The sequence below is a fragment of the Coleofasciculus sp. B1-GNL1-01 genome (genome assembly GCF_040220235.1).
Taxonomy (GTDB): domain Bacteria; phylum Cyanobacteriota; class Cyanobacteriia; order Cyanobacteriales; family Coleofasciculaceae; genus Coleofasciculus.
The window spans coordinates 1-42,254 of sequence record NZ_JAVJTO010000028.1 but is presented as its reverse complement, the minus strand read 5'-3'; the positions used below and the strand labels follow the sequence as shown (position 1 = coordinate 42,254).

The 42,254-nt window shown below is 44.7% G+C and carries 34 protein-coding genes and 3 pseudogenes; 20 read left to right on the top strand and 17 right to left on the bottom strand.

What is annotated here, in order from left to right; all coding sequences use genetic code 11:
- Positions 1–130 (top strand): annotated as a pseudogene (locus RID53_RS06500) (IS630 family transposase); the annotation flags it as partial.
- A gap of 5 nt (positions 131–135) precedes the next feature.
- Here the strand turns inward: RID53_RS06500 and RID53_RS06495 are convergent.
- From RID53_RS06495 to uvrA, 4 genes are all read right to left on the bottom strand, one after another.
- Complete coding sequence (locus RID53_RS06495; RefSeq protein WP_446387339.1) at positions 136–300, bottom strand: PIN-like domain-containing protein; 165 nt, start codon at positions 298–300, stop codon at positions 136–138.
- 148 nt (positions 301–448) lie between these two features.
- Positions 449–646: a hypothetical protein gene (locus RID53_RS06490; protein ID WP_446354806.1), complete on the bottom strand. Its 198-nt coding sequence runs from the start codon at positions 644–646 to the stop codon at positions 449–451.
- Positions 636–1,229 (bottom strand): zeta toxin family protein, encoded by a 594-nt coding sequence (locus RID53_RS06485; RefSeq protein ID WP_446387338.1) that lies wholly within the window; start codon positions 1,227–1,229, stop codon positions 636–638. Before RID53_RS06485 ends, RID53_RS06490 begins: the two co-directional genes overlap by 11 nt.
- A 27-nt stretch (positions 1,230–1,256) precedes the next feature.
- Positions 1,257–4,193 (bottom strand): excinuclease ABC subunit UvrA, encoded by a 2,937-nt coding sequence (gene uvrA, locus RID53_RS06480; protein ID WP_446387337.1) that lies wholly within the window; start codon positions 4,191–4,193, stop codon positions 1,257–1,259.
- Positions 4,194–4,696: 503 nt separating this feature from the next.
- Here uvrA and RID53_RS06475 point away from each other — a divergent pair.
- Both RID53_RS06475 and RID53_RS06470 read left to right on the top strand, forming a co-directional pair.
- Positions 4,697–4,927: a DUF433 domain-containing protein gene (locus RID53_RS06475; protein WP_446387336.1), complete on the top strand. Its 231-nt coding sequence runs from the start codon at positions 4,697–4,699 to the stop codon at positions 4,925–4,927.
- Positions 4,924–5,256, top strand: coding sequence for a DUF5615 family PIN-like protein (locus tag RID53_RS06470; RefSeq protein ID WP_446387335.1), 333 nt, complete (start codon positions 4,924–4,926; stop codon positions 5,254–5,256). The genes RID53_RS06475 and RID53_RS06470 overlap by 4 nt, the downstream gene beginning before the upstream one ends.
- Positions 5,257–5,406: 150 nt before the next feature.
- On the opposite strand, the gene RID53_RS06465 is transcribed toward RID53_RS06470, so the two are convergent.
- Positions 5,407–5,907: a hypothetical protein gene (locus RID53_RS06465; RefSeq protein ID WP_446387334.1), complete on the bottom strand. Its 501-nt coding sequence runs from the start codon at positions 5,905–5,907 to the stop codon at positions 5,407–5,409.
- 153 nt (positions 5,908–6,060) lie between these two features.
- Positions 6,061–6,333 (bottom strand): annotated as a pseudogene (locus RID53_RS06460) (DUF2442 domain-containing protein).
- A 322-nt stretch (positions 6,334–6,655) separates the two neighbouring features.
- Here RID53_RS06460 and RID53_RS06455 point away from each other — a divergent pair.
- On the top strand, positions 6,656–7,852 hold the full coding sequence (locus RID53_RS06455) for a DNA cytosine methyltransferase (RefSeq protein ID WP_446387333.1): 1,197 nt from the start codon (positions 6,656–6,658) through the stop codon (positions 7,850–7,852).
- Here RID53_RS06455 and RID53_RS06450 read toward each other — a convergent pair.
- The 3 genes from RID53_RS06450 to RID53_RS06440 form a co-directional block, all read right to left on the bottom strand.
- A complete protein-coding gene (locus tag RID53_RS06450) occupies positions 7,837–8,502 on the bottom strand; it encodes a hypothetical protein (RefSeq protein ID WP_446387332.1) in 666 nt (221 codons plus the stop codon). The two genes, RID53_RS06455 and RID53_RS06450, sit on opposite strands and share 16 nt — an antisense overlap.
- The gene (locus RID53_RS06445; protein WP_446387331.1) at positions 8,486–8,740 is read right to left on the bottom strand and encodes a hypothetical protein; all 255 of its coding nucleotides are present in this window, start codon (positions 8,738–8,740) and stop codon (positions 8,486–8,488) included. Before RID53_RS06445 ends, RID53_RS06450 begins: the two co-directional genes overlap by 17 nt.
- A 211-nt stretch (positions 8,741–8,951) precedes the next feature.
- Positions 8,952–10,562 (bottom strand): pentapeptide repeat-containing protein, encoded by a 1,611-nt coding sequence (locus RID53_RS06440; RefSeq protein WP_446387330.1) that lies wholly within the window; start codon positions 10,560–10,562, stop codon positions 8,952–8,954.
- A gap of 700 nt (positions 10,563–11,262) precedes the next feature.
- Between RID53_RS06440 and RID53_RS06435 the strand changes: the two genes are divergently transcribed.
- The 3 genes from RID53_RS06435 to RID53_RS06425 all read left to right on the top strand — a co-directional run bounded on the left by RID53_RS06435 (position 11,263) and on the right by RID53_RS06425 (position 13,104).
- Positions 11,263–11,412, top strand: coding sequence for an HNH endonuclease (locus tag RID53_RS06435; RefSeq protein ID WP_446387329.1), 150 nt, complete (start codon positions 11,263–11,265; stop codon positions 11,410–11,412).
- 80 nt (positions 11,413–11,492) lie between these two features.
- Positions 11,493–11,867, top strand: coding sequence for a hypothetical protein (locus RID53_RS06430; RefSeq protein WP_446387328.1), 375 nt, complete (start codon positions 11,493–11,495; stop codon positions 11,865–11,867).
- A 172-nt stretch (positions 11,868–12,039) separates the two neighbouring features.
- Positions 12,040–13,104: an endo-1,4-beta-xylanase gene (locus RID53_RS06425; protein WP_446387327.1), complete on the top strand. Its 1,065-nt coding sequence runs from the start codon at positions 12,040–12,042 to the stop codon at positions 13,102–13,104.
- Between the two features lie 451 nt (positions 13,105–13,555).
- Here RID53_RS06425 and RID53_RS06420 read toward each other — a convergent pair whose 3' ends face one another.
- On the bottom strand, positions 13,556–14,761 hold the full coding sequence (locus RID53_RS06420) for a phosphoglycerate kinase (protein ID WP_446387326.1): 1,206 nt from the start codon (positions 14,759–14,761) through the stop codon (positions 13,556–13,558).
- Positions 14,762–14,951: 190 nt separating this feature from the next.
- Here RID53_RS06420 and RID53_RS06415 point away from each other — a divergent pair, with 190 nt between their 5' ends.
- Complete coding sequence (locus RID53_RS06415; RefSeq protein ID WP_446387325.1) at positions 14,952–15,362, top strand: universal stress protein; 411 nt, start codon at positions 14,952–14,954, stop codon at positions 15,360–15,362.
- 35 nt (positions 15,363–15,397) lie between these two features.
- On the opposite strand, the gene RID53_RS06410 is transcribed toward RID53_RS06415, so the two are convergent.
- The gene (locus tag RID53_RS06410) at positions 15,398–15,604 is read right to left on the bottom strand and encodes a hypothetical protein (protein ID WP_446387324.1); all 207 of its coding nucleotides are present in this window, start codon (positions 15,602–15,604) and stop codon (positions 15,398–15,400) included.
- Here RID53_RS06410 and ylqF point away from each other — a divergent pair.
- Both ylqF and RID53_RS06400 read left to right on the top strand, forming a co-directional pair.
- A complete protein-coding gene (ylqF, locus tag RID53_RS06405; protein ID WP_446387323.1) occupies positions 15,578–16,435 on the top strand; it encodes a ribosome biogenesis GTPase YlqF in 858 nt (285 codons plus the stop codon). The two genes, RID53_RS06410 and ylqF, sit on opposite strands and share 27 nt — an antisense overlap.
- 895 nt (positions 16,436–17,330) lie before the next feature.
- Complete coding sequence (locus RID53_RS06400) at positions 17,331–19,388, top strand: PAS domain S-box protein (protein WP_446387322.1); 2,058 nt, start codon at positions 17,331–17,333, stop codon at positions 19,386–19,388.
- A gap of 190 nt (positions 19,389–19,578) precedes the next feature.
- Here RID53_RS06400 and RID53_RS06395 read toward each other — a convergent pair whose 3' ends face one another.
- Positions 19,579–20,274: a PEP-CTERM sorting domain-containing protein gene (locus RID53_RS06395; RefSeq protein ID WP_446387321.1), complete on the bottom strand. Its 696-nt coding sequence runs from the start codon at positions 20,272–20,274 to the stop codon at positions 19,579–19,581.
- Positions 20,275–20,647: 373 nt separating this feature from the next.
- Between RID53_RS06395 and RID53_RS06390 the strand changes: the two genes are divergently transcribed.
- The 5 genes from RID53_RS06390 to RID53_RS06370 all read left to right on the top strand — a co-directional run bounded on the left by RID53_RS06390 (position 20,648) and on the right by RID53_RS06370 (position 31,317).
- Positions 20,648–21,274, top strand: a complete 627-nt coding sequence (locus RID53_RS06390; RefSeq protein WP_446387320.1) for a sigma factor — start codon at positions 20,648–20,650, stop codon at positions 21,272–21,274.
- A gap of 51 nt (positions 21,275–21,325) precedes the next feature.
- Positions 21,326–22,324, top strand: a complete 999-nt coding sequence (locus RID53_RS06385; RefSeq protein WP_446387319.1) for a DUF1822 family protein — start codon at positions 21,326–21,328, stop codon at positions 22,322–22,324.
- Positions 22,325–22,660: 336 nt separating this feature from the next.
- Positions 22,661–24,448, top strand: coding sequence for a CHAT domain-containing tetratricopeptide repeat protein (locus RID53_RS06380; RefSeq protein ID WP_446387318.1), 1,788 nt, complete (start codon positions 22,661–22,663; stop codon positions 24,446–24,448).
- A gap of 181 nt (positions 24,449–24,629) precedes the next feature.
- On the top strand, positions 24,630–25,931 hold the full coding sequence (locus RID53_RS06375; protein WP_446387317.1) for a tetratricopeptide repeat protein: 1,302 nt from the start codon (positions 24,630–24,632) through the stop codon (positions 25,929–25,931).
- A gap of 151 nt (positions 25,932–26,082) precedes the next feature.
- The gene (locus RID53_RS06370; protein WP_446387316.1) at positions 26,083–31,317 is read left to right on the top strand and encodes a CHAT domain-containing protein; all 5,235 of its coding nucleotides are present in this window, start codon (positions 26,083–26,085) and stop codon (positions 31,315–31,317) included.
- A gap of 118 nt (positions 31,318–31,435) precedes the next feature.
- Here RID53_RS06370 and RID53_RS06365 read toward each other — a convergent pair whose 3' ends face one another.
- Positions 31,436–32,182 (bottom strand): DUF4058 family protein, encoded by a 747-nt coding sequence (locus RID53_RS06365; RefSeq protein ID WP_446387315.1) that lies wholly within the window; start codon positions 32,180–32,182, stop codon positions 31,436–31,438.
- 202 nt (positions 32,183–32,384) lie between these two features.
- Between RID53_RS06365 and RID53_RS06360 the strand changes: the two genes are divergently transcribed.
- Positions 32,385–33,260 (top strand): alpha/beta fold hydrolase, encoded by an 876-nt coding sequence (locus tag RID53_RS06360; RefSeq protein ID WP_446387314.1) that lies wholly within the window; start codon positions 32,385–32,387, stop codon positions 33,258–33,260.
- A 295-nt stretch (positions 33,261–33,555) separates the two neighbouring features.
- Here RID53_RS06360 and RID53_RS06355 read toward each other — a convergent pair whose 3' ends face one another.
- A complete protein-coding gene (locus RID53_RS06355; protein WP_446387313.1) occupies positions 33,556–34,008 on the bottom strand; it encodes a Fur family transcriptional regulator in 453 nt (150 codons plus the stop codon).
- Positions 34,009–34,425: 417 nt separating this feature from the next.
- Between RID53_RS06355 and RID53_RS06350 the strand changes: the two genes are divergently transcribed.
- A complete protein-coding gene (locus tag RID53_RS06350; RefSeq protein ID WP_446387312.1) occupies positions 34,426–34,917 on the top strand; it encodes a CRR6 family NdhI maturation factor in 492 nt (163 codons plus the stop codon).
- Positions 34,918–34,967: 50 nt separating this feature from the next.
- On the opposite strand, the gene RID53_RS06345 is transcribed toward RID53_RS06350, so the two are convergent.
- Complete coding sequence (locus RID53_RS06345; protein WP_446387311.1) at positions 34,968–35,918, bottom strand: cyclase family protein; 951 nt, start codon at positions 35,916–35,918, stop codon at positions 34,968–34,970.
- A 133-nt stretch (positions 35,919–36,051) separates the two neighbouring features.
- Positions 36,052–37,014, bottom strand: a complete 963-nt coding sequence (locus RID53_RS06340; protein ID WP_446387310.1) for a glycosyltransferase family 9 protein — start codon at positions 37,012–37,014, stop codon at positions 36,052–36,054.
- Positions 37,015–37,274: 260 nt separating this feature from the next.
- On the opposite strand from RID53_RS06340, the gene ispD reads away from it, so the two are divergent.
- Entirely contained in the window at positions 37,275–37,973 is a 699-nt protein-coding gene (gene ispD, locus RID53_RS06335; protein WP_446387309.1) for a 2-C-methyl-D-erythritol 4-phosphate cytidylyltransferase, read from the top strand.
- Positions 37,974–38,188: 215 nt separating this feature from the next.
- On the top strand, positions 38,189–39,073 hold the full coding sequence (locus RID53_RS06330) for a sulfotransferase family protein (protein ID WP_446387308.1): 885 nt from the start codon (positions 38,189–38,191) through the stop codon (positions 39,071–39,073).
- A 251-nt stretch (positions 39,074–39,324) separates the two neighbouring features.
- Here the strand turns inward: RID53_RS06330 and RID53_RS06325 are convergent, their stop codons facing one another.
- Positions 39,325–41,214, bottom strand: coding sequence for an ATP-binding protein (locus tag RID53_RS06325; protein WP_446387307.1), 1,890 nt, complete (start codon positions 41,212–41,214; stop codon positions 39,325–39,327).
- 766 nt (positions 41,215–41,980) lie between these two features.
- On the opposite strand from RID53_RS06325, the pseudogene RID53_RS06320 reads away from it, so the two are divergent.
- A pseudogene (locus tag RID53_RS06320) lies at positions 41,981–42,254 on the top strand (transposase); the annotation flags it as partial.

Here is a 42,254-nt window from a genome sequence, read left to right as displayed (position 1 = left end):
CATTAGACAATTTTATCATCTTTGCAGCTCTTTTAAAATAGTTAAGTGGCTATTTAAGTTTTTTGCTGATGGTCAAATATTCGAGTTCCCAAAAATTTTTCAGTACGGAATTTTGCCACAATCTATTTAGGATTGCTATATCAGGCGTTCAATAATCTCAAAAAGCCTTTCTCTGGTTTCCGCACTATAACGATATATATTTAATAGGATATTGGCATCGAAAGAAAAAATAGCCTCTTGCCAAAGCGTCTCAAACTCTTCGGGTGTTGGTTGGTAGTAGCCAGGAAATAAATCACGCATATCTAGATACCTCTAGTTTCATTAGACAATCAAGTATAGCTATTTAATCTGATTAGCTAGAATAACATTAACTGTATCAAATATTACCAAATACTTAACAGCAAATTACGGTTTATGTTTCTCTTATTACCAGATACTTAACAGCAAATTACGGTTTATGTTTCTCTGCTAAAATTTCCTCTGGAGGTATCCAGACAACTTTCCCATCACGCCAAATAGCCACTGGATTACCCGCTTGTTTGTGTTTTAATAAAGCATCTTGCACAGCTTTAGCCAATGCTTGGTTAATTTTTTCTCTATCAGCCAAAAGTTCTGAAATTCTATCGTTCCCAAAATTATCTGCCATAATAGTCTTCCTCAATTCGTTGCCAAATTAGGGGTTGTGCAACATAAACACTATCTTCTCTTTCGCCAGCCGCTAAGAGACGGGGTACTTCCATACTGGCATTGTCGTAGAAAAACCAAGAATCTGCCAGGGGTCTGTACAACTGAAAAAAGTTACGGATACCTGCATGGTAACGACGTCGGATGGTTTCTTCCGGTACATCATGTCCGCCAAGGCTTACTCGTTCTTGCACACGAGCGATCGCTAACTCTGGATTGGGCAATCCCAGGAAAAATAGATGAAACCGATAACCGTTCTGACGCAAGTTAGCAATCCAAGGTGCAAAACTGCGGCTGGCTAACGTGGTTTCAAAAGCAAAGTTAACTCGTTCGTTTGCCAATTGCTGTAATCGTTCTAGCATAATTCGTCCAGCGCGAAATGTGGCTCTTTCGGGTGCAAATGCAGATAATCCTTGGGCAATTGTATCAGCATTTACATATTCGGTGACACCGAGAGTTCCTTGAAGCAAAGCGGGAGCAGATGTCGATTTTCCTGCACCATTGGGTCCAGCGATTACAATTAGATGTGGATGTTCTTCAACCATTCAGTTACCAACTGGCTAAACGATATCTCAAACATTACCAGTAACTGGCGGATACTCCTTCAACACCTCCTTTAAATACATCCCCGTATACGACTGTTCATTCTCCGCCACATCCTCCGGCGTCCCCACCGCAATCACTTCTCCACCTTTATCTCCCCCTTCAGGACCTAAATCAATCACCCAATCACTACAGCGAATCACATCTAAATTATGCTCAATCACCAACACCGAATTCCCTTTATCCACCAATCGCTGCAACACATTTAATAAATGATGCACATCATAAAACGATAATCCCGTTGTCGGTTCATCAATTAAATACAACGTCTTTCCTGTCGCCCGTCGCGATAACTCCGTCGCCAATTTTACTCGTTGCGCTTCTCCTCCGGATAATGTGGGTGCAGGTTGTCCTAAATGTACATAGCCTAACCCCACATCCACGAGGGTTTGTAACCGATTCACCGCACGGGGGATATTCTTAAATACCTCCAGCGCCTCCTCCACTGTCATATTTAAAACATCAGCAATCGAATATCCCTTATATTTCACCTGTAAGGTTTCTCGGTTATATCTTGCACCTTTACAAACCTCACATTGCACATAAACATCGGGGAGGAAATTCATTTCAATCACATTCACGCCCTGTCCGCCACAGGCTTCACAGCGCCCGCCTTTAACGTTAAATGAAAACCGTCCAGCTTTATACCCTCTGGCTTTGGCTTCGATGGTTTCCGCAAAGAGTCCGCGAATCACATCAAATACCCCAGTATAGGTGGCGGGATTAGAACGAGGGGTTCTACCAATTGGAGATTGATCAATCACAATCGCTTTATCGACGCCATTTAATCCTTTAACTTTACTTAACTCTTTGGGAAACGGTATCTTTCGACTTAAATGATGTTGCAACGCCGGATAAAGAAGTTCATTCACTAATGTAGATTTCCCCGAACCGGAAACCCCAGTAATGCAAACTAATTTGCCTAAATCAATCTCTACATCAATATGTTTGAGATTATTGCGGTGGGCATTTTTAAGAACTAATGATCGCCCGTTTCCTTCCCGCCGCTTTCCTGGGGTTTCAATTCTCTGGCGTCCGGATAAATAGGCTCCCGTTAACGATGTTTCGCTATTCAGTAATTCCGTGAAATCTCCCTGAACCACAATTTCGCCCCCATGAACTCCCGCCTTGGGACCAATATCAATAATCCAATCAGCAGTGCGAATGGTTTCTTCATCATGTTCCACCACAATTAAAGTATTCCCTAAATCCCGCAATTTCTGCAAGGTGGCTAATAACCGTCCATTATCCCGTTGATGTAAGCCAATACTCGGTTCATCTAATACATATAAAACCCCTGTTAATCCTGCACCAATCTGAGTCGCCAGACGAATTCGCTGGGCTTCTCCACCAGAAAGAGTCATCGCCGCCCGATCTAGGGTGAGATAATCTAAGCCGACATCTAAGAGAAATTGCAATCGTGCCTTAATTTCTTTGAGAGCAAGTTCACCTATTTTTGCCTGACGGGATGATAGATTTAATTGGTCAATCCGTTGGCGACTTTCGCTAATGGAAACCTCAATTAAATCGGTAATCCGATATTGTCCCAGCCGTACTGCTAAGGTTTCTGGCTTCAATCGTTTCCCTTTACAGACTTCACAGGGTTGATCGACTAAATATTGCTCTAATTTCTGTTTATAAGTATCGGAACTGGTTTCATCATATTGTTTTTGCAGGATGGGAACTACCCCCCGATAACGGCGGTAATCGTTATACTCTTCAATCCAAATTGGATTATCCGCCCCATAGAGAACCACCTGTTTCTGTTCGGGGTTCAGTTTCTGCCAGGGTGTTCCCAGTTCAAAACCATAAGCTTGTCCAATATTGTAGAGTAGGGACAGGTAATAGGAATTATCGCGCTCTGACCAAGGCGCGATCGCACAGTATATCGGCTGACTAGGTTCGGGGACAACGAGTTCGGGGGAAAAGGTGCGTAAATTGCCTAATCCGTGACAGTGAGGACAAGCGCCATAGGGGGAGTTAAAGGAAAAGAGTCTGGGAGATAATTCCTCCATCACCGCGCCATGTTCGGGACAGGCAAAGTTTTCCGAGAAGACGATTTCTTGGGGAAGTTGTTGATCGGAAGACCTTGTATTTTTTTCGTCAGGAGGTCTAGAATTTGAGTTAGGTTGGACTTCGGTTGAATCATTTAATACCTGAATTACCGCAATTCCACTGCTAAGTTTAAGACAGGTTGCCAGGGAGTCGGTTAAACGTTCCTGGAGTCCTGGCTTTTTAATTAGGCGGTCAATTACGACTTCAATGGTGTGGGTATAATTTTTATCCAATTCAATTGGATCAGAAAGCGTTTGGATCACGCCATCGACGCGGACGCGAACAAATCCTTCGGCGGCTAAACTGGAGAGTAGCTTTTTGTGTGTACCTTTTTTGCCTCGGACGACAGGGGCGAGGATATGGAACTTGGTGCGATCTGGGAGTTCCATGACGCGATCGCACATTTGGTCAATGGTTTGGGGGGCGATGTTGCGATCGCAGATCGGACAGTGGGGTTCACCGGCTCGACCAAATAATAGGCGCAGGTAGTCGTAAATCTCGGTAACCGTACCTACGGTAGAACGAGGATTATTGGATGTGGATTTTTGGTCAATGGAGATCGCAGGGCTTAAGCCTTCAATGGCGTCTACATCCGGTTTATCCAGTTGTCCCAGGAATTGACGCGCATAAGCGCTGAGGGATTCGACGTAGCGGCGTTGTCCTTCAGCGAAGATGGTATCAAAGGCGAGGGAGGATTTACCGGAACCAGAGACACCTGTGAAGACAATTAAGCGATCGCGCGGGAGATCAAGGTTGATGTTTTTCAGGTTATGTTGTCTGGCACCCCGGATGCGGATGGTGTTTTGGCTGGGGGGTTGGTTTCCATTGAGGGATGGGGTTGGATCAGACATGAGGGCAATGGCGGGTAATAGTCCTTGATGATCTTAGCGCTGCCTCTGCCATTGGTTGTGAGGGGGCGTTGTTCTTGCTGTTCACGGTATGTGATGCCTCTGTAGGGGCGGGTTTTACGACTATCTTTTCGGTTGCACCCAGATGTGACTAAACCCGCCCCGACTTTCACAGGTTTCTAGATTTTGGAAGCGAAGTCGGGTTGTTGTTGGGGCTTTATTCCTGGGAAGCGATGTGTTTTTTAACGCAGAGGGGCGCAGAGGTTAACGCAGAGGGACGCAGAGGTTTTTGGGGCGATAGTTTCATCATCTCATCAACCGCCTTGGGTTTAAACCCAAGGCTAAAAGCGAAAGTCGTCTTTAGGCGACTGCATTTTGAGTTTTAGTCTATTTTAATAAACAGTTGATCTTAGCCCAGAGTTTGAACCTTTAACTTAAATACTTATTGATTAGGTGCTCCTTTGGGCTAGACTGAGATAATCAAGATTACTCAATCTAACTGAGTTATGAGTTATAGAAACATCATCACCATTGAACCCGGTAAGCGTGGCGGGAAGCCTTGTATTAGAAGAATGCGGATTACCGTGTATGATGTGTTGGGCTGGTTGGCGGCGGGAATGTCCCACGCGGAAATTTTAGATGATTTCCCGGAACTGACAGAGGAAGATATCCGAGCGTGTTTGGAATTTGCCGCTGATCGGGAACGTCGTATTATTGTTGTGGTAGGTGATACTTGAAGCTATTGTTTGACCAAAACCTAAGCCGTAAACTGGTAACTCGGCTTGCAGATATTTTCCCCGATTCTAGTCATGTTCAATTTGAGGGTATGACTGAAGCCGATGACAGTGATATTTGGGAATTTGCCAAAGTTCAAGAGTTTTGTATTGTGACGCAGGATGCTGATTTTGCTGAGCGTAGCCGTCTTAATGGTTCACCCCCGAAAGTGCTTTGGTTACGCTGTGGTAATGCACCAACAAGTAGGGTGGAAGCAAGGCTTCGTTCTGGCGCTGAGACAATTCAAGAATTCATGAGAAATGCTTCACTCGATTGTCTGGAAATTTACTAAGTTCTTAGACATAAATAAATGAACAATAAACGTCTCACTCCAAACTAGCTAAAATAGAAAGCAAGGATAGAGGGAGCAATCTGCCCATCTACTCATCCCCTGCTCACCTCACAACTTATTCAGTAAGCCCTACCTAGTTCACCCACCAACTCAATTAGGCTTTGCCCAGTTTAATTCTCCTTTTGCCAAATAAGCATCAGAGATAGATTCTCCAAATCGTTTGTAGCTTATCTCGTCAGCAACTTCCATGACAGCCCAAAGCATTTCTGGGCAAGCCCACTGCTTATGTAAGGTTGCAGCGTATATCCACTCAACAAAGCTTGTTGCACTTGAACACCGCTCCAAGTCAATTTCATACATATTCGTTTGATATTTACCGCCAGAGGAATGTAAATCAATCGTAATTGTTAGATTAGACTCCTTAAACCAAATACGCCACCATCTTTCATGAGCGTCAGGTTGCCAATAATAGGAGGGCTTAGAGCGTTTCGCTAGTTGTTCTCTGTCTGTAACTTCAACCAGTTCATTAAAAGTATACACACCCGATGCACTGCCCTCTATGTCTTCAAGATTAGCAGAACTAACAAACTCGACTTTCTTAACCCACCGTTCAATCGGACTATTAGCTAATTTGTCAGCAACTGAACTCATACCTCGCTAGTCTCCCTAAAAAATTTTACTTGTTTATATTTTAATTAGCGATTATGGGGGCAGTCAAGATTATACCCAATATCTGATTAGATGTTGCCAACTTAACTTGGGGAATTGCGGAGAGTGCGGCGTGCGATCGCGTCAGAAGTTGTCTTAGCCATTAGCCAAGGATGCTCTGGGAGCAAACGCTCCCCTTAACATTCCTTCTGTACTCAAATCCTCATCTATCTCTTCCCAGTGAATCCCATAACCTCCACCGCATACTTCCCATTTTCCCCGTTGTTCAGACGTAGCATTTAGTAATCTTGGATACTAAGTGAGAGGAACAGAAATTACCCGCCCATCCATGAGATCTACAGTTATTGTTTCCTCTGTAAAGTAGACGTTTTTAACTCTATCGTCGGCTCGAATCGCCAAAATACCTATCCCACACCTCCAACAACATTTGCTGATTTTCTTGTACTATGGATTGTATTTGACGTAGTTTTTTAGCACATTTGGTGTTAACTAGCAAAGGTACTGCGTGTAGCCAACCAACGCTCAAGTGATTGCTGGCTTTCTTAAAGCCATCTCTCCTCCATGTTAAATCATACAACCCCTGCTGAGCAGAATACTCACAGATAGGGATGCGATCGCGGGAACTTTATTATTGGTCATCATAATCATTTCCTGCCGTTGAATATAACTCTGTAATAGATTTATACTCAATCAAGGTGAACTCTTTTAGTTAGAACAAGGTAGACGACAGATGACAAAATCATCTTGGCATCAAGGCTGGGACATTACTGATGAGGAACGAGAGATTTACCGGAAACGTTCTCAGGCGTCGAGTCAAGCCAAAGCCAAGGCTATCCGAGGTGAGGGAAGAACTCCGGTTCATCCAATTAATGTTCCTCGACTCAATCCTGAAGATTTAATGCCACAATTAGCGAATAACGGTTGGCGATCGCTCTCTTTATTCAGTGGTGGTGGTGGTCTAGACTTGGGTTTTGATCGCGCTGGATTTACCCATGTTGCATCCTACGATATTTTACCTGAGTCTGGTGTTACGTTGAGAAATGCTCAACCAGAATGGACAGTGTTTGCAGGAGAAGCTGGGAATGTGACACAGGTAGACTGGCGAGATTATCGAGGCTTGGTTGATGTAATCCATGGTGGACCCCCCTGTCAACCGTTTTCTGTCGCCGGTCGTCAGAAAGGGAAAGAAGACAGTCGAGATATGTTTCCAGAATTCATCCGGGCGGTGTTAGAAATTGAACCAATTGCTTTTGTTGCGGAAAATGTTACCGCATTGGTGGGCAAAAAATTTACATCTTATCTTAAAGAGGTTATCGAACGTCCCCTGAGTCAAAACTATACAGTGGTTCAAGTTATCCTATCCGCCTCATCTTTCGGAGTTCCTCAAAAGAGAAAGCGTGTGTTTTTTGTAGGGTTTCGTCAAGAAAAAATGGCGACCAATTACCAGCATCCTTCTCCCACCCATGTTTGGCATCATTTATCTACGGATAATACTAAAAATCCTATTCAGCTTGATCTCTTTTCGCTGCTTGATCAGTCCGACAGTTTACAATCATGTATGGGCGTGCGTGAAGCATTAGGACTTCCTGATATCGGATTTGATTCCTTATCTCCTACTATTCGCAGTTCTCTAACGGGTCCCCGTCATACCACATCTGTATTGAGTAGTGTTTCCGCCCAGAAAATTTGGCAAAAACTACAAATTTGGCCCAATGGAGTAGCTTTAAATCGAGAACAGGCGCGTTTATTTGTGCCAGATAATAGTCATTTTAGATTATCTGTACCTGACTGCGCCATTTTGCAAGGTTTTCCTGAATATTGGTCATTTGACGGTGCTGTTTATAAAGCTTTAGGTCAAATTGGTAATGCTGTTCCTCCACCAATGGCATATCGAGTAGCTGTGTCTATTGCTCAAGCTTTATCCTGAAGGGCTTCTGCTACCAGTTCGCGCAGACGTTGAGCATGATTTTCGGTGATCCGTTCCCAATCTTGAAAATAAGATGCTGGAATGTGAGGATTATTTAAGGTTGCACCTCTCTCGATTAAATACCGACATCTATCCTTTAAGATGGAAAGCATTCTTTCAGGTGAATAACCCTGGTTTAGATCCATCTGGTTACGATACTGCTGAATTGTATACTGCTTTTTTTGCAGACGGCGAGCGTCTTCCAGTGTATAAACCTGTTTTTGCCCTAGAATTTCGTATAGTAGATTAAGAGTTAGCAATTCAGGTGCAAATTGAGCGAGTGTATAGTCCGGTAAGATATACGCTTTTTTATCACTGATCCATTTTTCCATGGATTGAGGAGAACCGTACAGGCAATAGTTTAATGTTGTCCCTGTCTTATTGTAGAAACCAAATAGCCAGTGTTTACCTTGCCATTTTTGAATATGATCTAACCCAAAATCACGAGCAGTTGTTATAGAAGAACTTGTTGTTGATTTCAATTCAAAGGGGATATAGCATCCATTGAAATAGAGAATAGCATCTATACCGCTGCGAGTCGCGTTAGCAGGTTTTTGAAGTTGAAAGAGCTTAATTAGTTCGTTTTCTCGACGATCATCTTGAACCGTCATATTTTACCTTTGTTAATTTAGTCGGACTTGTAGTGAGATAGTTAACATAATCTGTGGTAATGTCTTCATCACTCAACTTATTTGTACTTTTAGCAATACCTCGCAACCGAGACAAGTTACCCTTTTTCACCACGGAACGAGTTTCCCATTGTAAAGACTCCAGCAGAGTTTGCACTAATTTCCAGCGATCGCCAATCGGTAATTGTAAAGCTTGCTTTTGTAATTCTGGCAACGTCATTAGGATTCTCCTCCTTAAAGTCATCTCTTCTCCCTGTTAAATCATACAACCCAGACTAAACTGAAGACTCACGTAAGGATGCGATCGCGGGGGTGTTTTTGTACTATTGACTGTATTTTACGAAGAATGCCTAATATACAAGCTATCGCTCAAATAAACCCAAACAGCACTTTCCCTAAAACCTATTCCTCAAGTATCTTCTTTGCCAAGTCTATGGATGTTTGGTTCCATCGGGCATAATTGCATCTTTTAGGTTGACACCCTCTAAGTTAGCCCCCTCTAAGTGGGCATCCTTTAGATTGGCATTCCCTAAATCAGCATTCCTTAAGTTGACATCCTCTAGATTGGCACTCTTTAGGTTGGCATCTCTTAGGAAGGCATTTTCCAGGTTGACATCCCTCAAGTTGGCATTCTCCAGGTTGGCACGCCCTAGGTTAGCATTCAGTAGACTGGCATTTTTTAAGTTAGCATTCAACAATTTGGCATCTAACAGGTGGGTATGCCCTAGGAAGGCACTCTCCAGGTTGGCAGCCGTTAGATCTACACCCCCCAGATTGGCACGCCCTAGGTTGGCATTCTCTAGCTTGGCAGCCCTCAGGTTGGCAAGCCCTAAATTGGCATTTATCAGCTTGGCATTCCTCAAGTTGACAATGCTTAGGTTAGCACCCCACACAAAGGTATTCTCCAGGATGGCATCTTCCAGGATGGCATCACTCAAGTTGACACCCGCTAAGTTGGCATACTTCAGGTTGGCATCCCTCAAGTTGGCACCTTCCAGGTTGGCATCCCTCAAGTTGGCAGCCCTCAGGTTAGCTCCCTGGAGATTACATCTGACGCATTCGTTTCTCTCCAGCAACTGCCTAACTTGCCGATCCGATTGAGGAACTATATCCGGCTGAGGAACTATGATCGTTGTCCCCACCAAGGCGACAATACCGAGAGTAGCTAACCCCAATACATACGTTAGCTTCCTACCTTTTATGGCACTGACTACACTCTCTAACCTATTAGCTTTATCATCCCATTGCTTTGACTTTATCGCATCCAAAGCAGTAGCCGCATTATCGAAGCGCTGTTTTACATTCGGTGCCACCATTTTATCCAACCAGGCGATAAAGCCGGGATTAAGTTGGGGAACTAGCCCCTTGAAATCAAAGCGATAGTTATCATCAATTAATTTACCAATATCGAGCGATCGCGTACCTGTAAGTAAGCCAATTAATGTTACCCCTAAACTATAAAGATCAGCAGATTCTGTCAGGGAACGCCCAAATTGTTCCTCCGGTGGCATAAATCCGGGAGTTCCCGCCGCCACGCTACTGAGTGCCATTTCCTTACCCCGAATTCGGGCAAAGCCAAAATCAACCAAGTAAACATTCAAATGCTTATCCACCAAGATATTTTCGGGTTTGATATCCCGATGGATAATCGGCGGAACTCGCTGTTGCAAATAAACTAATATTTCTAAGACTGACACCGCTATTTGCTTAATTTGTTGGGGAGTAAAGCTACGTCGTTCGGCTAAAGATGGGGCATTTTTATATTCCTGTACTAAACAAAACCCTTGTGGCGTTTCAAAGGAATCTAAATAACGGGGAATCCGGGGATGATCCAGTTGTTGCAGAACTTCAATCTCCCGTTGATAGGCTTTATAGCCTGACCAACTTGCATCCGCTAAGGCAAAGCGGAACTCTTTTATCACAACCTTTTGCTTTTGATTAAGGGCTGTTGCCAAGTAAGTAATCCGTCCGGCTTCGCGGTTGCGTCCTAGCTCTTGAATAACGTGATAACCGTATTGGTCAAAATCTGGATAATTGCTCATTCATCTGTATTGTTTTCCCTGATCTGCATTATAAGCGCGATCGCTCTAGTACAAGAAGGCTCAAAGGCAGAGACACCCATGAACAATTTAGCGATCGCGGCAGAATTCTCAGACCCCTATTGTTTTGGGTTGTGCCGTCTTGCTCCACTTAGGCTCCTGATTGATATAATAGATAATTATTTCAGGAGTTGGCTCAATTCTACTATAATAATTAGCACTAAACCTTGACACCTGCGAAAATTTAAAATGGTTACAACCCTTACTAAACCATCCTCACTTTTACATGAAATTCGCCTGAAAAAAGTTGATCAGTGGAATCTGTTTAAATTCAGCGGTTGCCTCCAAATTCGCATGGAAAAGCTTTTAGAGAAAAAAAAGCTGACCAACTCACACCTGAAGAGATAAGCTGTTCGGCATTTAAACCTTAATATCAATAATGGCGCAATCCTTGTAGTAGTGCTAGCATCTTGCTCGCTACTAATACCCAATTTAAATGCATGACAACTTAGTAAGTAGTCGGACAAAAGAAAACGGTACTGTGTTAAGTTTTGCAAATTGCCCTCAAACCCTTACTGTTCCCTGTTCCCTGTTCCCTAATCTCAACCGTTCACTTTAATTGTGTCCACCTACTTAGAACTCGATGCGATTGGAGAACTTGATCGTATTTTTACTCATATCAATGCGATGATTGCAGCCCAACATGGCAATTCACGAAGAAACCAGACAAATTGTTCGAGAACGTGCTAACTATCAATGTAAATATTGCCACTCGCAAGAACGTTTGAGTGCTAATCGATTCACAGTTAATAATATTATTCCCATTTGGAGAAAACCAGCGATGATTGTTTAATTTAGGTGGATGGGTTTCAGAATTGAGTTGGATTTAGTTAAAATAGCGATCGCATCCCTTATCCTCTAAACGTTTCACCAATGGCAGATGTAAATGGTACTTGGCTGGGAACCTATTGGCAGTGGGGCGTTCCCACGAGATTTGAGGCAACACTGCTACATAGTGGCAATACCGTGACGGGTAATATCTTAGATGACAGCTACTTGGGCGAAGCCTCACTAACGGGGGAAGTTATTGGACGCCGGATTAGCTTTATTAAACGCTATTTAGCGAGTTCCAACTATCCCATTAGTTACACTGGTACAATCTCGGAATCGGAAGACTTTATGCACGGACAGTGGAGTATCGGTAGCGGTGAATCCGGTTCCTGGGAAGCGCGTCGCAGTGGTGAAAATCTTACCGTGGATTTACAAAAAGCCCAAGCTAACCGAGTACCCAGTTTAACAGGTGTATGAGGGAAAAAGTATTTGATTACCGCTTAGAGATAAGAGAAATGTAAGGATTTTAGCAGTTAGTGATATCTGCTCAACTACATTGCCCACAAAATTGATACAAATATTGAATGATCAGCTTGATAGTAAACTCTGTATTGTACCATAATATGTTACTTAAATAAATTAGATTCAAATGGTTAAAAAAATCCTCTGCTTTAGCGCCTTAATTCTCTTAGGATTAACAGCAACATTACTCATGTCTATCCCTGCCATCTCCCAACCAGGCGATATGACTTTGCGTGCTTTAGCCCAAGAACAAAACATCTACATAGGCGCAGCCGTATCAATAAAAGCCCTTCGCAACGATCCCACCTATCGAGAGGTATTGGCGCGAGAGTTCAACATGGTTACGCCTGAGAATGTGATGAAATTTAAGCTGATTCATCCAGAACGCGATCGCTACGATTTTACCGCTGCTAACGAAATCGTTACCTTTGCTAAAGCCAATCAAATGCAGATACGCGGTCATACCTTGGTTTGGCATCGCAGTTTACCTGATTGGTTAACTGAAACCGAGTGGACGCGGGAGGAATTAATGGAGATTTTGCGGCGACATATCTTTACCGTAGTCAGTCACTACCGAGGTGATATTGTTGCCTGGGATGTCGTCAATGAAGCCGTTGGTGATAAAGATTCTCTCAGAAAAACCATTTGGCAGCAAGGAATTGGGTCAGACTATGTTGAGTTAGCGTTTCGCTGGGCGCATGAAGCTGATCCCAACGCGCTCTTATTTTATAATGATTATGGTGGAGAAGGATTAGGCGAAAAATCGGATGCAATCTACGCCTTCGTCAAGGATTTGCTAGAGAAAGATGTCCCCATTCATGGCGTCGGTTTGCAGATGCACAAAAGTATTAAAAATCCGCCTAAACCCGAAGACGTAGCCGCCAATATCCAGCGGTTGGAGGAGTTAGGACTAGAGGTACATATTACTGAAATGGATGTCCAAATCCACAACGGTACAGGAACCGAAGAAGAGAGATTAGTCAAACAGGCAACGGTTTATCAGGACATGTTAGGCGTCTGTCTAAAAGCGCCTAATTGTACTGCATTTGCCACCTGGGGATTTACCGATAAATTTACCTGGATTCCCGGCTTTGTCGGTCAGCCTGACTTGCCCTTAATCTTTGATAAATCCTATCGTCCCAAACCAGCTTATCATGCTTTAGTCGAAGGTCTCAGTACCACCAATAACTAGGGGCGGCTGAATAAGTGGTGTGGGGAAGCAGGGGTTGTAGAGACGTTCCGGTGGAACGTCTAGAAGCAGGGCAAGCAGTGATACATTTTCCCTGATAGCGGTGCAAGTTAGGGAATCTGTAGGGGCGGGTTTAGGGAATCTGTAGGGGCGGGTTTAGGGACTGTAGGGGCGGGTTTAGGGACTGTAGGGGCGGGTTTAGGGACTAAAGTCAGCTATTCACCGATAAATGAACAACAAAACCCGCCCTATTTCACCGATAAATGAACAACAAAACCCGCCCTATCTCACCGATAAATGAACAACAAAACGGGAGCATGTCAGGGAAAATATAATGTTCACGCTAGCCTGCTGGCGTTGGGTTTCATTCCTCAACCCAACCTACTTGCGTTGACATGCACCCAACAAAACCCGCCCTCATGCCTAAATCAGGTAAAGACGTGCAATGATACCATCAAGCGTCATCTAATGCGGCAATACCGGGAAGTACCTTACCTTCGAGTAATTCCAGACTCGCCCCACCACCTGTGGAGATATGGCTCATTTGATCAGCCACACCCACTTTTTCCACAGCCGCAACCGAGTCACCACCGCCGATAATCGTGGTTGTGCCTTTCTTAGTCTGATCGGCTAGAGTCCGGGCGATCGCCTCGGTGCCAGCGGCAAACTTGTCAAACTCGAATACCCCCATCGGACCATTCCAGATCACCGACTTACAATCACTTAATGCGTCTTGGAAGACTTTCACGGAATCAGGCCCAATATCTAGCCCCATCCAGCCATCAGGAATCGATTCAACACTCACAGTTTGAGAATTGGCGTCAGCAGCAAAGTTATCAGCAACGACAACATCTGTGGGTAAAAGTAAGTCAACCCCTTTTTCCTTTGCCTTAGCTTCCAAGGACTTTGCCAACTCCAGCTTATCCTCTTCCACCAGCGACTTACCGACACTCAAGCCACGGGCTTTGTAAAAGGTGAAAATCATGCCACCGCCAATCAGCAGTTTATCCACCTTATCCAGTAAAGTTTCAATCACGCCAATCTTACTCGACACCTTAGATCCACCAATAATCGCAGCTAAGGGGTTCTGGGGATTTTCAATCGCATTTTGCAGATACTGGAGTTCTTTCTCAATCAAATACCCCGCCACAGAGGGCTGTAGGTGATGAGTGACTCCTTCGGTTGAAGCATGGGCGCGGTGTGCCGTACCAAAGGCATCGTTGACGTAAATATCAGCTAGGGCGGCTAACTTTTTGGTAAACTCCGGATCATTCTTTTCTTCCCCTGGGTGGAAGCGGAGATTTTCCAGTAACGCTACTTGACCATTATTCAGGCTGTCAACCTGAGATTTAACCCCATCGCCAATACAGTCATCGCACTTGACCACTGTTTGACCCAGTAATTCAGACAGACGATTCGCTACGGGTGTTAGGCGTAGGCTGTCCTTCACTTGTCCTTTAGGACGCCCTAAGTGGCTACACAGAACCACCTTGGCATTCTTTTTGATTAAATCCTGGATCGTCGGTAACGCTGCCCGGATGCGGGTATCATCGGTAATCGTACCATTCTCATCTAGTGGCACATTCAGGTCGGCTCGCACCAATACCCGTTTTCCCGCTAAATCGGACTCATTTAAATTTGCTACAGTTTTTTTGGACACAGTAATACTCTCCTCTAATTGCCTGTATCTGATGCTTTGCGATCTGATCGCGTGCCAGTGGTTGTATGCTTAATGATTGCCCCCAGACTTGCATCTATAGAGCAATCAACTCAATCATTAGGATCAAGAGTATGTATTCTCTTTTCCCGTCCACATTTTACCGGAGTCCGTGTCCTTCAAGGTGATTACAATGTTTAAGACTGTCTTATTTCCCCTTGACCAAAGCCGAGAAGCCCGTGAAGCGGCGGAAGTTGTCGCCAATATCGTCCAAAAGTATGAAAGTAAGTTAGTTCTGCTCTCGGTTGTCGAAAAACCCAACCCAGATGACCCATCGCCAAATCCGGACATCATGTCCCCGGAGATGGTTGCCGAACTACTCAAAGGCGCTCAGGCGATGTTTAATCAGTATGGTATTAAGACTGAAACCCTAAGTCGGGAAGGTACACCCCCATTTACAATCTGTGATGTCGCTGACGAAATTAATGCTGATCTAATTATTATGGGCTGTCGCGGATTGGGATTAACTGAGGATGGTGCTTCTGAAAGCGTTACCAATCGCGTGATTAATTTGTCACCCTGTCCCGTGCTGGTTGTACCGTAATGATGAGGGAGTTATCAGTTATCAGTGAGCAGTTATCAGTTATCAGGAGATGGGGGAGATGGGGGAGATGGGGGAGATGGGGAATTTGTGTAGGGGCGGGTTTCACAACTATCTTTTTGGTTACACCCAGATGTAACTAAACCCGCCCCGACTTGACGAATGACGAATGACCAATGACCAATGACGAATGACCAATGACCAATGACCAATGACCAATGACCATTCAATGGTATCCCGGACATATTGCTAAAGCCGAACGGCAACTCAGGGAACAGCTCAAACGAGTGGATGTTGTGCTGGAAGTCCGGGATGCGCGGATTCCTCTGACTACTCATCATCCGCAAACCGCTGAGTGGGTGGGGAATAAAAGCCGAGTCTTAGTGATCAACCGCATGGATCTGATCACGCCCAAGGTGCAGCAGTTGTGGACATCCTGGTTTGAAGCACAAGGGGAAATGTCTTACTGGACAAATGCCCAGCAAGGAAAAGGGATTCGAGAGGTAGCCCAAGCCGCCCAGCAAGCGGGAGTCCAGATGAATCAACGGCGCAAAAATCGCGGGATGCAGCCTCGTCCGGTGCGTGCGGTGGTGATTGGTTTTCCCAATGTGGGAAAATCGGCTCTGATCAATCGACTTTTGGGGCGGCGTGTGGTGGACAGCGCCCGCCGTCCGGGTGTCACCCGTCAACTGCGTTGGGTGCGGATTAGCGATCAGATTGAACTGTTAGATGCGCCCGGTGTTATCCCCGCCAAGCTACACAATCAAGAGGATGCTCTAAAGTTAGCTATTTGTGATGACATTGGTGAGGCGTCTTACGATAATCAGCGGGTTGCTTCTGGGTTTGTAGATTTGCTAAAACGATTGCCGGATCTGGCTACAGCCGATCGCACATCCACGTCTTCCTTACACAACCGTTATGAGGTAGATCCAACGGGGATCACGGGTGAATCCTACTTACAGGACTTGGCACAGACGCGCTACCAAGGCGACGGGGAGCGTGCTGCCCGACAGTTATTGAATGATTTTCGCAAAGGACTACTCGGCGCGATCGCACTAGAATTACCACCCTCTTGACTGCTGATGGGAAGTCTAGAAACCTGAGTCGGGGCGGGTTTAGTTACTTATGGGTGCAACCGAAAAGATAGTAGTGAAACCCGCCCCTACACAATTTCCCCCATCTGACACACCGAACGAAGTCGAGGTGTTCCCCATCTCCCCCATCTCCCCCATCTCCCCCATCTCCCCCATCTCCCCCAGCTTCCCCATCTTCCCCTGCTCCCCCTGCTCCTCCGCACCCAACCTTAATAACTGTGTGTTGTTTTACTAAGGGGGTGGGGGGTAATACCCCTCATCGACTAAACTAAGATAGAGTAATGCACCCTAGACCAGCGCCCAGCCTGGGCGTTTTTCGTGTTCGCTGGGCAACAGTTCAGCTAAAAACTGTGACAAATTATTACGTTAATCCACGTAAAGATTTAAGACATATTGCTGAGGCATCTTAATAGACGGAGGAAGGAAAATTGAACAAGAGCACCGAAACCCATTTTCAGGACTTACGCACAACCTCGCTTAGAGGGTTAACGATGAATCCTGCATACAAGCCAAACAGGATATCGTTAGCACAAAAGCGTAAGTCCTGTTTTTTTAGATTAGAACAGTACGGAAAGCATCTATCCTTACCAATCCTTTCAGGGTGTATTGTCTTAGCCAACTCGGAGATTGATCAACTCTGGTAATGGTGTAATACTGTAATACCACAGATGCCGAGAACGGCTATAGTGGAAGCAATGGGCAATCCTGGTTAGCTCGATAACTCCGAATCAAAATAAAAAGCGGTTTTGGGAATTCAAGGAGTTTAACCCACGACATTTGTACAATCAGCTAACGCGAAGATTTCTCAATTCACAGCAGAGATTCAGCGTCCCGCCCTTGTACAACGGTAAACTCAATAATTTAAATCGACTAAAAAATGGTCAGTAAAATAGCAACATTTAGACTTCCAGAACAACTAAGTCAGGAAATTCGGTCTCGGGCTGAGGCATCAGGTCGGGATCGGACGGCGGTCGTAATTGAGGCACTCAAGCAGGCATTTGGTTTCCCGCTTGAGGAATCGCACTCAACAACGATTGAGGAACTTCAGGAACAACTCACTACATTAGACAAAAAATACAAGCAGTTAAAAGAACAGCTTAATCAACTCTCACAAGAAACTCAGACAGCGAATCAACCCTATCAAACGGTTCAGCAAGCCATCCCTGGCACGTTGGTGACTGGAACGATTAATCATCATCAAATTGGGGATACAGATCAAGCCTGGAAAACTCCTAGCCAAGTCGCCCAACTGGATCTGAATGATGCGATCATTGCCCAGGAACAGGATGAGTCAGAACTGCGGGAACTGACGACGCGGATTCAGCAGCAAGCGCGAATCTTTGACCAAGTTCTCTCGGCGTCTCCTGATCCTATCTGCGTCTTGGATCGCATGGGACGATTTACCTACGTCAATCTGGCGATCGCGCAACTGTTTGGCTTATCCCAAGCGGAAATTTTGGGCAAAACGGTGCAGCAGTTAAACCTACCGCCTGAGGGACTCGAACTATTTAATAACCAACGGGAAGTTGTCTTCGCCACTCGACGCCCTTTGACCGATGAAATCAGTTATCCCACCCTTGGGGGTGTGCGTCATTACGAGTACATCCTAAGTCCGATTCTGGGTAACCACCAGAGTGTGGAAGCGGTAATATGTACGGCTAGAGACATTACTGAACGCAAACGAGTTGAAGAATCGCTGCGGGAATCGGAAGCGAATTACCGTCACTTATTTGAATACGCCAATGATTCCATCTTCATTATTGACCTATCCACCAGTCGGATTTTAGATGCGAATCAGAATGCCTCCAGACGACTAGGATACACCCGCAAAGAACTGCTGAATCTGAAGACTCGTGATATAGATGTGCCGATTGGTGAGGATCGCCAACGCACCATCAGTCAACGGATGCAAGCAACGGGGAGTATTATTTTTGAACATGCACTGCGGCGTAAAGATGGTTCTCCGGTGCAGGTGGAAATTAGTTCGCGGGTGATTGAATATCGCGATCGCTTAGTGTCCCTGAGTTTTGTTCGGGATATTACCAAACGCAAACAAGCTGAGGAACGGTTGCGGTTATTAGAATCGGCGGTATTCAATGCTAATGACGCGATCGTGATTACTGAAGCCCACCCCATTGACAAACCCGGTCCTCGAATCGTGTATGTCAACCAAGGCTTTACTCGGATGACAGGGTACACCCCAGAAGAAGTGATTGGCAAAACACCGCGCTTCTTACAAGGACCCAAAACCGATCGCGCCCAAGCCGATAAAATTCGTGATACCCTATGTCGATGGGAACCCATACGGGCGGAATTGATCAACTATCGCAAAGATGGTTCCGAGTTTTGGGTGGAACTGAATATTGTCCCCGTGGTTGATGAAAATGGGGACTATACCCACTGGATGGCGATCGAGCGAGATATTAGCCAGCGCAAGCAGCTAGAAACCGCCTCCGCCAAACGGGATCAGGAACGAACCGCCCAACTGTCTCAAGCCAATACCCTGCTACAAGAGCAATTGGCGAAACAGGAGCAAATGGTTGTCGATCTTCGCAGCCGTGAGGAACGCCAAGCGATCGCCTTAAAAGCGGGTAATGTGGGAATTTGGGATTGGAATCTGGAGAATGGTGAATTCTACCTGGCGTCCAATTTGAAAACCATGCTGCACTATGAGGATCAGGAGATTGCGAATAGTAAAGCGGCTTGGTTAGATCTCATTCATCCCGATGATCGCCAAGAGGTTGAAAATCAAATCAATGCTCATTTAGACGGGTCAACAACTCACTATGGCATGGAACACCGGATGGTGCAAAAAGATGGCACGATTCGCTGGTTTCTTTCCCGTGGTGTAGCGGTGCGAGATGCTAAAGATAAGCCTTATCGGTTGATTGGCTGTAGCGTCGATATCACCGAATATAAACAGATGGAGGATTAACGCTTACCATTCCCTTACCTCTAAATCAGAACCCCGATTTCTTGAATAAGTCGGGGTTATAACAATAATTATGTGTACTATTGATGCGAGTAGGCATTTTCTATTAAAACTGCATTTATTTCATCTAACAATTAGATAGACAATGCCTACTATACGGAGGCAGCCATTACTAAGACAGGTGAGTAATGACTCAGCTTTTTTTTTGCTTTCTGGACTGTTGCCGTTTGAATAAAGCCCCAAAACCGAGAGCTGTGGCTGAACCGAGAATAGTCAAAGGTTCGGGTACTGAAGATACCTCCGTATCGCCGAATACTCCTTCAAAATTGTCAATAATGTAGCGTTGACCACCACTGTTATCATTGTTGAAGTCGAACAAGGCGTAAGAGGCTACTCCGGTAAAGCTGGTTTCAATAATACCTTCTGGGAAATTGCCTTGACTTATACCATCTGGTGATGTGTATTGTCCAAACTCGAAATCAGAAGCCAGCAAATTACCATCACTATCGTACACTTCCAAGGCAGCCCAAGTATCCGAACTTTCAAAGAAGTCATCAAGGGCAAACCCAAACGTGAGGTAGTCTTCAGCTCCAAATAGAAAGTCTGCCCTCAAATCAACATCCAGTAATGTTGTCCCCTCAAGTCCAGGTTCTTGGATATAGCTCATAAATGAACCTGGACCGACTGTGTTAAACCCAGCCGAATCTGTCGTGCTAAAAACTATGTCGTTAATTCCATTTCCATCACCATCAAAAGAAAAGCTACTTACACCAGAATTTAACTCATCAAACGTTATCTTTGATGCCTGAGCTGGATGAACTCCAACCGCAGCCAAACCTAAAGCTGTGCCAGCGGTGGCAAGGGCTAATTTTTGGTAGATATTAGTCATTGTTCAAATTTCTCCTAAATTCAAGTCGCGTCGATGAATTTTCTAAATCTCTGCTGAGATATCGGTGGTATTTCTCAAAGTTTCGCAATCCGGGAAAAATCGTTACAAACCTTTACATAAAACCCCAGAGCGTTGAAGATATCGTTGAATTAACTAGATTCCGTAGGGATACGGCATTGCCGTACCCTATATATATAAAAATGTCAGACAAGATGAATCGCACAAAAAATGGTGAATTTTGCGAAAAACTAGAGAGTTGTGGCGATAACTGAGTGCAAGACTCAATTGACATGATGATTAAGGATGAGTTTAACCGAGGATGAAAGGGTAACAACCCGCTCCAAAACCAATAGCAACGAGTTCAGGTGATTTCATGGGTGTGGATATTGATCAACAACTGCGTCAGCTTGTCGCTCAAACCTGCCAGTATCCCCGGCGCAGTCTGCAACGGCGTCGCTGCTTGGATCAACTGATTCGGGCGATCGCACAATCGGGGAAACTATGGCGGGAGCATACCCCTGATTATGAAGAAGCACTACAACTCACCTGGTTGTATCTGTGCCGCAATATCGAGAACTATGATCCAGCGAGAGCCACGGTGACAACTTGGTTGGATGCCTATCTTAAAAAACGACTGAAGGATTTATTCCGAGAACAATCTCAACAACAACATCATGAAGCTCAACCGCCTCCAGACTGGGAAAATCAAACTGATCCGATTGAGAATTTGCCGGATACCCACCCTGATATTCCGCCGATTTTGGCAGAAACCCGACAGTGGGCAGAATCTGATCCAGAGGGGGAATTATCCAACTCTCATATTAGAGGACGTCCCGATATAACTTGTCAAGTTTTAATCTTACGTCGCTTACCACCAGAGACAGAATGGAGAAAACTAGAAGCAGAATTTAATTGTAAGGTTTCCACGTTGGCAACATTTTACCAGCGTCATTGTGTTCCCTTATTACGCAAATTTGGTGAATCGCAAGGATATTTATAGAGAATCATTAATTAATGTCGTAACAATAATTGGACTGGAAAGGAGCGAATGATGACTAGCGTAGAATTACTTTTAAAGAATGCTTTGCCCATGCCCATTATGCCCAAAATAATCCAAATGGCACAAGGGTTTGCCCAAAAACAACCGACAGCCGAAAAAGCAGAACAAGTTTATTTGAATACGTTGGCAGTTTGGGCGGTTCGGGATTACTTGGAACTGATGGAAATCGATACTGATATTGAACACAGTGATTTTGCCAATCCTGTTGTCTGTTTAGGGGCAGATGTAGCAGATCTTAAGGTTAAAGGGTTGGGGACGTTAGAATGTCGTCCGGTGAAAGTATTCGAGAATTATTCAGGCTCTGAAAACAATCGCTGGATTCCCGAATTTGGCTCGATTCCGCCAGAGGTTTGGCAGGAACGCATTGGCTATGTTTTTGTGGCGATTGATCCGAAGCGAAAAGAATCTAGACTGTTGGGATTTACCCAAACGGCTGGCATAGGTCAGGTGTTTTTGCCAGAGTTACAACCCCTTGATGCGTTATTCGAGTATTTTGAGCAATTAACTAACCCGATTGTCAATCTTAATCAGTGGTTTGCTAATCAGTTTGCGGCGGGTTGGCAACGGCTTGAAGAGTTATTAGAGTCTGACAGTGAGCCGTCGATATCAGGACAAACTTTACCTGCATTTCGTCGATTTAAAACTGACGTTAAACTTTTTCCAGATGCCGATATTATGCGAGCTAAATTAATTGATTTGGGCATGGAGTTGGGGGGTCAACGTCTGGCTTTGGTGATGGCACTAACTCAAGAACGCGATCGCAAGGTTAGTGTGTTCGTTCAAGTCCATCCTACGGAGGGTGATCGCTATTTACCTGGAAATCTGACATTGGCTTTACTTTCAGAGTCTGGAGATAGGCTACAAGCGGTACAATCGCGAGGGTTAGATTTATGGGTTCAACTCCGACAATTTCGAGTCGAACCAGGCACTAATTTTGGTTTGCAGGTTGTGTTAAATGGTGTCAGTGTTACCGAATCTTTTACACTATAATTTGTCCTTTGTCATTGGTCTTTGGTCATTGGTAAAGGGTTGAGGTGTGTTGACGAAATTTAATGTCGTTGATTTGATTTTTGCGAACCGACTTAAACAATGGTGCGTTACGCTTTGCTAACGACCCTACGGATTACATTTTTAATCCTATTCATCAAAGTTATAGTATAATTTGGGTGAAATAATTAATGGATCGGTCAACTAAGTAGGTTGAGGAAAAGAAACTTAACTGGATTAAGTTTTGTCAAAGAACATCAACCTCTTACAAAGAACAAAGGACAAATTACGAATGACGCTCCCTACCTGTTCCCTAACCCATTCATCAAAGGAGTTGCTATGAGTAAAATCGTTGTTTTAAATCTCGGCTCAGGTAACTTCAGCTCTGGATTTAGTTCGGTGACAGCAGGGTTGGGAGAAGTGGGGAATCTTTATATGCAATTCACAGGAAGTTTGCCACCAGCCCCCGATATTCCGCAACTCCTCAGAGATTGGCGGCTCCTCTATACAGCACTTTATCAAAGTCATAGCTATCGGGGCGGGATAGATATTGTTGAATCAGGTATCACCCATTGTTCTGAGGGAGATTTTAATCATATTTCTCAGCAGTTAGAAACTCAAATTAATACTTGGTTAAAGAGTGAAGGATTTCGCAAAATTGAATCAGAACTAAGAACTCAATTAAATCCCGCTGAACCCGTGCGGGTCATTATTGAAAGCGATGATCCAGAAGTCTGGAAATTACCGTGGCATCTTTGGGACTTTTTTGCCGAGTATCGCCTAGGGGAATTAGCGTTCAGTACACCAGATTATCCCCCACCTGCCAGTTCAGTTATTCCCCACCGCCGCAAGGCTAACGTCAAAATATTAGCTATTTTAGGCAACAGCGCCGGGATCAATTTGGAGAAAGATCGGGAATTACTGAAACAATTATCAGGAGCTAAAATTACCTGGTTGGTTGAACCGGATCGACAAGAATTGACTGAACAACTTTGGCAAGCTGGCTGGGATATTATTTTCTTTGCTGGACATTCCCAAAGTGATAATAATAGCACTCATGGACGGCTATACATCAATCAAAATGAACAGAATAATAGCCTGAGAATGGGTGAAGTCAAGGAAGCGATGAGAAAAGCCGTTGATAACGGATTAAAATTAGCCATTTTTAATTCCTGTGATGGGTTGGGATTAGTCCGAGAATTGGCGGCGGATCAGATTCCTCTCCCGCCAATGATTGTCATGCGCGAACCTGTCGCTGATCCAGTGGCACAAGCCTTTTTGAAATACTTCTTAAAAAACTTTGCCACCGGAGAACCGTTTCATTTATCGGTACGCCAAGCGAGAGAACAACTGCGGGGATTAGAACATGAATTACCAGGCGCAAGTTGGCTACCCGTCATTTGTCAACATCCGGCTGTAATTCCACCCAGTTGGAAACCCTTGGTTAATGGGGGAGAGGAAGATACAAAGATTCCCTGGAAAAGTTTATCGAAATGGGTGGCGATTGTTTTAGCGGGAGTGATTAGCAGTTACTTTTCATTCGGTTCACAACTGGCAGTTTTGTCGAATAAGTGGGGAATAAAAAATCAAGACAACAACCAGTTATTAAGGGCGCAATTCTACTATCATATCGCTAGTTGGCTCAATCTAAATTATCCTCAACCCTATTATAATTTAGCCTGGTTATGTGATGAGAGTCTTGATGATATAGACTGTGCTAAACAACGGTTTAATCAAGCCGCCCTGCGAGGACTTCCTGATGCTTACGCGGAATTGGCTCGCTTGCATTTGCAACAGGGAGATCTGGAAATTGCACTGAAACTAACCTGGGAGTGTTTAGAACATAGCGATTATGATGGGGTAAGAGCTGCTTGCTTAAAGAATCGCGGTTGGATACGATGGGAACAACAGCGATTAGAGGAAGCTGAAGCCGATTTAAGGAATGCGATCGCACTTGCAGTGGATAGCCCTCATGCTTATTGTTTATTAGCCCAAGTCCTAGAAGCCAAAGGCAACCAGCAAGAGGCAAGAGTAGCTTGGAAAAATACACTGAAATACTCAAATTATAATGTTCCCGAACAAGATAAGTGTATGGGTTTAGCTCAAGAGTATTTGTCAGCACAATAAGGAGGAATAAGTAATGATGTATTTTAAAGTACAACCCGAAACCACCTTGACTAGAGTGTATTACAGCATATTACGATTCGTTGCTTGGCTTTAACTACACAGACTTAAAGCAGTATAAATGGTAGTGGAGGTGATCCGAGCAATTGAAACATTGACACCAGGTTAAAGGAGTAGATGTATCATGTACTGGAAACTTGTGACGTTGATAAGTTTGATTTTCCTTCTCCTTGAGGGGAATGCCTTGGGTGTTGGGAATGAGGGAGTCATAAAACAGGTAGAACGCCGACAAGATTTAGAGGATCAAAAATTTTTATCTCGTTGGATTTTTTTTGACCAGACTGTCGCTAATGTTAGCTTTTGTCCTCAGGGCGTTTGTAATTCTGGCACTAAAGTGCCGACTACGAACAGGGAAAAATTGGTAAGGGATCAAGGGAATATTGAGTCGGTTCCTAGATATCCCCTACACTCTGCGTTAAACCTGCCATCTCAACCCCTTACTAACGGACAAATTCTTCAGATCACAGGTGATGTACAAATTCAGCGTAGTGGACGTAGAATTGAACCGCAAATTGGTACAGACATTTATCCAGAGGATCAATTATCCATCGCCAACGCCTCCGAAGTAATCTTGCAATGTGCAGACTTATCAAGCCAAACCCTATCCTCTGGAAACAATCGCCTCAATCCTTGTCCCACCGCTACTGAACAAACCGAATGTACCCCAGGTACTTATAACTGTCCCCATCGTGGCGATATCGCTTGGAACAATAGGATTCCTTATATTATCACTCCTCGGCGCACCGCGATTCTCACCGATAAACCCCTCTTACACTGGAATGGATTACCTGACGCCAACAGCTATACTGTCACCCTGGAGGGAGATGGAATCGAATGGACAACCCAAGTCAGCGATACCCAAATCACCTATCCAGGAGAACCCCCCCTGCAACCCGGTGGTGATTATCTACTCATTATTGAAGCCGATACCGGAGAATCCTCACTGGATGAATCCCCCCTACCTGGCGGACTAAATTTCAGCCGACTCGACGAACAACAAGCCCAACAGATTCGCACTCAAGCCACCCAAATTACCCAGCAACCCTGGAATCAAACTGCCAAAGCCCTAGCTTTAGCCACACTCTATAGTAAACATCAACTTCATACTCAAGCGATCGCATCCTTAGAATCCCTGATTGCTGACGGCGTAGAAAGTGCAGCCATCTATCGCAAAATAGGCGATCGCTACTTCTATCACCTCGCCCTTCCCCCCCAAGCTAAACCTTACTACAAAAAAGCGATCGAACTTTCCCACACCACCGACATCGAAGAAAAAACCCACGCCCAATACCACCTAGGGCGCATTGAAACCGCACTTGGTAATCACGACGAAGCCATGCACTGGTTCACCCTCGCCCTCCAAGGATATCAAACCCTCGGCTATTCCGAACAGATTCAGAACCTTGAACACCAATTAAACCGATAGGGGCAGATTTTACCGATACCCTTTCCGCAACAACCAATCCCTGAACTAAACCCACCCTCCTCCACCTACAAACCCTCTGCGCCCTCTGCGCTTACCTCTGCGTACCTCTGCGTTAAATCAACATGAACCGATAGCCACTCAATCAAAAGTCATGAAACCCCATCTTCTCCCCCCAACAATTCTCCTCGCCCTCTTAACCCTAAACCCCTCTCCCCCTACCCTCGCCCAACCCATAATCCCCGCCAACGACAATACCGGAACCGTCGTTAATACCACAGGCGATCGCGTTGACATCACGGGCGGCACTTTATCCCCCGATAATACCAATCTTTTCCACAGTTTTCAGCAATTTGGACTAGAATCTGAGCAAATTGCCAACTTCCTCTCCTCGCCCAATATTCAGAATATTCTCAGCCGAGTTACTGGCAATAATCCCTCAATCATTAACGGCTTAATCCAAGTTACCGGGAGTAATGCCAACTTATTTTTAATCAACCCATCCGGTATTATCTTCGGTGCCAACGCCCAATTAAACGTCCCCGGCAATTTTACCGCCACCACCGCCACAGGGATTGGATTTAACCAGAACCATTGGTTTAATGCTTTTGGCGACAATAACTATTCAAATCTCATCGGTACTCCTAATCAATTTGCCTTTGATCACTCCAATTCTGGCAGTATTATCAACGCAGGTAACTTAGCCGTCAGCGCCCCCCACAATTTAACCCTATTAGCGGGTCAAGTGGTTAATACAGGTGAATTAAGCGCACCGGGCGGAACCATTACCGTTGTTGCTGTACCTGGCTCTAATTTAGTCCAGATTGCTCAATCGGGAAACCTCCTCAGTTTAGAACTAGAACCGCCCCGGGATACTCAGGGAAATATTCTCCCCGTAACCCCCTTAGATTTAGCTGAACTCCTCACGGGTACACCACCTGAATTAGACACCCAATTAACTGTTTCTGCGGATAACACCGTTCAGTTAGCTAATTCCGGGATAACCTTACCCAATCAACCCGGAACCTCGATTATTTCTGGCAGTCTCAATGTTGCCAACTTCTCTGCCATTCCCGCCAATCAATCCATTACTATTATTGGTGAAAACGTGGGACTCGTCGATGCCGATATTAATGCCTCTGGTAATCATAATGGAGGTATTGTCCGGATTGGTGGAGATTACCAAGGTCAAGGTTCCATCCCCAATGCTGAAAACACATTTATCAGTTCGGATTCGATTATTCAGGCTGATAGTTTCCTGAATGGTGATGGCGGGCGTGTTATTGCTTGGGCAGACAATAATACTACATTTAACGGCACTATTCTCGCTCGTGGCGGGAATAATTCCGGAAATGGTGGATTTGTGGAAGTTTCCGGGAAAAACAATCTAGTTTTTCGGGGAACTGTCGATGTCATGGCAGCTAATGGTCAAGCTGGCAACGTACTACTTGATCCGGTCAATATCACGATAGTCGATCAAGAGAGTCCTGCTGCTAATGATAATGAGTTGAATGATAATACAATTCTCTTTTCAGACGAAACCACCGATAACTTTACCCTTTCTAAAGGAAAACTGGAAAGCTTATCCGGTAACCTCACCTTAGAAGCAACAAACAATATTACCATTGAGGATATAGCTAGTAACAGCTTAAATCTTCAGACGCTTGATGGTCAAACTATCACATTTAAAGCTGATGCCGATGGCAATGGTGTTGGTGATTTTTTAATGAATTCAGGGGATGAAATCACGACAAAAGGAGGAGCAATTACCATTGCGGGAGTCAACGTTGATGTAGGCAATATCAATACCAGTGGCGTTATCGCTTCTCTGTTTAGCCATGGTGGTGATATCACGATTGTGACCGATGGAGGTAACATCAACACGGGTATTCTTAGATCCTGGGGAAGCGGAACAGTAGGAGATAGTGGCACTATTACCCTCACGGCTAATAGAGGCAACATTTATACAGGTGCGATTGCCGCCCAATCTCTTGCCACTTTCGGAGATGCTGGTGATATTAATGTTACCGCGAATAATGGTAATATTGAAGTATTGGGTGAAGTAAATAGTAGTATTGACAGAGGTGTCGGTAATGCTGGAACGATTAACCTAACCGCTAATGGGGGTAATATTAAAATTACAGGCACGGAACAGAATAGTAGTATCTCTTCATTAAGCCTTGTGGGAAATGGGGGGGAGATTACAGTCCAAGCGACAGGTAATATTGAAATTTTAGGAACTATTGCCTCTTTGTCCGGATTGAGTGATACGGGTAACGTCACACTGACCAGTGAGCAAGGGAATATTTCAAGCGGTAGCCTTGGCTCGGCTGTTTTCAGTGGAACGAGTGGTAAAGTAACCATTAATGCCCCCAATGGCAGCATCAATACTGGTAATATTGCTTCACTTTCTTTCAATGGCACAGGTAATGACATTAGGCTTACCGCTCGAAATAACCTGATAACAGGCGACCTGATGTCTTCAGGTAAAATTGGTAGTGGAACAATTAGTTTAACCGTTACTAATGGTTCTATTAATGCCCTGAATTCTGATTTATCTGAGCTATTCAATTTGGTTGATTTAGTACCGATCGAGGATTATCCAGAACTCGCTGATTTATTAAAGCCTATAACTCAGTTACCCACCCATGTTCTGGATTCATCTTCATCCTCAGGATCAGGCGGTGCAATTCTACTTAATGCACCAAATGGTGATATTATTACTGGCGGTAAAACAATCAATTCCCATGGGTTTATGAATGCTGGAGATATCACCCTAACCAGTGGTGGTATTATTGATACAACGGGCGGCATTATTAGCGCTCCAGGCGGTATCAAAGGCGGTGATATTACGCTGCTTGCTCCTGGTAATATTGATACGGGAACGATTACTGTATTTTTAAGTGGCTTTAGTGGTGATAGCGGCGATATTAGTATCACAAGTACCGAGGCAAATATTAACACTAGCACGGGTGCATTAATTACGGCGTCTGGAGAGGGTTTAGGTGGTAATATCACCCTTGATGCGGCGGATAATATTACCATGGGTCAAGTTAATGCCTTATCGTTTATGGACAGGGGTGGCAAAATTGATCTGAGTGCAGAGACTGATATTACAATTGGCGGAGATATTCAAACCAACCAAAATAATATTACCTTGAATGCGCCTGTCACCTTAGCGGATAATGTCGCGTTGACTACATCAGAGTCTGGTGGTATTATCTTTAACGATAACGTCAACGGGGGCTATAATTTAACCCTAACTTCAGAACAAGGAGTTGTGCAATTTAACGATCGCGTGGGTCATTTAACCCCCTTAAATAACCTCCAGGTTCAAGGTGAGATCACCACAACCAATTCATCGGGTATCGATATCACCACCTTAAACAGGATTCTGACAGAAGATATTACCTCACCGGGTGGGATTAGCCTCACAAGTCATCAACGAAGTATCACTACCCAGCGTCTAAATACCTCGGCATTGAATAATGGTGGTAATATTACTCTTAAAGCACCGGGTAATATTAGCGTGAGTCAAATTGATAGCCAAAGTTTAGGGAATGGGAATGGCGGCGCGGTTGAGATTAGTACGGGACAATTTTTCCAAGCTACGGATACTTTTCTTGATCAAAATGGAAATCAGACAAGTATTTCTACGGCTGGGGTGGCTGACGGCGGATCAATTTTCATTCGCCATGGTGGAGAGGGAATTACCCCATTTATTGTCGGGAATGCTGATATCAATGGTACTGAAGGCGCGATAACGCGAGGAAACGATAATCCCGAAAGCCAGATTCTCCCCACACAAAGCTATCTACACACTCACAAACAAGACCGCGATCGCATTCAGATTATATCAGTCTCTCCGGCTTCACCCCCGCCACCTGATCCCAATCCCCTTCCAGCCGAACCCAATCCTAGTCCTCAATTAACCTCTGGTTCTCCATCACCCTCTAGTTCTAATTCTGAATCAACTCCAGAGACTCCATCTAACCCCAATCCCCTAGAATCTCTCGCCTTTCTTGTCGGCGATACTCTTGATGTCAATCCTCAAATCAATCAAGATGCTGAAACCGGAAACTACACCTTTACCTGGAAAATACCCAATCAACAAATATTATCACTCAATGTCCCCTACGTTCAAGACTCTCCCCAGCAACTACCCATTAATCCCGGCGAGGATATTGTCACCGTAATTGACCAATTATTAGAAGCGCAATTTGAAACCTATTTAGGCGAAGATCTTACCCAGAAAAAAGTCACCACCGCTTCCCTACAAAACAGGCTACAAACCATGGAAACCCAAACCGGAAAACGGGCTGTGGTAATTTACGCATTGTCTCATCCCGATGGATTACAACTGGTTCTCGTTCCACCCGAAGGTTCTCCTATTTCTAAACAGGTTCCCCAAGCCAATTATCAAACCCTACGGCGGGAAGTGAAGAAATTTTATCACACCCTCAATGATTACACCAGTAACAGGTATTTATCCAGTTCTCAACAACTCTACCAGTGGCTAATCGAACCCTTAGCAACGGAACTCGATGCCCTCAATATTGATACACTCATTTTCTCAATGGACGCGGGATTACGCACAATTCCCCTAGCAGCCTTACACGACGGACAGCAATTTCTGATTGAAACCTATAGCGTTGGTTTAATCCCCAGTGTTAGTCTAACTGATACCCGTTACCAACGTTTAGACAACGCAACTATCTTAGCTATGGGGGCTGCCGAGTTTCCGGATTCCACCCTTTCTCCATTACCTGCTGTTCCGATTGAATTATCCACAATTTTAGCGGAAGTTGGGCAAGGAAAATTATTGCTAAATGACCAATTTACTTTAGAGAATTTCAAGACTCAGCGCCGAGACACCCCCTTTGATATTGTACATCTGTCTACCCACGCCTCATTTCCCCGCGATCGCAACTATAATCCCTACATTCAACTTTGGCAGCAACGAGTCGGATTAAACGAATTACGACAAGTGAAATGGTACGCCCCGCCAACCGTAGAACTCTTAACCCTAAGTGCTTGTGAAACCGCTGTGGGGAATGAACAAGCCGAAATGGGGTTTGCCGGATTAGCTGTACAAGCGGGGGTAAAATCAGCCCTAGCCAGCCTCTGGAAAGTTGATGATTTAGGGACGTTAGCGGTAATGACCGAATTTTATCAGCAACTTAACAACGAGAATGTATTGATTAAAGCCGAAGCATTGCGACAAGCCCAGCTTGCCCTATTGCGTTCTCAAGTGCGAATCGAATCAAGTCAGTTGGTTGGAACCAGTCGGAATATAAGCGTTGCCAAAAGCTTAGTAAATAGCCCAGAAAGTGATTTATCTCATCCTTACTATTGGGCTGGTTTTACTCTAATTGGTAGTCCTTGGTAAAAACCTTAAAAAATGGTGCGTTACGCTACGCTAACGCACGATGGCGGCGTGGCACACCTTATTTGGTGGATTAGAATTGTAGGGGCGCACCGACGTGCGCCCGGTTTAAACGTCAAATCTATTCCACAATTTTAGCTGTATCAACCTCAATTCGCTGTTCCCGACAAGTCCGCAGGTAGGTGGCATTCAAATCCACAGGTAAGCAAAGTTCACCGCGCAACCACAACGGCATTATAGGCAAGGGACTTGCCACCGCCAATGCTTCTTGCCAAATGTCTAAATTCGGCTGTCCCTGACGTTCCACAACCCGATAGGCGGCGGCGTAGAGTTGTGTATTTAGAGGCATCATTCTAACTGCCAACTGATGTAATAATTCCTCATGTAAATTCGCATTTCGTCCCGTCACCACATCCACAATGACTAATCCTATTCCTTGCTGTAAGTAGGTTTGACACTTAGCGATAAAAGTATTACGATTCGCGGGTCTATCTTTATTACCGGGACTCACCAACTCGATAGCTGCCATTAATGTTGGACCCGCTTCGCTATTGAAAATACTCACCTCCACCGCCTCAGTTGTCGGAGAAAATGGAACAGTTTGCGTGGGTGACGAAGGTATCCATTCCTGTTGAGAGGAGGTTGGGAGTTGAACGACATTCTCGGATACTCGACTGGTTAGTAATGATATCTCTTCAAATGCTGCCACATCAATTTCAATCCCAAATTGCACATTGGGTTCAGCGAAGTATCCTTCTGGTAATTGACGGTTTAAATCGGAAGCGATATACGTTGCCCAAGCATTATGGAAAGCGTGCCAGTGACGACGAGTACTCAACGGTGGATGAAAGTGATCCAGTAATCCCATGATTTTTGACTCCAATTATTGATGGTGATTGAATTTATATGGATAGTCTTTAAGTTGTTTTTTTTAGTCAACATTTAAGCTGGATTTGTTTGTATTATACTTTTAAATTACGATGCGCGTGTTTATAGCGCTAAAGCGCAACTACAAACTAGCGAACTATGAGATAATTAACTTTATCGAGAACTACAATCAGGTAAACCCCATGTCTCCAATAACTGACTCCTGGCAAGAGGATTATATTATCACCAACGGTGTCAAACTACACTACGTCACTCAGGGAGAAGGTAAACTTATGCTGATGTTGCATGGTTTCCCCGAATTCTGGTACTCCTGGCGGCATCAAATCCCTGAATTTGCCAGGGATTATAAAGTTGTTGCCGTTGATCTGCGGGGTTACAATGACAGCGATAAGCCCAAAGATATATTAGCTTATCAGATCAGCGAGTTAGTTAACGATATTAAAGGAGTTATTCAAGGATTAGGGTATGAAAGCTGTCTCTTAGTCGGACATGATTGGGGAGGAATGATTGCTTGGTATGTTGCCTATACTTATCCCGAACTGGTTGATAAGTTAATTGTCATGAATATTCCTCATCCCGCCAAATTTGCAGAAGCGTTACGCAGTAATCCGCAACAACTCCTGCGAAGTTGGTATATCTTTTTCTTTCAACTCCCTTTACTCCCAGAGTTACTGTTTCAGTGGGATGACTATCGACTGATTGCGTCGAGTTTTATCGATATGGCAATTGACAAACGTGCCTTTTCGGAAGTAGACTTAAACGCCTATAAAGATGCGGCGGCTAAACGGGGTGCTATGACTGCCATGCTTAACTACTACCGTAATGTCTTTAAGGGGATATTTAAGCAGCATCAGTGGGATATTCTGCCCATCCCAACTCTACTGATTTGGGGAGAAAATGATACGGCTTTGGGCAAAGAATTGACCTATAATACAAATAATTATGTGCCAGATTTGCAAATCCGCTACATTCCGAATTGTAGCCATTGGGTACAGCAGGAACAGCCGCAGTTAGTGAATCAGTATATGCGAGAGTTTTTGGCAAAGAATCAGGGATGAGAGAGTTACCACCCTTCACTTGGGAAAGAGGGTATAGCGCCTGTATAGAGGCGGGTTTTACGACTATCGTTTCTAACTAGCAAGGGATGCGACTAAACCCACCCCGACGGAATCCCCGATAATTGAAAAAGGGCGGGTTTTGTTGAAATGGTATGGGTAACATCCTAATTATGTTCCTAAACCCGCCCCTACATAATCCTAATCAGAGCTGATCATCTCTGGGTGATCGCACTCAGGTGTGATAACCTTTCTTTACCGCGATCGCAGGAAAAGGAACCGCCGCCATTATTGGTGATCATTTATCATTCCCTTGACCGTTGCGATAACCGTAGAAGTCAATCCGATACTCAGTAATCTTAACGCCAGTTTGTTGCTCAATGTGCTGGATTAGTTCCTCTGGTAATTCTACGTATACATCCATAATCTGATTCGTATCCACACAATTAACATGGCTGTGTGCATCGCTGATATTCCCGTAAAGCCGTCCATCGGATCGCTCAATACATTCAATAATGCCTTGAGACGATAGCGCCTCTAGATTTTGGTACACAGAAGTATGACCAATTTCTTTGCCTTGCTGATTCAGGCGATCATAAATTTCTCTGGCACAGAGATGCTCTCGATCTTGCCACAGTAATTCTAAAATTAAGCGGCGTTGACGCGACAAGCGCATTCCTAACGCTTGACATCGATTGAGGGCGTCTTCCAATGAGCGAATTGGTTTGACAACTGCCGCTTCTTTCTGCATAGTCGATACGTTGAATAGGGTGGTTAGCTGTATGGGGAGTAGTTTCAAGCTCTACCCTGAAGGGGAGCCTGATAGAAATCCCGTCATGCACTGGTTACAAGTGCATTATGTTTGCGGATATAATCTTTTTTGCCAAGCTTTGTTCAGGTTTGGGTCTGAATGACTTAGCATCTGACACTGTAAGGCAAACTCATTACCACTTTACCTTAGATGGTTTGAGTCTGTCTACTGTGGATTGATATCAAGTCGGGTAGCATTGATTGTGTTAATGAAAACTAAGGTAAGCTTGATCCGAGGTTAAGCCTGGGGACTGGTTGACCCTTCGACTTCGATGAAAGACCGAAGTAATCCAGGCAATGTACAGACGCTGTAACAGTGCGTTTCTACGTCCAAGTGTTGTGGAGCGGATAAAGATTAGTGGCAATCACAATTAAACTCAATTCCCATTCCATCAATGATTTAGACCTATCGCCCGTCCAGACTGTGATTGATAAGTGGTTGACCGAGGGAGCGATCGCAAACTATGAGCAGCAGTTACGCTTTGAGTTTAACTACCCTCGCGAACCCAATGATCCACGGGAATGGTCAGAAATTCCGGAGATCCGTCTGTGGTTTATCCGCTTGGATGTTCAGTATCCGTGGTTACCGTTTTTACTGGATTGGAAAGCTGGGGAACTCGCTCGCTACACGGCGATGCTTGTCCCCCATCAGTTCAATCGCACGGAAGGGATTCAATATAACCCAGAAGCCTTAGAAATTTTCATGATGCAAAAGGTTTTTGTGGTGAATAACTGGTTACAACAAATTAGTTTGCCTAACCAGTCGCGCCTCAAATCCATGGCTCAAATGTTAGGGTATGAACTCGATGATACGTTGTTTCAGCTAATGTTTCCCCCAAAAAGAACTTGAGACTTAGAGGGGTGAGGGCTTACCCACAGACGCTGTATACAGATGGTGGTTCATCTTGGTGTTGGCTTTAACACACCATTGGGATCACGCCGTAGCGGATAAGGCTGTTTCGGCAATGGCGCTCCTGGGGTGTCCAACACCGATATACCATACTGCCAATCGGGTGGACAAATCGCAACGTAGCGAGCATATCCCCCAGTTCCCCCTTCTGGCTTGGCAAAACCAATGGCAATTAAAGCACCCGCTTCTGGCACTTTATCGAGGTTGGTTACACCTTCTGCCTGAGTATAATGATTGTGCAACAGCCAATATTCGCCTTCCAGATTGGGTGTTGTATCCGTATCCAACGGCTCATGACCATGAAAAAGGATATTACGCTGCAAATGTAGAAACTTGAGCGCCTCCAGACTCACACCAGGAAACGGCTTTTGATTAAAGCGTTCAACCTCAGACCATTTTTTTGACCAGTCTGAGCGGATCATCACCACTGATCCTTGGGGGATCTGACCGTGTTTGGCTTCCCACGCCTGGATATCCGCAACGGTGGCGTGATAGCCCGGATTGTCGGCTACTTTCTGATGAATATCAACGACGACTAAGGGTCTAATTGTATACGTAGCAGGCAAATCACTGATCGTTGCACCGTACTCATCCCAGTGAGCGGGAGGATCAAGTTGTGTCCCATACTGATCCGTGGGCAGTTCATAGGCGGTGGCAATAAACCCATGATCCGCGTAGGTGTATTCCTGTCCAGATTGAATATAATCCGGTAGATCCGATCCCGCTATTGTTGTTTTAAAGGTTGCATGATCAAATCCGCGCCACACTGGGATAGTTGGATTGAACGAATGAGTCAAATCCACATATTTGGCTGGCTTGAGGACACGATCATAAATGTTCCACAGATCTGTTGTCTGACTGATGGCAGGACTAGAGGTAGTCGATAGGTATACCACCAGTGTGGTGACTACAGATATGAGTAATAACAACCATCGTGTCATAAATAGGTAGAAGGGTACTGACTGATATGCTGGTGGGTTGAGCGAAGCCAAGCGGGTTGAGCGAAGCCGAAACCCACCCTACGGTATATCAAGGGTTACGACGCTCTAAAACGGCTTATTTCAGTGCCATTCCCTAGCCCCGCCAAACTTGTTTTAATACATCATCAGGCTGAATATCGGCAATCCAACGAGTGGGTGATTGAATACCGATATAGCGTTCTGATGGGGGTAGGAGTTTGTCAGCCTCAGTAGGACCAAACAACGCGATCGTATACGTTCCCACAGCAACAGCCAGATGCATCGATGCGCTATCTGTACATAACAGTAAATTCGCCCCCGCAATCATTGCCGCTAATTTACCACTATCAGGAGGTGAGGTCATCTGTAAATTAGGACAAACTTGGGTGAGAGCGGCGACTAACTCAGTATCCTCCGAACCATGCAGCATAACCAGAGTTTGGTCAGGCTGTTTTTGATGGATGTCTTCAATAACCTCTTGCCATTTATGGGCGGGATAAACTTTATCAATGTCCTGTGACTGATCGAGGTGGTTAGAGCCGCCGTCGATCATAATGTAACCGCTTTCCGGGATACCCAGACGGGCTTGTTCACCTTCTGCCCAATCCAGATCGGATTTTGGTACACGAATGGCAAGTTCTGGACAGGAGGTATTAATCCCTAACCCGGTGAGCAGGTCATGATACATATACGCTGCATACTGCTCTGTTTTCAGCGGTACAGTATTGGTAAAAAACCACTTACCCTGATTATTGTCGTAGCCCATACGGATGGGAATACCACTCATCCAGAGCAATAGTCCCACTGACCACCGACGCTCTAGGGCAATTGCCGCATCATATTCGCGATCGCGGATAATCCCCAACAGGTTACCAAAATCCGCTAAACCGTTGCGGTCTTTATAGTCAAAGGGTAATACTTCATCGACTGAACCGGAAACCCGATAGGCTCCTTTGGCGCGGGGTTCGACTATCACATCGATTTCAGCGTCGGGGTAATTGGCTTTTAGGTCATCGAACGTCGGAAAGAGCAGCAGTTGATCGCTGATTCCTCCCGGAACAAGGGCTAATATTCTCATCTCAAATATAATTAGAGCTTGTATATCAGCTCAATTTTAATGGACTGGTCGTTCCTAATTTCACGGAATTTTCCGGAAACGAGTTTGCCAAGGAAACCTTGACGGGGTGAACTGCTACACCCCTGCTCCCATTGCGATTTGGCTTATGGGATTACGTTACGCATGATATTATACCTAGTGGTTTCATGGGATGAACCAGTAGTAGCATATTAGATTAGATTGGTCGGGACTAGAGATTTGGCATCATAAGGCGGAAGCTTGTGCATTTATTAATTCCAGCAGCGGGAATGGGACGACGGATGGGGAGCGATCGCAATAAGCTATTGCTCACGTTACTGGGTAAACCCCTATTAGCCTGGACGCTACTGGCGGCGGAAGCGGCGACGGAAATTACCAACATTGGCATTATTGGACAGCCAGGGGATCAAACGGATATTCAGGCAATTCTGGCGGATCTCGCCCTGACGAAAGCCGTACAACTGATTCCTGGGGGCGCAACTCGTCAAGAATCCGTGTATAACGGCTTGCAAGCTTTACCCCCAACGGCGGAACGGGTACTGATTCACGATGGCGCCCGATGTTTAGCTACCCCCAAATTGTTTGATCGCTGTGCGGAACACCTCAGAGATTGTCCGGGTTTGATTGCCGCGATCCCGGTTAAGGATACGATTAAAGTCGTTGATGAGTCGGATATTATCCAAGATACACCCGACAGGCGACGGTTATGGGCAGCCCAGACGCCTCAAGGATTCGAGGTGTCGCTGCTGAAGCAATGTCATGATCAAGGACGAAAATTGAATTGGGACGTTACCGATGATGCGGCATTATTTGAGCGCTGTGGGCTACCTGTACAGATTGTGGCAGGGGAAGAGACGAATCTCAAGGTAACCACACCCATGGATTTAGCGATCGCGGAGTTTATTCTGCGTCAGCGACTTGCAGCCAGTCATCAGTCATAAGCTATAAGCTATAAGTTATCGGTCACAGCTTAATTGTCGGGGCGGGTTTGACTAATAACTGTTTAAGTGGGTGGACACAATTACAGTTAACGGTTGAGATTAGGGAACAGGGAACAGTAAGGGTTTGAGGCTTGTTTACATGACTTAATCTAGTTAAGTTTATTTCCACAAACCTACTTAGTATAACTTTATTTTTTCAATAAGGAGTGACTTCGATGAAACTTCCTACTTTTCTAATTATCGGTGTTCAAAAAGCTGGGACAACCTCAATTTATAACTATTTGAAACAACATCCACAAATTTACATGAGTCCCGTTAAAGAAACAAACTTTTTAGAAAAGAACTGGGAAGAACTTGAAACGCAACGAAAAGCCAAGATTGACACCTTTGAGAAATATTGTCAACTTTTTGAAGGGGTAACAGATGAAATGGCGATTGGGGAAGCCTCTCCTAATTATCTGTTTCATTATGAATCATCCTCAGAGCGGATCAAGCGTTACGTTCCCAATGCCAAGTTAATTGCGGTCTTGCGAAATCCAGTTGACCGAGCCTATTCGGATTATTTAATGCATATCCGAGATGCCATTGACAAAGGAAGGCGAAACAGCTTGTCTGACCAAATAAAATACCGGGCTGATAAATCGTTTATTTTGCTAAAGGGATTTTATTGTCAGCATTTGCAGCATTTTTATAACAAATTTGACCGAGAGCAAATTCGAGTTTATTTGTATGATGACTTGGCGAAAGACCCAGTTAAATTCATGCAAACTATGTATCAGTTTGTTGGCGTCGATGATACCTTTTCACCGGATGTCTCTAAAAAAGCTCAAGTTGCTCAAGTCCCCAAAAATACGGCAGTGAATCAGATGTTACGCCAAGAAAATCCATTGAGAACGATAGTCAGGGCTGGACTCCGAGTAATTTTACCCCTGGAAATGAGGCAAACGATTCGTTCTCGCCTGATTCAAATGAACTCTCAAGATAAGAAAGCGGCTCCACTTTCGCCAGAGGAGCGCCAACAACTGATCGAACTCTATCGAGACGATATTCTCAAGTTACAAGATTTAATTCAACGAGACCTTTCGTCTTGGTTAAAGTAGTGATTGGTCATTGGTTATTTGTCATACTCCCTTCGCGAGAAGCAAGCTACGTCTTATGGTCGGGGCGGGTTTTGCAGCCAAGCTAGGGATAACAATCAATATTAGTCCCTAAACCCGCCCCTACAGACAGATGCTTCATTACCTCTGGAAGATGACTCCCCCAGCTTCCCCAGCTCCCAGACGCGCCATGGCACGTCTCTACATTGCTTCCCCAGCTTCCCTGCACCTCCACACCTCTGCCTTTTGTTAGATTAAGCAGATAGTGCCATCTCTTGTTCAGTTTGAATCGGTAGCGTAATTGCAAATTCGGTTCCTTTCTCAGGTTCAGAGGTGACTTCAATTTTACCCTGGTGTTTTTTCACAATCTGGTAACAAATGGCTAATCCCATCCCTGTGCCTTTGCCTACAGACTTGGTGGTGAAAAAGGGATCGAATATCCGGTCTTTAACGTCCCCTGGAATCGCTGCACCGTTGTTCCAAACTGACACGCGAATCCAACGATTATCGATGGTTTCACTACGAATGACGATTGTCGGTATAGCTTTACCCTGAACCTCTTCTAAGGCGTCAATGGCATTGCTGATAATGTTGATAAACGCCTGATTAAGTTGAGCCGGATAACAATCAATTCGGGGTAATTGACTGTACTTTTTGACCAGGTTAATGTTTGGTTGGAGACGATGACTAACCAACAAGAGGGTATTCTCAAGTCCTTCATGGATATCTGCCCGTTTTAACTGCGCTTCATCCAGACGACAGAAGTTCCGCAAGGATAAGACAACTTCCTGGATTCGTTCAGCCCCACTTTTTAAGGACGACAGCATTTTGGGCATATCGGCGATGAGGAAATCTAAATCCATCGCTTCGCTTTGTTCTTGAATCGCGGCGTTAGGCTGAGGATACTCTTGCCGATACAGTTCTAGCAAGATCAGTAAGTCGTTAATCGATCGCTTGGCATAATCTAGATTGCCGTAGATAAAGTTAATCGGATTATTAATTTCATGGGCAATCCCCGCCACCATCTGTCCTAAACTGGACATTTTTTCGCTTTGAATCAGTTGGGCTTGGGTGTGTTGGAGTTCTCGCAGCGCTTGCGTCAATTCTTGGGTTCGTTCATCGACGCGCTGTTCTAAGGTTTGACGCGCTTGTGTCAATTCTTGGGTTGAGTCGTCTACCCACTGGACAAGCTGATTGAGAGATGTGGCTAATGAACCGACTTCATCGTTGGTGGTGACGGGAGTGCGAATCTCCAGATTGGATTCTTTGACGATCGCACTAGCAACGTGAGTTACTGTTTCAATCGGATGCGCGATCGCACGGCTGGTAATCGTGGCTAAAAGTACCGCGATACCCACCGATAGCAGTAAACTACTGACGATGATTCGCAGGCGTAAGGCTTCTGCTTGTGCTAGTTGTTGATGTACCTGAGACTGTTGCGCTTCTGCGTTAGTTTTGGCATCCTCGACATGATCAGATAGGTGATTGAATTGAGCCATCACTTGGCTGGTAGAAGGGTGATGCAGCGCCTTTAATAACTCTTGTTGTATCGCCGTAACCTCCTCTGGCTTCAGGTTCTCCGATTCACTGATTTGCCAGAGTGATTCAATCACCTGATTGTAGGCGTCTATATTTGCTTCATACTCCTGAAGCAGATGATGTAATTCAGCCGTGTTCACGTCTAAGCCATCGGGATAGTCTTGGATGAAGATATCTAACTCCGAGAGTAGGCGTTTCATCCGATCCACATCGGCTAAATACTGATTCTTTTGGGCGTCAATCTGGTTAGAGTTCACCGAGGCTGTAAGTAATTCTTGCGGATGCGATCGCACAGCCAATGTCGCATTTTCCAGGTTACTGAGGAGATGGTGCTGCTGATCAGCAACCCGTTCTTGTTGTTGGGCTTGGTCTTGGTAATAATTACCGAGAATTAATCCTCCGGTTGTTCCCAGAATGGATAAGCCGATCGCCAAGGCGTAGCCGTAACTAATTTTATGAGATATGCTGAGGTTGCGAATGCCTTCTTTGATCCAGGTGAAAGGGAAAATCTCGGATAAATTCTTATTCAAGTTTAATGGGTTTTGCTGACCCATTAAGGCATTTTGGGGAGAGACTGGGGGATATCGGGAATTGGAAAAAAGCATAAGATAAGCCAAAAAATGAGATAGATCGTAAGGTTTCCAGGGGAAGTGATGCATGATTTGCGAGAAAGGATTCAATTAGCTAATCTGTATCATTGTTGACAAAAATACTTAAAGCTTGCGACAATTAGTAGATAGAAATTTATTTTTGCCTGTTTCATCGAGATACATTACCTTTTTACACACTCTATCTATTAATTGTAGGAATAAAATGATGAAGTTTTTAACAAGTTTTCATTTAGAATTGACTAAACAAATAAAGTTAGAGTAAAGATTGAAGGGAAAAAGCAGGAAAAAAGAATTCCGTTCAAGGGCTATCAATGAATGAAGTCGGCTGACCGTATGGATTAGAGGGACAACGACAGCGTGGCAGAGTCCTACCCGACTTATAAAGTAATGTAAAGATATTTAATAAAAGTCATCAATGGGTTAAAAAATATTAAAAACGTCCGGATCAGATTGGAAATAAGCCCAGATATTTGTTCATTCAAGACTGTAGGGTGGGCAATGTCCACCTTGCCACTATCAATAGAGTTTGCATCCTCAAATTGCGTAAGTTCTATTTTTTTGATGTGCAAGTAAGGAAGCACATTAGTTTTGTGATTTGGATCATCCCAATTCGCCAAAATGATTGGTACTGCGAACATTTGAACGTAGGAATTGATATGAATTTATACCTAGAAAAGGTGGAGATAATTAGTTAACCGCCGACGTCCATTCAGGGTTCACGTTGAGAGGAACCCATCAGCTTGCGCCCTCTAGGGGGTAAGCATCTTTCCCAAGAGGAAATGTATACATGAAAATGTATGATCAATTAGGGACACTATACAAAGACAAAGACTTTGTCGATGTATTTCCCGTCCGATGTGGACAATCAGCCATCTCACCAGCTCGATTAGCATTAATCACCATAATGCAATTTGCGGAAGGTTTAACTGATCGACAAGCCGCCGATGCAGTCAGGAGTAGAATAGATTGGAAATATGCTTTGGGATTAAACTTAACGGATTCAGGATTTGATGCAACGGTACTAAGTGAATTTA

Excerpts from the sequence above, each read along its gene's own strand:
- RID53_RS06485 (WP_446387338.1), bottom strand. The coding sequence starts at position 1,229 with ATGGTTGAAGAACATCCACATCTAATTGTAATCGCTGGACCCAATGGT.
- RID53_RS06445 (WP_446387331.1), bottom strand. The coding sequence starts at position 8,740 with ATGACGTTGCCAGAATTACAAAAGCAAGCTTTACAATTACCGATTGGC.
- RID53_RS06390 (WP_446387320.1), top strand. The coding sequence starts at position 20,648 with ATGGGTGTGGATATTGATCAACAACTGCGTCAGCTTGTCGCTCAAACC.
- RID53_RS06360 (WP_446387314.1), top strand. The coding sequence starts at position 32,385 with ATGTCTCCAATAACTGACTCCTGGCAAGAGGATTATATTATCACCAAC.
- RID53_RS06355 (WP_446387313.1), bottom strand. The coding sequence starts at position 34,008 with ATGCAGAAAGAAGCGGCAGTTGTCAAACCAATTCGCTCATTGGAAGAC.
- uvrA (WP_446387337.1), bottom strand. The coding sequence starts at position 4,193 with ATGTCTGATCCAACCCCATCCCTCAATGGAAACCAACCCCCCAGCCAA.
- RID53_RS06490 (WP_446354806.1), bottom strand. The coding sequence starts at position 646 with ATGGCAGATAATTTTGGGAACGATAGAATTTCAGAACTTTTGGCTGAT.
- RID53_RS06400 (WP_446387322.1), top strand. The coding sequence starts at position 17,331 with ATGGTCAGTAAAATAGCAACATTTAGACTTCCAGAACAACTAAGTCAG.
- RID53_RS06425 (WP_446387327.1), top strand. The coding sequence starts at position 12,040 with ATGGTTAAAAAAATCCTCTGCTTTAGCGCCTTAATTCTCTTAGGATTA.
- RID53_RS06410 (WP_446387324.1), bottom strand. The coding sequence starts at position 15,604 with ATGTCCGGGATACCATTGAATGGTCATTGGTCATTGGTCATTGGTCAT.
- RID53_RS06380 (WP_446387318.1), top strand. The coding sequence starts at position 22,661 with ATGAGTAAAATCGTTGTTTTAAATCTCGGCTCAGGTAACTTCAGCTCT.
- RID53_RS06450 (WP_446387332.1), bottom strand. The coding sequence starts at position 8,502 with ATGACGGTTCAAGATGATCGTCGAGAAAACGAACTAATTAAGCTCTTT.
- RID53_RS06365 (WP_446387315.1), bottom strand. The coding sequence starts at position 32,182 with ATGGGATTACTGGATCACTTTCATCCACCGTTGAGTACTCGTCGTCAC.
- RID53_RS06345 (WP_446387311.1), bottom strand. The coding sequence starts at position 35,918 with ATGACACGATGGTTGTTATTACTCATATCTGTAGTCACCACACTGGTG.
- RID53_RS06330 (WP_446387308.1), top strand. The coding sequence starts at position 38,189 with ATGAAACTTCCTACTTTTCTAATTATCGGTGTTCAAAAAGCTGGGACA.
- RID53_RS06385 (WP_446387319.1), top strand. The coding sequence starts at position 21,326 with ATGACTAGCGTAGAATTACTTTTAAAGAATGCTTTGCCCATGCCCATT.
- RID53_RS06475 (WP_446387336.1), top strand. The coding sequence starts at position 4,697 with ATGAGTTATAGAAACATCATCACCATTGAACCCGGTAAGCGTGGCGGG.
- RID53_RS06455 (WP_446387333.1), top strand. The coding sequence starts at position 6,656 with ATGACAAAATCATCTTGGCATCAAGGCTGGGACATTACTGATGAGGAA.
- RID53_RS06430 (WP_446387328.1), top strand. The coding sequence starts at position 11,493 with ATGGCAGATGTAAATGGTACTTGGCTGGGAACCTATTGGCAGTGGGGC.
- RID53_RS06440 (WP_446387330.1), bottom strand. The coding sequence starts at position 10,562 with ATGAGCAATTATCCAGATTTTGACCAATACGGTTATCACGTTATTCAA.
- RID53_RS06415 (WP_446387325.1), top strand. The coding sequence starts at position 14,952 with ATGTTTAAGACTGTCTTATTTCCCCTTGACCAAAGCCGAGAAGCCCGT.
- RID53_RS06435 (WP_446387329.1), top strand. The coding sequence starts at position 11,263 with ATGGCAATTCACGAAGAAACCAGACAAATTGTTCGAGAACGTGCTAAC.
- RID53_RS06370 (WP_446387316.1), top strand. The coding sequence starts at position 26,083 with ATGAAACCCCATCTTCTCCCCCCAACAATTCTCCTCGCCCTCTTAACC.
- RID53_RS06340 (WP_446387310.1), bottom strand. The coding sequence starts at position 37,014 with ATGAGAATATTAGCCCTTGTTCCGGGAGGAATCAGCGATCAACTGCTG.
- RID53_RS06395 (WP_446387321.1), bottom strand. The coding sequence starts at position 20,274 with ATGACTAATATCTACCAAAAATTAGCCCTTGCCACCGCTGGCACAGCT.
- RID53_RS06325 (WP_446387307.1), bottom strand. The coding sequence starts at position 41,214 with ATGCTTTTTTCCAATTCCCGATATCCCCCAGTCTCTCCCCAAAATGCC.
- RID53_RS06465 (WP_446387334.1), bottom strand. The coding sequence starts at position 5,907 with ATGAGTTCAGTTGCTGACAAATTAGCTAATAGTCCGATTGAACGGTGG.
- RID53_RS06495 (WP_446387339.1), bottom strand. The coding sequence starts at position 300 with ATGCGTGATTTATTTCCTGGCTACTACCAACCAACACCCGAAGAGTTT.
- RID53_RS06375 (WP_446387317.1), top strand. The coding sequence starts at position 24,630 with ATGTACTGGAAACTTGTGACGTTGATAAGTTTGATTTTCCTTCTCCTT.
- ylqF (WP_446387323.1), top strand. The coding sequence starts at position 15,578 with ATGACCATTCAATGGTATCCCGGACATATTGCTAAAGCCGAACGGCAA.